The sequence below is a fragment of the Cryobacterium sp. TMN-39-2 genome, assembly GCF_004402745.1.
GTDB classification, from domain to species: Bacteria; Actinomycetota; Actinomycetes; order Actinomycetales; family Microbacteriaceae; genus Cryobacterium; species Cryobacterium zongtaii.
Genome location: NZ_SOFX01000011.1, coordinates 115,343 through 170,486, shown reverse-complemented (window position 1 = coordinate 170,486; position 55,144 = coordinate 115,343). Strand labels below are relative to the sequence as shown.

56 protein-coding genes and 1 pseudogene (2 of these 57 cut by a window edge) are annotated in these 55,144 nt (G+C 67.5%); 21 read left to right on the top strand and 36 right to left on the bottom strand.

Translation table 11 applies throughout. The annotated features are described in order from the left end of the window. A protein-coding gene (locus E3O57_RS02895; RefSeq protein WP_103461040.1) for a long-chain-fatty-acid--CoA ligase crosses the window boundary here: on the bottom strand, positions 1-565 show its 5' portion. Its footprint begins 1,124 nt before the window's first position; the window shows 565 of its 1,689 coding nt (coding positions 1-565); it begins with the start codon at positions 563-565; its stop codon lies beyond the left edge, outside the window. 189 nt (positions 566-754) lie between these two features. Between E3O57_RS02895 and E3O57_RS02890 the strand changes: the two genes are divergently transcribed. The 4 genes from E3O57_RS02890 to E3O57_RS02875 all read left to right on the top strand — a co-directional run bounded on the left by E3O57_RS02890 (position 755) and on the right by E3O57_RS02875 (position 5,685). Further along, positions 755-1,579, top strand: a complete 825-nt coding sequence (locus tag E3O57_RS02890) for an alpha/beta fold hydrolase (protein WP_103479057.1) — start codon at positions 755-757, stop codon at positions 1,577-1,579. Between the two features lie 63 nt (positions 1,580-1,642). Further along, positions 1,643-3,481 carry a DEAD/DEAH box helicase gene (locus E3O57_RS02885; RefSeq protein ID WP_088455861.1) on the top strand — a complete coding sequence of 613 codons (1,839 nt, stop codon included), beginning with the start codon at positions 1,643-1,645 and terminating at the stop codon, positions 3,479-3,481. Positions 3,482-3,597: 116 nt separating this feature from the next. Then, positions 3,598-4,587: a serine hydrolase gene (locus E3O57_RS02880; protein ID WP_103461042.1), complete on the top strand. Its 990-nt coding sequence runs from the start codon at positions 3,598-3,600 to the stop codon at positions 4,585-4,587. Between the two features lie 75 nt (positions 4,588-4,662). Beyond that, positions 4,663-5,685, top strand: coding sequence for a TerC family protein (locus E3O57_RS02875; RefSeq protein ID WP_103461141.1), 1,023 nt, complete (start codon positions 4,663-4,665; stop codon positions 5,683-5,685). Between the two features lie 122 nt (positions 5,686-5,807). Here the strand turns inward: E3O57_RS02875 and E3O57_RS02870 are convergent, their stop codons facing one another. From E3O57_RS02870 to E3O57_RS02855, 4 genes are all read right to left on the bottom strand, one after another. Further along, on the bottom strand, positions 5,808-6,035 hold the full coding sequence (locus E3O57_RS02870) for a hypothetical protein (RefSeq protein ID WP_133159747.1): 228 nt from the start codon (positions 6,033-6,035) through the stop codon (positions 5,808-5,810). A 65-nt stretch (positions 6,036-6,100) separates the two neighbouring features. Continuing rightward, positions 6,101-6,787 (bottom strand): CoA pyrophosphatase, encoded by a 687-nt coding sequence (locus E3O57_RS02865; RefSeq protein ID WP_088455858.1) that lies wholly within the window; start codon positions 6,785-6,787, stop codon positions 6,101-6,103. A gap of 42 nt (positions 6,788-6,829) precedes the next feature. Further along, positions 6,830-7,432, bottom strand: coding sequence for a response regulator transcription factor (locus E3O57_RS02860; RefSeq protein ID WP_103479056.1), 603 nt, complete (start codon positions 7,430-7,432; stop codon positions 6,830-6,832). Then, the gene (locus E3O57_RS02855) at positions 7,429-8,514 is read right to left on the bottom strand and encodes a sensor histidine kinase (RefSeq protein WP_241990281.1); all 1,086 of its coding nucleotides are present in this window, start codon (positions 8,512-8,514) and stop codon (positions 7,429-7,431) included. The genes E3O57_RS02860 and E3O57_RS02855 overlap by 4 nt, the downstream gene beginning before the upstream one ends. Positions 8,515-8,795: 281 nt before the next feature. Here E3O57_RS02855 and E3O57_RS02850 point away from each other — a divergent pair, with 281 nt between their 5' ends. From E3O57_RS02850 to E3O57_RS02835, 4 genes are all read left to right on the top strand, one after another. Next, positions 8,796-10,658 (top strand): glycoside hydrolase family 15 protein, encoded by a 1,863-nt coding sequence (locus tag E3O57_RS02850; protein WP_103479054.1) that lies wholly within the window; start codon positions 8,796-8,798, stop codon positions 10,656-10,658. Positions 10,659-10,759: 101 nt separating this feature from the next. Beyond that, positions 10,760-11,137: a nuclear transport factor 2 family protein gene (locus E3O57_RS02845; protein WP_103479192.1), complete on the top strand. Its 378-nt coding sequence runs from the start codon at positions 10,760-10,762 to the stop codon at positions 11,135-11,137. A 120-nt stretch (positions 11,138-11,257) separates the two neighbouring features. Further along, entirely contained in the window at positions 11,258-13,597 is a 2,340-nt protein-coding gene (locus E3O57_RS02840) for an arylsulfatase (RefSeq protein WP_103461143.1), read from the top strand. Positions 13,598-13,762: 165 nt separating this feature from the next. Further along, the gene (locus E3O57_RS02835; protein ID WP_198415061.1) at positions 13,763-14,266 is read left to right on the top strand and encodes a histidine phosphatase family protein; all 504 of its coding nucleotides are present in this window, start codon (positions 13,763-13,765) and stop codon (positions 14,264-14,266) included. Between the two features lie 18 nt (positions 14,267-14,284). Here the strand turns inward: E3O57_RS02835 and E3O57_RS02830 are convergent, their stop codons facing one another. The 4 genes from E3O57_RS02830 to E3O57_RS02815 form a co-directional block, all read right to left on the bottom strand. Next, complete coding sequence (locus tag E3O57_RS02830; protein ID WP_103461047.1) at positions 14,285-15,226, bottom strand: pseudouridine synthase; 942 nt, start codon at positions 15,224-15,226, stop codon at positions 14,285-14,287. Between the two features lie 57 nt (positions 15,227-15,283). Further along, complete coding sequence (locus tag E3O57_RS02825) at positions 15,284-15,766, bottom strand: heme-degrading domain-containing protein (protein WP_088455855.1); 483 nt, start codon at positions 15,764-15,766, stop codon at positions 15,284-15,286. Positions 15,767-15,834: 68 nt separating this feature from the next. Then, the gene (locus E3O57_RS02820) at positions 15,835-17,034 is read right to left on the bottom strand and encodes an MFS transporter (protein WP_165787907.1); all 1,200 of its coding nucleotides are present in this window, start codon (positions 17,032-17,034) and stop codon (positions 15,835-15,837) included. Next, on the bottom strand, positions 17,034-18,047 hold the full coding sequence (locus E3O57_RS02815; protein ID WP_174776300.1) for a zinc-dependent alcohol dehydrogenase family protein: 1,014 nt from the start codon (positions 18,045-18,047) through the stop codon (positions 17,034-17,036). Before E3O57_RS02815 ends, E3O57_RS02820 begins: the two co-directional genes overlap by 1 nt. Positions 18,048-18,178: 131 nt before the next feature. Between E3O57_RS02815 and E3O57_RS02810 the strand changes: the two genes are divergently transcribed. Further along, on the top strand, positions 18,179-19,045 hold the full coding sequence (locus E3O57_RS02810; RefSeq protein WP_103479053.1) for a helix-turn-helix transcriptional regulator: 867 nt from the start codon (positions 18,179-18,181) through the stop codon (positions 19,043-19,045). A gap of 12 nt (positions 19,046-19,057) precedes the next feature. Here the strand turns inward: E3O57_RS02810 and E3O57_RS02805 are convergent, their stop codons facing one another. From E3O57_RS02805 to E3O57_RS02795, 3 genes are all read right to left on the bottom strand, one after another. Beyond that, positions 19,058-20,326 carry an MFS transporter gene (locus tag E3O57_RS02805; protein ID WP_103461049.1) on the bottom strand — a complete coding sequence of 423 codons (1,269 nt, stop codon included), beginning with the start codon at positions 20,324-20,326 and terminating at the stop codon, positions 19,058-19,060. Between the two features lie 139 nt (positions 20,327-20,465). Beyond that, positions 20,466-20,927: a hypothetical protein gene (locus E3O57_RS02800; protein WP_103461050.1), complete on the bottom strand. Its 462-nt coding sequence runs from the start codon at positions 20,925-20,927 to the stop codon at positions 20,466-20,468. Between the two features lie 22 nt (positions 20,928-20,949). Then, positions 20,950-21,978, bottom strand: coding sequence for a hypothetical protein (locus E3O57_RS02795; protein WP_241990279.1), 1,029 nt, complete (start codon positions 21,976-21,978; stop codon positions 20,950-20,952). Between the two features lie 319 nt (positions 21,979-22,297). On the opposite strand from E3O57_RS02795, the gene E3O57_RS02790 reads away from it, so the two are divergent. After that, entirely contained in the window at positions 22,298-23,734 is a 1,437-nt protein-coding gene (locus E3O57_RS02790) for an ATP-binding protein (RefSeq protein ID WP_103479190.1), read from the top strand. A 37-nt stretch (positions 23,735-23,771) separates the two neighbouring features. Here the strand turns inward: E3O57_RS02790 and E3O57_RS02785 are convergent, their stop codons facing one another. Next, entirely contained in the window at positions 23,772-24,473 is a 702-nt protein-coding gene (locus tag E3O57_RS02785; protein WP_103479051.1) for a DNA alkylation repair protein, read from the bottom strand. A gap of 156 nt (positions 24,474-24,629) precedes the next feature. Beyond that, complete coding sequence (locus tag E3O57_RS02780; protein ID WP_103479050.1) at positions 24,630-25,235, bottom strand: DUF1992 domain-containing protein; 606 nt, start codon at positions 25,233-25,235, stop codon at positions 24,630-24,632. Positions 25,236-25,333: 98 nt separating this feature from the next. Between E3O57_RS02780 and E3O57_RS02775 the strand changes: the two genes are divergently transcribed. Together E3O57_RS02775 and E3O57_RS02770 are read left to right on the top strand one after the other, a co-directional pair. Then, on the top strand, positions 25,334-26,284 hold the full coding sequence (locus E3O57_RS02775) for an NAD(P)-dependent alcohol dehydrogenase (RefSeq protein ID WP_103479049.1): 951 nt from the start codon (positions 25,334-25,336) through the stop codon (positions 26,282-26,284). 7 nt (positions 26,285-26,291) lie between these two features. Beyond that, a complete protein-coding gene (locus tag E3O57_RS02770; protein WP_103479048.1) occupies positions 26,292-26,954 on the top strand; it encodes an alpha/beta family hydrolase in 663 nt (220 codons plus the stop codon). 6 nt (positions 26,955-26,960) lie between these two features. On the opposite strand, the gene arfB is transcribed toward E3O57_RS02770, so the two are convergent. From arfB to E3O57_RS02740, 6 genes are all read right to left on the bottom strand, one after another. Then, complete coding sequence (gene arfB / locus E3O57_RS02765; RefSeq protein WP_103432340.1) at positions 26,961-27,383, bottom strand: alternative ribosome rescue aminoacyl-tRNA hydrolase ArfB; 423 nt, start codon at positions 27,381-27,383, stop codon at positions 26,961-26,963. Positions 27,384-27,448: 65 nt separating this feature from the next. Then, complete coding sequence (locus tag E3O57_RS02760) at positions 27,449-28,216, bottom strand: SCO1664 family protein (protein ID WP_103461056.1); 768 nt, start codon at positions 28,214-28,216, stop codon at positions 27,449-27,451. A 2-nt stretch (positions 28,217-28,218) separates the two neighbouring features. After that, on the bottom strand, positions 28,219-28,764 hold the full coding sequence (locus E3O57_RS02755; RefSeq protein WP_103432341.1) for a DUF3090 domain-containing protein: 546 nt from the start codon (positions 28,762-28,764) through the stop codon (positions 28,219-28,221). A gap of 9 nt (positions 28,765-28,773) precedes the next feature. Continuing rightward, positions 28,774-29,481, bottom strand: a complete 708-nt coding sequence (locus E3O57_RS02750; RefSeq protein WP_103461057.1) for a histidine phosphatase family protein — start codon at positions 29,479-29,481, stop codon at positions 28,774-28,776. Between the two features lie 103 nt (positions 29,482-29,584). After that, a complete protein-coding gene (locus E3O57_RS02745; protein WP_103479047.1) occupies positions 29,585-30,433 on the bottom strand; it encodes an endonuclease domain-containing protein in 849 nt (282 codons plus the stop codon). A gap of 118 nt (positions 30,434-30,551) precedes the next feature. Beyond that, positions 30,552-31,913 carry a DUF2254 domain-containing protein gene (locus E3O57_RS02740; protein WP_255455731.1) on the bottom strand — a complete coding sequence of 454 codons (1,362 nt, stop codon included), beginning with the start codon at positions 31,911-31,913 and terminating at the stop codon, positions 30,552-30,554. A 206-nt stretch (positions 31,914-32,119) separates the two neighbouring features. Between E3O57_RS02740 and E3O57_RS02735 the strand changes: the two genes are divergently transcribed. Continuing rightward, a complete protein-coding gene (locus E3O57_RS02735; protein ID WP_103479045.1) occupies positions 32,120-33,397 on the top strand; it encodes a sodium:proton antiporter in 1,278 nt (425 codons plus the stop codon). A 107-nt stretch (positions 33,398-33,504) separates the two neighbouring features. Here E3O57_RS02735 and E3O57_RS02730 read toward each other — a convergent pair whose 3' ends face one another. Continuing rightward, on the bottom strand, positions 33,505-34,296 hold the full coding sequence (locus E3O57_RS02730) for a hypothetical protein (protein ID WP_103461061.1): 792 nt from the start codon (positions 34,294-34,296) through the stop codon (positions 33,505-33,507). Positions 34,297-34,430: 134 nt separating this feature from the next. Between E3O57_RS02730 and E3O57_RS02725 the strand changes: the two genes are divergently transcribed. Continuing rightward, complete coding sequence (locus tag E3O57_RS02725) at positions 34,431-34,808, top strand: hypothetical protein (protein ID WP_103461062.1); 378 nt, start codon at positions 34,431-34,433, stop codon at positions 34,806-34,808. Between the two features lie 182 nt (positions 34,809-34,990). Here E3O57_RS02725 and E3O57_RS02720 read toward each other — a convergent pair whose 3' ends face one another. Beyond that, on the bottom strand, positions 34,991-35,737 hold the full coding sequence (locus E3O57_RS02720) for an SDR family oxidoreductase (protein ID WP_103461063.1): 747 nt from the start codon (positions 35,735-35,737) through the stop codon (positions 34,991-34,993). A gap of 101 nt (positions 35,738-35,838) precedes the next feature. Between E3O57_RS02720 and E3O57_RS02715 the strand changes: the two genes are divergently transcribed. Next, on the top strand, positions 35,839-36,708 hold the full coding sequence (locus E3O57_RS02715) for a helix-turn-helix domain-containing protein (RefSeq protein WP_103461064.1): 870 nt from the start codon (positions 35,839-35,841) through the stop codon (positions 36,706-36,708). A gap of 309 nt (positions 36,709-37,017) precedes the next feature. Here the strand turns inward: E3O57_RS02715 and E3O57_RS02710 are convergent, their stop codons facing one another. Then, positions 37,018-38,223, bottom strand: coding sequence for an NAD(P)/FAD-dependent oxidoreductase (locus E3O57_RS02710; RefSeq protein ID WP_103479043.1), 1,206 nt, complete (start codon positions 38,221-38,223; stop codon positions 37,018-37,020). 170 nt (positions 38,224-38,393) lie between these two features. Here E3O57_RS02710 and E3O57_RS02705 point away from each other — a divergent pair, with 170 nt between their 5' ends. Continuing rightward, entirely contained in the window at positions 38,394-39,311 is a 918-nt protein-coding gene (locus E3O57_RS02705) for an RNA polymerase sigma-70 factor (RefSeq protein WP_103479042.1), read from the top strand. A 31-nt stretch (positions 39,312-39,342) separates the two neighbouring features. Beyond that, entirely contained in the window at positions 39,343-40,029 is a 687-nt protein-coding gene (locus tag E3O57_RS02700) for a DNA alkylation repair protein (protein WP_103479041.1), read from the top strand. Positions 40,030-40,053: 24 nt separating this feature from the next. Here E3O57_RS02700 and E3O57_RS02695 read toward each other — a convergent pair whose 3' ends face one another. The 5 genes and pseudogenes from E3O57_RS02695 to E3O57_RS02675 form a co-directional block, all read right to left on the bottom strand. Continuing rightward, on the bottom strand, positions 40,054-41,301 hold the full coding sequence (locus E3O57_RS02695) for an amidohydrolase (RefSeq protein ID WP_103479040.1): 1,248 nt from the start codon (positions 41,299-41,301) through the stop codon (positions 40,054-40,056). 142 nt (positions 41,302-41,443) lie between these two features. After that, entirely contained in the window at positions 41,444-42,826 is a 1,383-nt protein-coding gene (locus E3O57_RS02690; RefSeq protein ID WP_198416788.1) for an alpha/beta hydrolase, read from the bottom strand. 112 nt (positions 42,827-42,938) lie between these two features. Continuing rightward, a pseudogene (locus E3O57_RS19065) lies at positions 42,939-43,043 on the bottom strand (VOC family protein); the annotation flags it as partial. A gap of 49 nt (positions 43,044-43,092) precedes the next feature. Further along, a complete protein-coding gene (locus E3O57_RS02680) occupies positions 43,093-44,775 on the bottom strand; it encodes an AarF/ABC1/UbiB kinase family protein (protein WP_103479038.1) in 1,683 nt (560 codons plus the stop codon). Between the two features lie 27 nt (positions 44,776-44,802). After that, complete coding sequence (locus E3O57_RS02675; RefSeq protein WP_088455833.1) at positions 44,803-45,348, bottom strand: PadR family transcriptional regulator; 546 nt, start codon at positions 45,346-45,348, stop codon at positions 44,803-44,805. A gap of 131 nt (positions 45,349-45,479) precedes the next feature. Between E3O57_RS02675 and E3O57_RS02670 the strand changes: the two genes are divergently transcribed. Next, positions 45,480-46,103 (top strand): LysE family transporter, encoded by a 624-nt coding sequence (locus E3O57_RS02670; RefSeq protein ID WP_088455832.1) that lies wholly within the window; start codon positions 45,480-45,482, stop codon positions 46,101-46,103. Positions 46,104-46,152: 49 nt separating this feature from the next. Then, complete coding sequence (locus tag E3O57_RS02665) at positions 46,153-47,061, top strand: isoprenylcysteine carboxylmethyltransferase family protein (protein ID WP_103461070.1); 909 nt, start codon at positions 46,153-46,155, stop codon at positions 47,059-47,061. Between the two features lies 1 nt (position 47,062). Here E3O57_RS02665 and E3O57_RS02660 read toward each other — a convergent pair whose 3' ends face one another. Beyond that, positions 47,063-47,416, bottom strand: coding sequence for a VOC family protein (locus tag E3O57_RS02660; RefSeq protein WP_103479037.1), 354 nt, complete (start codon positions 47,414-47,416; stop codon positions 47,063-47,065). A 114-nt stretch (positions 47,417-47,530) separates the two neighbouring features. On the opposite strand from E3O57_RS02660, the gene E3O57_RS02655 reads away from it, so the two are divergent. Continuing rightward, positions 47,531-48,424 carry a DUF808 domain-containing protein gene (locus E3O57_RS02655; protein ID WP_088455829.1) on the top strand — a complete coding sequence of 298 codons (894 nt, stop codon included), beginning with the start codon at positions 47,531-47,533 and terminating at the stop codon, positions 48,422-48,424. 10 nt (positions 48,425-48,434) lie between these two features. On the opposite strand, the gene E3O57_RS02650 is transcribed toward E3O57_RS02655, so the two are convergent. From E3O57_RS02650 to E3O57_RS02620, 7 genes are all read right to left on the bottom strand, one after another. Next, positions 48,435-48,866, bottom strand: coding sequence for an SRPBCC family protein (locus tag E3O57_RS02650; RefSeq protein WP_103461072.1), 432 nt, complete (start codon positions 48,864-48,866; stop codon positions 48,435-48,437). A gap of 95 nt (positions 48,867-48,961) precedes the next feature. Continuing rightward, on the bottom strand, positions 48,962-49,870 hold the full coding sequence (locus E3O57_RS02645; protein ID WP_103461073.1) for a PRD domain-containing protein: 909 nt from the start codon (positions 49,868-49,870) through the stop codon (positions 48,962-48,964). 10 nt (positions 49,871-49,880) lie between these two features. Continuing rightward, positions 49,881-50,351: a PTS glucose transporter subunit IIA gene (locus E3O57_RS02640; RefSeq protein ID WP_103461074.1), complete on the bottom strand. Its 471-nt coding sequence runs from the start codon at positions 50,349-50,351 to the stop codon at positions 49,881-49,883. Between the two features lie 12 nt (positions 50,352-50,363). After that, positions 50,364-51,905 (bottom strand): PTS transporter subunit EIIC, encoded by a 1,542-nt coding sequence (locus E3O57_RS02635; protein ID WP_103461075.1) that lies wholly within the window; start codon positions 51,903-51,905, stop codon positions 50,364-50,366. Between the two features lie 68 nt (positions 51,906-51,973). Then, positions 51,974-52,666, bottom strand: coding sequence for an N-acetylmannosamine-6-phosphate 2-epimerase (locus E3O57_RS02630; RefSeq protein WP_103479036.1), 693 nt, complete (start codon positions 52,664-52,666; stop codon positions 51,974-51,976). A 159-nt stretch (positions 52,667-52,825) separates the two neighbouring features. Then, positions 52,826-52,996, bottom strand: a complete 171-nt coding sequence (locus E3O57_RS19060; protein ID WP_241990277.1) for a hypothetical protein — start codon at positions 52,994-52,996, stop codon at positions 52,826-52,828. Between the two features lie 166 nt (positions 52,997-53,162). Continuing rightward, positions 53,163-53,987: an MBL fold metallo-hydrolase gene (locus tag E3O57_RS02620; RefSeq protein ID WP_103479035.1), complete on the bottom strand. Its 825-nt coding sequence runs from the start codon at positions 53,985-53,987 to the stop codon at positions 53,163-53,165. Between the two features lie 212 nt (positions 53,988-54,199). On the opposite strand from E3O57_RS02620, the gene E3O57_RS02615 reads away from it, so the two are divergent. Further along, positions 54,200-55,144, top strand: partial view of an MFS transporter gene (locus E3O57_RS02615; protein WP_103479034.1) — the 5' portion only. 471 nt of this gene lie beyond the right edge of the window; 945 of the gene's 1,416 nt are visible here — the first part of the coding sequence; it begins with the start codon at positions 54,200-54,202; its stop codon lies off the right edge, out of view.

Below are 55,144 nucleotides of genomic sequence, written 5' to 3'. Positions count from 1 at the left end.
GGGTCGTACCGGCCGCCGAGCCCGTGAGAGCCGCCCGGGACTCGCGCAGACTCTTCACGGGAAGGTAGAGGGCCAGCCGTTTCACGGTGGGGAAAGCCTGCAGCAGGTTGACCGAGACGATGTGATCGATCTCGATGTCGGCCGGGAACGCGCGCACTGTCGGGGCGACCTTGTCCCAGGCGATCACGATGCGGGCCTGGTGGTCTTCGAATTGGTGCCGCAGCTCCGGTGACGTATAGAGCGGGTTGTGTTCCACGACCACGCCGCCCAGGCGCAGGACGGCGTAGAACGCCACGACGTGCTGCGGGCAGTTCGGCAGGATCAGCGCGACCCTGTCGCCGGCCCGCACCCCGAGCAGGCGCAGACCCTCGGCAGCCTTGTCGATCTGGGCGCCGAGTTCCGCGTAACTGGTGCGGCGTCCGAAGAACTCGAGCGCCGGATGGTCGCCGGCCTCCGCGACCGCGTGCTCGAGCATCTCCACGAGCGAGGTGGTGGGGTAATCGATCTCGGCGGGCACGCCCGGCTGATAGTGCTTAACCCAGGGCTGTTGCTCAGTAGTGGCCATGCAGACATCCTCCCGCGATCCGCTTCAGAGGTGTGGGCACAACACGGCCCAAGGCTGAGCACGTCCGTGCAGACCCGACAGATATTCCGGCGCCAGCGGTTGACCGCCGCCCTCACCCGGTGGCACGGTGTGAGCGAGCAGCGGCGCGGTCAGTGACAGCGGACCCGTCGAGACATCGAAGGAGACACCATGCCCACAGTCAGGTCGCGCGATGGCACCACGATCGCCTTCGACAGTCTCGGTACCGGGCCCGCCCTCATCCTGGTGGACGGCGCCACCTGCTACCGCGACGCCGGGCCGATGCGCCCTCTGGCCGCCCTGATGGCCGACAGCTTCACCGTGTACGTCTACGACCGACGCGGCCGCGGCGCCAGCGGCGACACCTTGCCGTTCTCGGTCGACCGGGAGATCGACGACATCGCCGCTTTGATCCGGTCGGCCGGCGGTCACGCGGCCCTCTTCGGCATGTCCAGTGGCGGCGCCCTGGCCCTCGCGACCGCCGCCCAGCTCGGTGCGGCGGTCAGCGAGCTGGCCGTCTACGAGGTGCCGGTGAGCATCGACCTGGACCCCGTCGTCACCACCTACTCCCGGAAGCTCGCCGCCGCGCTGGCCGCCGGGCGCCGCGGAGACGCCATGGCCCTCTTCCTGGCCCGGGTGGGCATGCCCGCCGAGCAGATCGAGGGGATGCGGCAGACGCCGATGTGGGCCGGGTTCGAGGCGATCGCCCCGACGCTCGCCTACGACGATGCTGTTCTCGGCGACGGCCTACTCCCCTACGACCGGATCGAAGCCGTCCAGGTCCCCGCGGTGGTGCTCAGCGGCGAATTCGCACCGGAGTTCATCCGCGAATCGGCCAGGGCCCTCGCCACCGCCCTGCCGAACGGCAGGCACGTGGAACTCCCCGGCCAATCCCACGACGTGGACATCGCCGTTCTCGCCGCCGCGCTGCACGAGAGCCTGGACTCTCAAGCCAGGCGGACCGTCAATGAGCCCGAAATGCCGTCGACGACATGATCACACGGCACGGATTTCTCGCTCCCGAACGGGGTGAGCACTTCGACCGGCTACCGTAGTACTATGACGCCTCCTGATTCAACTGCACCGACCGAGGCAGCCACTGCCCGCCCGACCATCACGTTCTCCGAGCTTGGGCTCAGTGACTCCGTACTCAAAGCCCTCAAAGACGTAGGCTACGAGACTCCGTCGGCCATCCAGGCTGCCACCATTCCCCCGCTCCTCGACGGCCGCGACGTCGTCGGACTCGCCCAGACCGGCACCGGCAAGACGGCAGCCTTCGCGTTGCCGATCCTCTCCCGCCTCGACATGTCCCAGAAGAGCCCGCAGGCCCTGGTGCTCGCCCCCACCCGCGAACTCGCCCTGCAGGTCTGTGAGGCCTTCGAGAAGTACGCCGCCCACATGAAGGGCGTGCACGTGCTGCCCGTCTACGGCGGACAGGGTTACGGCATCCAGCTGTCGGCGCTGCGCCGGGGCGTTCATGTTGTCGTCGGTACTCCCGGCCGCATCATGGACCACCTCGAAAAGGGCACCCTCGACCTCACCCAGCTCAAGTACCTGGTGCTCGACGAGGCCGACGAGATGCTCAAGATGGGCTTCGCCGAAGACGTCGAGACGATCCTCGCCGACACCCCGGACGACAAGCAGGTGGCCCTGTTCTCCGCCACCATGCCCGCGCAGATCCGTCGCATCTCCAAGCAGTACCTCAATGACCCCGAAGAGATCACGGTCAAGAACAAGACCACGACCTCGGTCAACACCACCCAGCGTTACCTGCTGGTCTCCTACCCGCAGAAGGTGGACGCGCTCACCCGCATCCTCGAGGTGGAGAACTTCGAGGGCATGATCGTCTTCACCCGCACCAAGAACGAGACCGAGACACTCGCCGAGAAGCTGCGTGCACGCGGCTACTCCGCCACCGCCATCAACGGCGACGTGCCCCAGGTGCAGCGTGAGCGCACCGTGGAGCAGCTCAAGAGCGGCAAGCTGGACATCCTCGTCGCCACGGATGTCGCCGCCCGCGGCCTCGACGTGGAGCGCATCAGCCACGTCATCAACTACGACATCCCGATCGACACCGAGTCGTACGTGCACCGCATCGGCCGCACCGGCCGCGCCGGCCGCAGCGGCGCCGCGATCAGCTTCGTCACCCCTCGTGAGCGTCACCTACTCAACGCCATCGAGCGGGCCACCCGCCAGCCGCTCACCCAGATGCAGCTGCCCAGCGTCGAAGACGTCAACGTCACCAGGCTCGCCCGGTTCGACGACGCGATCACCGCTGCGCTGGAGGAGACCGCTCGCATCGCCGCGTTCCGCGACATCGTGGGCCACTACGTGGAGCACCACGACGTGCCCGAGGCCGACGTCGCCGCCGCACTCGCCGTGGTCGCCCAGGGAGAGACCCCGCTGCTGCTCAACGCCGACGACGTGCGTGCTGCGGCGCGCTTCGACCGGGAGCGCACCGAGCACCGCGACCGCGACCGGCCCGCACGCAACGACCGTCGGGACGACCGGGGCAGCCGCGATGACCGCGGCAGCCGGGATGACCGCCCGCTGCGCAGCGAACGCCCCGAACGCCGCTCACGCGACAGCAGCCGGGCCATGGCCTCGTACCGCATCGAGGTTGGCAAGCGTCACAAGGTGGAACCACGCCAGATCGTCGGCGCTCTCGCCAACGAGGGTGGCCTGAGCCGGGAAGACTTCGGCGCGATCCAGATCCTGCCCGAGTACTCCCTGGTGGACCTGCCCGCCGACCTGACCAGCGATGTGCTGGGCCGCCTCTCGGCGACCCGCATCAGCGGCAAGCTCATCGAGATCCACGCCGACAACGGCGCCTCGGCCGGCCGCAACGACCGGCCGCAGCAGGGCGACCGCTCCGAGCGCCCGCCGCGCCGCTACTAGGTCACACCAGCTCACACACGGGCGGGGATTCTCCCGACACCCCTCATCCGCTCGCCGGATTGACGGTGTGTCGCGAGAATCCCCGCCTTTCGCCGTAGCCGCCCTATCATCAACCCATGACGAGGGCTGCGACGGATGGTGACGCCGGGCTGGCCGCACGGCTGCGGCAACATTTGGGCCCCAGGCATCCGGTGGCCGCCGTCGCCCAGGTCTCGCCCGGCGGAGTGGTGCTGGCGAGCGTGGGCGCCGGGCTCGACGCCGACTTCGAAATCGGCTCCATCTCGAAGGGCCTCACCGGTCTGCTCTACCGTCAGGCCTGTGAACTCGGCGAGATCGGCGCAGAGTCCACTCTGGGTGATCTGCTCCCACTGCCGCAGGGCCCGGCCGGGCCTCTCCGGCTCGCGGCCGTGAGCAGGCACGAGTCTGGACTACCCCGCCTGCCGCGCTCGGCGCAGCCGCTACGTCGCGCCCTGCGGTTCCTGCGCACCGGGGAGAACCCCTACGGCGAAGATCTCACCGAACTGCTGACACAGGCGCGCACCGTGCGGCTCTCCTCCACGCGCCGGCGCTACTCCAATTTCGGCTTCGAACTGCTTGGCCATGCCGTCGCCCGCAGCGCGGGCCTCGACTACGCAACCCTGCTGCGGGAGCGACTGACCGAGCCGCTGGGTCTCACGTCGATGTACGCACCCGCGACACCGGCCGAGCTGCGACCCAGCGCGCTGCAGGGCACAAGCCGGTCGGGCCGCCCGCGGCCGGCCTGGACTGGAGAGGCGGTGGCACCGGCCGGCGGCATCCGTTCGTCGATCACCGATCTCGCCCGGCTCACCCAGGCGTTGCTGGAGGGATCCGCGCCCGGGATCTCAGCTCTCGATCCGGTGGCGCCGATCGCCCGCCGTGGGGTGAACATCGGGGCGGCCTGGATCACCCTGTCGGTCAGGGGCCGATCGATCACCTGGCACGACGGCGCCACAGGCGGCTTCCGTTCCTGGCTCGGCCTGGACCGCGCCGCCGGCACGGGGGTGGTTGTGCTCACCGCCACCTCACGCTCGGTCGACCGCCACGGCTTCGCGCTGCTGACGGAGCTCACCGACGCGCACTCTTAGCGGGTTAGTGAGCAATGCTTTAGTCTGGAAGGTGCACGGGGAGCACCAAGCGAACCCCCTGTCATGGAGCCTTCCTTGAATATCACTCCCCTGACCTGGATCATCACCATCGGCGTGACGATCGCGTTCTTCGCCTACGAGTTCTTCGCGCACGTGCGGAAGCCGCACGAGCCCACGGTGGGCGAGTCCGCCCGCTGGTCGGCCTTCTACATCGGCCTTGCCCTGCTGTTCGGGGTCGGCATCGGCGTGGTGTCCGGATGGCGGTACGGCGGCGAGTACTTCGCGGGCTACCTCACCGAGAAGGCGCTGTCGATCGACAACCTCTTCGTGTTCCTCATCGTGATGGCCGCGTTCTCGGTGCCCAAGGCGTACCAGCAGAAGGTGCTGATGTTCGGCATCATCATCGCCCTGATCATGCGTGGCGGGTTCATCGCCGTGGGCGCGGCCCTGATCGAGAACTTCTCCTGGGTGTTCTATCTCTTCGGTGCGCTGCTGTTCGTGCTGGCATACATGCAGGTGCGCGGCCACGACAGCAATCCGGCCGACAACCTCTTTGTGCGGCTGGCCCGCCGGGTTCTGCCGGTCACCGAGGAGTACGACCGCGACAAGCTCACCACCAAGATCAACGGCAAACGCTACGTCACCCCGATGCTGCTCACCATCATCGCGATCGGCTTCATCGACCTGGTCTTCGCGATCGACTCGATCCCCGCGATCTACGGGCTCACCTCGGAGGCCTACATCGTCTTCACCGCCAACGCCTTCGCGCTGATGGGCCTGCGCCAACTGTTCTTCCTCATCGGCGGACTGCTCGAGCGCCTGGTCTACCTGTCCCAGGGCCTGGCCGTGATCCTCGCCTTCATCGGCCTCAAGCTCGTCTTCCACGCCCTGCACGTCAACGAGGTGCCGTTCATCAACGGCGGCGAGCCGGTGCTGTGGGTGCCCGAGATCCCGATCTGGTTCTCGCTGGTCTTCATCGCCGCCACGGTCACCGTCGCGACCGTCGCGAGCCTGGCCAAGACCCGAGGGGACGCCGCCAAGGCCGATCGTGGCCGGGTCGACGGCGAGCCGATCGCCAAGGCCGAGGACTCGCACTAGCCGAGCATGATCGCGTCGAGGTTGTCCACGCTCTCGCCGGTACTGCGTCGGCCTCGACGCACAGCCAGACCCGAAGATCATGCAGGCCACGAGCAGCATCGCCGCCCTGGCCCGGGAGCGCCTCACCGGGTCGACCCGGCCGGATCGAGGTATCCGAGCACGGTCACGCCGTCGGCGCGATAGATCGGCACCCGCCCATCAGCGCCCGAGGATTCGACAGCATCGGCGGTGGCGCCGAGGAGGACGAGCTTCGCCGCGCGAAGATCGCTGCGGAAGGCGTACCCGGTCTCGCCGTTTCTGCACCCCTTGTGGCCGAGCGCGCCCGCTCTAGCGGGCGCGGTGGGCCACACGTGGTGCACCGAGCACCACCTGGCGCCGAGGAGCAGCACCGAGCGCCCGGACACAAGCGCGCCGGTTACCGGCCGGGAAGTACGATCCGATCGTGATCCCACGGGTCGGCCCAGCCGAGTTCGTCGAACATGCGCGAGAGCACGATCGCGGTGAAACCCCAGACGAGCCGGTCACCCACGGTGAACGCCGGCGCCCGATAGACGGCGTCGCCCACGGTGTGCTCGGTGTTCGCCCGGTTGGCCGGGTCGAGCAGATCCGCCACGGGCACCCTGAAGACATCCACGGTTTCGGCATGGTCCATCGCGGCCACCTGGGAGGGTCGGGTCCACCAGGCCGGCACCGGGGTGACGAGATGGTTGCTCACCGGCACCGGCATTGCTGGCAGCGTGCCGAGGGGTTCGAGGCCGGCTGCGTCCAACCCGGTCTCCTCGACGGCTTCCCGCAGCGCCGCCGCGATCGGGCCCGCATCGGATGCTTCGAGCCGGCCGCCCGGGAAGGCGATCTGACCCGGGTGACTGCCCAGGGTGGAGGCACGGCGCAGCAACAGCACGTCGAGATCCCTCGGAACCCGGTCTGTGCCGGCGGGCGCCTGCGCCGGCACCGCATCCAGCACACCGAACAGCACGAGAACCGCGGCCCGGCGAGCGCTGCCCAGATCGGGGAGGTCGCGGCTTCGGCCGGTCCCCCAGTCCAGCCCGCGCTCGCAAAGCGCCGCGAGTTCGGCGCGCGGGTCGTTCGAGATGACGAGCATGCTTCCACCATACGCAGCCCGGTCGGCACCGGGGCTTCGGCCCTAACCCAGCAGGCCGAGGGTGACCGCGCGGCGCACGGCACCCATGCGGGAGGTCACATCAAGCTTCGTGAAGATGTTGGACACATGCCGTTTCACGGTCCCCTCGGCCAGCGAGAGCTGCAACCCGACCTCCCGGTTCGAATAGGCCAGGGCCACCATGCGCAGCACCTCGAGCTCCCGCGACGTGAGGATCAGCGCTGCGGATTCGGTCGTGGGGTCAGCCACCGGACGCGCCGCCTGCACCGTCCTCACGACGGAGAGGAGATCACGTGACGCAACGGTCTTCTGGAGGTATCTGGCTGCCCCGGCCGCCTTCAGCTGTGCCTCGAGGATCCGGTCCGCATGCATTGTCAGGATAACGATGGCCGTGCCCGGGTGCATCCGGGTCACCCAGCGCACCGTCGTTTCGGCCGGCGCACCGGGGATCTCCACGTCCAGCAGCAGCACATCGGGGCGCAGCGTCGCGACCAGCTCTGTCGCATCCGCACTCGTCGCTCCCTCTCCCACTACGTTGAGCGCCCCATCCCTGGCGAGGATGCTGTGCAGGCCCTCGCGGAACAAACCGTGGTCGTCGATGATGACGACGGTCCGTGGCGCGGTCACGCTCTTTCCTCGACGATGGGCAGGTCCAGGGTCACCACGGTTCCCGAGCCGACCGTGGTGACAATCACGAGCTCGGCGCCGATGGCCTCCGCTCGTTCGCGCGCGCCGATGAGCCCGAGAGCTCCCGGGCGCACGTTCGCGCGCACGAATCCGATGCCGTCGTCCCGCACGGAGACGGTCACCGACGTGGGCGTCCAGGCCAGGTCGATGCGAATGGAGGATGCCCTGGCATGGCGTCGAGCATTGTGCACGAGTTCCCGAACCACAATGAAGGCCTCCTCCTGCACACCCGTGGTCAGTCGTCGCGGGCTCCCGGCGTTGGAGACGATGACCGGTGCCACTCCGTCGGCGGCGTCGTCCGCGTAGTCGATGAGGGCCTCGTGCAGCTGTTTCGATCCCACCTGGTAGCGCAGTTCGGTCGCGATGGCCTGCGTTTCGTGCAACGCCAGCTGCAGGGCCTCCAGCGCGGCACGGATGTCCGCCGAACCGTCGTCGTCACGCTCGGTGTCCGCGAAGCCGGAAAGTTGCAGGCGCTGGTGGGCGACGGCGATGCCGTGGGCGACCCTGTCATGCAGGTCCCTGGAAATGCGAAGCCTCTCTTCGGTGTGGGCTCCGGACAGGCGCCCGAGGAGAACGTTGACATAGCTGGTGGCGGCGGGCACGACATTTTCCATGATGGCGTGGTGCAGGCTCAGCGCCACGGCGGCGGTCTCCCATCGGCCGGGCAACACCTCGGTGATGACCGTCAGCGACACGTCGAAGAGCACATTCGCGGCGGCAAGGCTCTCCGCCGGGTGAATGTGCTGGTCGGCCCGGCGTCGTCCGATGTCGGCGCCCGCGGTCGCGGTGATCACCGGCCCTCGGCCGGGCGAGCGGCCGGGCACGTCGGCGGCCGCCAGGCTGCTGAAAACGCGCACCAGAATGCCCTCGACCTGCACCATCAGTTCGTCGCCCACCGTGCGGTCCGAGACCAAGGGACTGGCCTGGCTGGAGAGCTTGGCCTTCAGCTCCTCGACCACCCGCATCAGGACGGTGCTGAATCCGGCGTCCGACGGTCCGGGTGGTTGTGTTGCAGCGGGCACAGTCGTCCATTTCGTTCGGTAGGTCCCCAGCCTCCCACGCGCCGCTACCGGCGCAGGAGCCAGTCGGCCCCTGCGCACACAACGCCCCCCCGCGTTGCCCGGCAGTTCCCCCACTGTCGACGGTACGGCGCGGACGGGCCACCAACAATGTGTCGAAGGACACATACCCGGGATCGACGTTGACAGTGCCGCCATCGGGGGCAACTGTGGTGCAGAGCCACCCCCGCACCCCGGCACCCCGCACCTCGGCACCGTCGCCCAGACCCGGAGGTCACCCGCTCATGAGATTCCCACCGATCGCCGAATACGCGTTCCTCTCCGACTGCGAAGTAAGCACCCTGATCGCCCCGAACGGTGCCGTGGAGTGGTTGTGCCTGCCCCGGCCGGACAGCCCGAGCGTCTTCGGCGCGCTGCTCGACCGCACCGCCGGCCTGTTCAACTTCTCTCCCACCAACACCGCGGTGCCCGAACAAAGACGCTATCTTCCCGGCACGACGGTGCTGGAGACCACCTGGCACACACCCACCGGCTGGATGACGGTCAAGGACGTGTTGGTGATGGGTCCGCTGGCCGAGCACCGCCGCGAGGGCTTCCGTCGCTCCCCCGGAGACTCCATTGCCCAGCGCACCCTCTTGCGCATCGCCACCTGTTTCGACGGCCGTGTAGAACTCCAGGTGAACTGTTTCCCCCTGTTCGACTACGCCAGGCAGCAGGGCGTCTGGAATTTCGACGGTCCTGGCTACACCAGGGCGAAGGTCGTCAACGGGGACATCTCGCTCGTCCTCAGCGGCAGTGTGCCCCTCGGGGTGGTCGGCGGACGGTGCACCGGACGCACCACCCTGGAGACGGGTGAATCCGCGTTCGTGGCCCTGAGCTGGGACGACACGGTTCCGCACGACCTCGCCGAGGCTAACCGCCAGCTTGAGCAGACCGAGAAGTATTGGCGCAACTGGATGAGCATGGCCACCTTCCCCGATCACCGGTTCCGCCCCTACATCGAGCGCAGCGCCCTGGCCCTCAAAGGCCTCAGCTACGCGCCGACCGGGGCGATCATGGCCGCCGCCACCACGTCGCTGCCCGAGACGCCGGGCGGTGAACGCAACTGGGAGTACCGGTACAGCTGGATCCGGGACACCGCTTTCATGCTGCGCGCGCTGCACGGCCTCGGCTTCAACGGAGAGGCCTATGACTACTTCGCGTTCATCATGGATGCCGTCGTGGCCGGCAAACCGAAGGGGCCGTGGGACCTGCAGATCATGTACGGCATCGGCGGCGAACTGGACCTCTCCGAGCAGACCCTCGATCACCTGTCCGGGTACCGCGGATCCCGGCCCGTGCGCATCGGCAACGGTGCCTTCAACCAGCACCAGCACGACGTCTGGGGCATGCTGCTCGACTCGGTCGAGGAACATCTGCGCGGCGGCGGCCAGATCGCACCCGTGGTCTGGGAGCGGTTGGCCGACCTGGTCGACACCGCCATCAGGCGAAGCGCCGAACCCGACCAGGGCATCTGGGAGATGCGCGGCGCACCGCAGCACTTCGTGGCGTCAAAGGTGATGTGCTGGGTCGCCGCCGACCGTGGGGCGCGCATCGCCGAGAGCCGCGGGGATGCCGGTCGCGTCGAGAAATGGCGCCTCGCCGCCAAACGGCTGAAGGCCGAGATCTGCGAACGCGGGGTGAGCGAACGCGGGGTGTTCACGCAGCACTACGACAGCACCGATCTGGATGCGTCGCTGCTGTTGCTGCCGATCATGGGGTTCCTGCCACCCGACGATGAACGCGTGCGCGCGACAGTGCTCGCGATCGCCGACGAACTCACCGAGAACGGGCTGGTGCTGCGCTACAGGGTCGCCAGCACCGACGACGGTCTCAGCGGTGATGAGGGCACCTTCAGCATCTGCTCGTTCTGGCTGGTGTCGGCGCTGGTGATGATCGGCGAGCACGACGCCGCGGAAGCGTTGTTCGAGAAGCTGCTCTCCTTTGCCGGACCGATGCTGCTCTACGCCGAAGAAATCGACGCCACCACCGGGCAACACCTGGGCAACTTCCCGCAGGCCTTCACCCACCTGTCCCTGATCGATGCCGCCACCCGGCTGATCAAGGCCGAGCGGCGGACGGACGAGGCGACGAACGGCCTCGGCTAGGAGCGATTCAGCGTGAGGGCTCGGCGTACCTCGTCGATCACCCCGGGCAAAGGGTGCACCAGGGCCTGTCCGATTCGGCGAAGCCGACCTACGCTTCGGTCATGGCCGATGACGGGACCGAGGCTGAGCTGATCGCTCTCGCCGCAGCGTGGGCGGAGGCCATAGTGGCCAACGACGCCGCCCGCATCGCCGCCTTCGTGACGGAGGATTGGGTGCTGGTCTCGGAGTCCGGTGTCTCCCCCGGGCACGAGTTCCTCGCCATGGTCGGGTCCGCGGAGCTGACCCATTCGGCCATGACGGCCGTCGGTGAAACCCGGGTCCGGGTCTGGGGCGACACCGCCGTGCTCACGGCCCGCATCACCAATACCGCGCACTACCGGGGCCGCCGGTTCGACGCCGACGAGTGGACCACCGATGTGTTCGTTCGCCGGGACGGCCGCTGGCGATGCGCGGTCAGCCACTACAGCCGCGCCGGATGACCGGGCGCTCGGCCCGACCTCATCACTAAGGGGTGATGTCGCCGCCACCTCCGCCGGGCTACTTTCACCCGAGAGACCCAGGAGGCCCCCGTGACGAATCCCGACCGCCATGCCCGCTCGATGTTGCCAATTCCCGACCGCCCTGCACCCGGACTCACCACCTACGACGCGAAGGACCCTGACACGCAATACCCGCCGATCGAGCCGTTGCGGCCACCGGCGGGCGCACCGAACGTGCTCGTCATCCTGATCGACGATGCCGGTTATGGCGCGTCGAGCGTCTTCGGCGGCCCCTGCGCCACACCCAACGCCGAGAAACTCGCCGCGAACGGGCTCATCTACAACCGATTCCACACCACGGCACTGTGCGCACCCACCCGGCAGGCGCTGCTGACCGGACGCAACCACCACTCGGTGGGGATGGGCAGCATCACCGAGACGGCCACCTCGGCGCCGGGCAACAGCTCGTTGCGGCCGAACACCAAGGCGCCGCTGGCGATGACCCTCAAATTGAACGGTTACTCCACCGCCCAGTTCGGCAAGTGCCACGAGGTGCCCGTGTGGCAGTCCTCACCGATGGGCCCGTTCGATGCCTGGCCGTCGGCCGGTGGCGGATTCGAGACCTTCTACGGCTTCATCGGCGGTGAGAACAATCAGTGGGATCCCGCGCTCTACAACGGCACGACCCCGGTGGAACCTCCGGCGACCCCTGAGGAGGGTTACCACCTCACCGAAGACCTGGCCGATCACGCCAGCAACTGGATCCGTTCGCAGAAGGCCCTGATGCCCGACAAACCGTTCTTCGTGTACTTCGCGCCCGGCGCCACCCACGCGCCCCACCACGTGCCCAAGGAATGGGCGGACAAGTACGCCGGGAGATTCGCCGACGGCTGGGATGTGCAGCGCGAACGCACCTTCGCCAAGCAGAAGGAACTCGGAGTGATCCCCGCCGACGCGCTCCTCACCCCACGGCACGCTGAGATTCCCGCCTGGGACGACATGCCCGCCGAGCTCAAGCCCGCGCTTGAGCGGGAAATGGAGGTCTACGCCGGGTTCATGGAACACACCGATCACCACGTCGGCCGGGTGATCGATACCGTCGCCGAGCTCGGCATCCTCGACGACACCATCATCTACTACATCATCGGTGACAACGGAGCATCCGCGGAGGGCACGGTCAACGGGGCCTTCAACGAGATGGCGAACTTCAACGGGATGGCGGCGCTCGAGACGCCGGAATTCATGGCCGCCAAAATCGACGAGTTCGGCAGCCCCAGCTCCTACAACCACTATGCGGTGGGATGGGCGTGGGCGATGGACACCCCCTTCCAGTGGACCAAGCAGGTTGCCTCGCACTGGGGCGGCACCCGCAACGGCACGATCGTGCACTGGCCCACCGGGATCGCCGAGAAGGGCGGGCTGCGCGAGCAGTTCACCCACTGCATCGACATCGCCCCGACAATTCTCGAGGCCGCCGGCCTGCCCGAGCCGACGATGGTCAACGGCGTGCAGCAGTCACCCATGGAAGGTGTCAGCATGCTGTACACCTTCGACGAGCCGGCCGCCGCGGAACGTCACGACCTGCAGTACTTCGAGATGTTCGGCAACCGTGGCCTGTACTACAAGGGCTGGAGCGCGGTCACCAAGCACCGCACCCCCTGGATCATGATCGGCGGCGAGATTCCCGCCTTCGACGACGATGTCTGGGAGCTCTACGACGGCCACACCGATTACAGCCAGGCCCGGAACCTGGCCGCCGAGAATCCGGAGCTACTCGCCAAACTGCAGAGGCTCTGGCTGATCGAGGCCACCAAGTACAACGTGCTGCCGATCGACGACCGCGGCGTTGAACGGGCCACCCCGGAGGTGGCCGGCCGGCCGACCCTGATCAGGGGGAACAGCCAACTCCTGTTCGCCGGCATGGGCCGGTTGTCGGAGAACAGCGTGGTCAGCATCAAGAACAAGTCGTTCTCGGTGACGGCCGAACTGGTCATAGCCGAGGGCGGGGCGGATGGCGTGATCATCGCCCAGGGCGGCCGGTTCGGGGGTTGGAGCCTCTACGCCCAGGCCGGCCGAGCCACGTTCGTGTACAACGTCCTCGGCATCCAGGAGTTCAAGACCGAGGCCGAGCTGCCGATCCCCGCGGGACAGTGCCAGGTGCGGATGGAGTTCGCCTACGACGGCGGTGGGCTCGGCAAGGGCGGCGACGTGACGCTCTACTACGACGGCAAGCCCGTGGGCACCGGCCGGGTGGGCGCCACCCAGGCGATGATCTTCTCCGCCGACGAGACCACCGATGTGGGCTACGAATCCGGCACCCCCGTCACGGCCGACTACACCACAGCGAGCAGCCGGTTCAGCGGTCGGATCAACTGGGTGCAGATCGACCTGGGCGACGACAACAACGACCACTTCATCGACCCGGAGGAGCGGTTCCGCATCATCATGGCCCGGCAGTGAACGGGCCGCTGCGCCGGGGAACGCCGCCTCGACCTTCCAGCAGGTCGTCACCGCACCTGCTGTGGTCTACCGCGCCCGCTATAGCGGGCGCGGCGCGCCGTGAGGGGTGCAGCGAGCGCCATCCGGGAGCTCACTGATCTGACCTCTGCGGTGCAGACTATGGGAATGACCCCACGCAGTGAGCGAACCCTCATCGTGCTCCGGCACGCCAAGTCCGACTGGTCGGGCGGCGAGGCCGACATCGACCGCACCCTCAACCCCCGCGGGCAGAGCCAGGCGCCGGATGCCGGCAGCTGGCTGGCCGAGAATGTTCCAGCCATCGACCTGGCCATCGTCTCCCCCGCGACCCGGGCTCGCGCCACCTGGGCGCTGGCCTCGGCAGAACTCAACGACAGCCCCGAGGCGCGCATCGATGACCGTGCGTATGCCGCATCCGTCAACGATCTGCTTCAGATTGTGCGGGAACTGCCCGACGAGCTTCAGAACGTGATTCTGGTGGCTCACAATCCCGGACTCGAAGACCTCGTCTACGTACTCACCGGCGAGAGCGTCACGCTGTCGACGTCGGCCTTGGCCGTGCTGGGTGTGCCGGGTCCCTGGTCGGATCTTGTTGCCTCGACGGCCGTTCTCGTGACCAGCGGCCGTGCCAGCCGGGCGGGACTGGCCTAGGCACACGCCCAACCAGAGTCAGTCCGTTCCGGCATCCTCCGCCGTCAGCGGGAGACGGCGCACACTCTCGAACCGATGCGCCCCGCCGTCGATCGGATCGGTGAACGCCAGCTCGCTGGCCAGGAGCTGGAGCGGCCGCCTGAAATCGAACACCTCGACACCCTGCACAACGGGGTAGAGCGGGTCGTCGATGATCGGGATGCCCAGGCCCAGCATGTGCAGACGCAGCTGGTGGGTGCGCCCGGTGCGGGGTGTCAGCCGGTACCGTCCCGCAGGCCCGTGGGCGTCCTCCAGTTCGATCAGTGACTCGGCGTTGACCGGGGCGCCGGGCACCACTTCGCCCTGCCAGTGGCCCGGCCGGGTACGGAGGTGGTTCCGCACGATGACAGGTAGCTCGAGGTCCGGCCGTATCGGTGCCAACGCCCGGTACACCTTCTTCACCTCGCCGCGCTGAAAGAGAGTCTGGTAGGCCCCTCGCCAGCGGCGTTCGGTGGCCAGGACCAGCAGGCCGCTGGTCACCCGGTCCAAGCGGTGCAACGGGGAGAGTTCGGGCAACTCCAGTTGGGCACGCAGGCGAACCACGACGCTCTGAACCACGTGCCGTCCCCGCGGGATGCTGGAAAGGAAGGGCGGCTTGTCGATCACCACGATCCGCTCATCCCGATAGACCAGGTGCAGAGGGCCCGGGACCACCGGTTCGTCGGCCAGATCGCGGTGAAACCAGACGAAGGTGGTTGGCCGGTAACGGTCCGCGCCGGCAACCGGCGCGCCGTCTCCATAGACGAACCGGCCGTCGGCGAGGAACTCGGCCACGTTCACGGACTCGGCCAGCCGGTCCTCGAGCCAGGCGCTCATGTTCGGCCAGGTCGGCTTCGGAAAACCGGGCCGGTCGCGCTCCGGGGTGCACAGCCACGCCGCAGCGAGCCCGTGTCGTTCGGGAAGGGGCGAGCGCGGGGGCATCCCCCGATCGTACGTGCTGACCGCCGCCGCCGCCGGGCGGATGGCGGATGGCGCCCGTCAGAGCGCCCTGGCGGCCTCGAGCGCCCAGACGACCAGGTCGTGGTCGAGGTTTTCGGCCAGGCCGGACACCCCGACTGCGCCGATGAGGGAACCGTTCACCCGCAGCGGGAAGGCACCTCCGGCGGCCACGTACTCGGCAACGGGCAGACCGGTGACCTCGTTGAAGTCCTGGCCCCTGGCGCGGTATTTGGTGCTGATCAGGAAGGACGGCGCGTTATACAGGGCCACCACGCGGAACTTCCTGTCGAGCCAGTAGTCGTTGTCTGCTGTCGTGCCCGGCCGTGCCGCGTGGAAGACGCGCTGCTGGCCGAAGGACATCGCCACCGTGATACTCAGGTCATCGGCGACCGCCCGGGCCATGATCGCGCTGCCGAGCCTGAAGGCATCGTCATGATCGAAGGAGGTGAACCCGATGCTGGAGTTCTGTGCCTCCAGCAGGGGCAGGAGACCCTGGGCGGCGGGATCAGGAGTGAGCGACATGGCAGAGTCCGGTTTCGTTGGGGTGTCGACAGCGGCGCCGCACTACCGAGCACGATACCGGTTAGCGATCACAGACGCGCGGGAAACGCGGACCGGCGCCCGTACACCGTCAGCAGCAGTGCGGCCAGGCCGAAGACGACCATGACGACGGGCAGCGCGAGGCCGTCGAACGGGGTCAGCAGCGCGGCACCGAGGATCCCGGCGGCGAAAATCGCGAGGTTGAACGCCACGGGCAGGAACGCGTTCGCGACATCCGAGTCGGCTCCGCCCGTGCTGGTCAAAGCGGCCTGGAGCTGAGCGGATGCTCCGCCGAAGGAGAGCCCCCAGAGCACGGTGGCGGCGATGATCGCGGGCGCCGACGCGTGGCCGGCCCAGAGGATCACGGCGGCCACGATGAACAGCAGGACGCTGCCGTGCAGCAGCGGGCGCGGATGCCGGTCGAGGAGCGCGCCGGTGAGAACGATGCCGACGATCGAGGCGACACCGAAGAGGAACAGCTGCACGTCCACCGCGAGGTCGCTGCCAGTGGCCCGCAGGTAGGGGGCGATGTAGGTGTAGATGGTGTTGTGGGCGATCATCCAGGTGAAGATCACCGCCAGGATCACGGTGATGCCGGGGATCCGGAGCACCCGCACCAGGGGCAGTCTGGCGGTTCCCGGCTGGCCGTCGGCATCCGGGGCGCACAGCGCGATCAGGAGGCCGGCGATGACCGCCACCACGCTCAGACCGACGAAGGCCCAGCGCCAGTCGAACGCGGACCCCAGCCACGATCCCAGCGGGGTGCCGAGCGCGAACCCGACGGGCGCCCCGGCGGACACTATCGCCAAGGACAGACCTGCCTGCCGGGGCGGGCTGATCTTCCGCCCGTAGGCGGCGAGCATCCCCCAGACGATCCCCGAGAACGCCCCGGCGACAAATCGTGACCCGAGCGACAGGGTGACGTCGCTGGAGACCGCCGTCACGGTGTTGGCCACGATGAGCCCGAGGATGGCACCGAGCAGCAGCGGCTTCCGGCGCATCCCCCTGGTCAGCGTGATCGCGGGAATCGTCACAACGACCGTGCCGAGCGCGTACGCGCTGACGAACAGGCCGACAGTGCCCTCACTGGTGCCCAGTCCGCCGGCGATCACCGGCAACAGGCCGGCCGGCATGGTCTCCATCGCCACGAGGACGAAGCCGATGGCGGCCAGCATCAGCAGGGTGAAGATCGGCAGGCGCTGCGTTTTCTCGGCAGCCGCCGGGGCCGGCACTGTTGTCACGCTCTCCATCAGAAGGTGAGCAGGACCTTGGTGGCGCGGCGCTCGTCCATGGCCCGGTAGCCTTCGGCGGCTTCCTCGATGGGGAGGGTGAGGTCGAAAACCTTGCCCGGGTCGATGGCGCGGTCCCAGATCAACTGGATCAGGTTGGGCAGGAACCGGCGCACCGGGGCAGGTCCGCCGAGGGTGTGGATGCCGGCGAAGAACAGCTGGATGCCGGGGATCTGCACGTCGTAGTTGACCCCGACGTAGCCCAGGTGTCCGCCGCCGCGGGTCGCGCCGACGGCCTGCATGAACGATTCCTGCGTGCCGACGGCTTCGACCACGGAGTGCGCACCGAGCCCACCGGTGAGTTCCTTGATCCTGGCCACACCTTCGTCGCCGCGTTCCTCGACGATGTCGGTCGCCCCGTAGAACCTGGCGAGCTTCTGCCGTTCGGGGTGGCGCGACATCGCGATGATGCGTTCGGCGCCGAGCTGTTTGGCGGCGAGGATCGCCATCAGGCCCACGGCGCCGTCTCCGACGACGGCGACGGTCTTGCCCGGCCCGGCCTCGGCGGCCACGGCGGCGAACCAGCCGGTGCCGAGCACATCGGAGGCGGCCAGCAGCGACGGGATCAGGTCGGCGTCGGGCTGGCCGGGGGTCGCGACGAGGGTGCCGTCCGCGAGCGGGATCCGCGCCTTCTCGGCCTGCATTCCGGAGGCGAATTCGGCGTGCTCGCACCGGGACTGGAAGCCGGCCCGGCAGATCTCGCAGGTGTTGTCGGAGAGCACGAAGGATCCAACGACGAAGTCACCCACCTTGACGGTCTGCACGGCGTCACCGATCTCTTCGACGATGCCGACGTACTCGTGGCCCATCGCGGTGTGGTCGACGGGCTCGACACCCCGGTACGGCCACAGGTCCGACCCGCAGATGCAGGTGGCCGTGAGACGGATGATCGCATCGGTCGGTTCAAGAATGGTCGGGTCCTGGCGGTCTTCGACCCGGACGTCGCCGGGCGCGTACATGATGACTCCACGCATGTGGATGCTCCTTTGGTCGCTGTTGGTACGTCCTCAAGTGAACCGTCGACGGTCTGTGGGCGGGAGTCCCTGCGCAGGGGTGTACCAGCAGAGCACCCCACGCCGCGTCAGGGGGACGTACTGTCGTGGCTATGGACAATCAAGCCGAGGTGCGCGAATTCCTCATGTCGCGGCGCGCGAAGATCACCCCCGAACTGGCCGGCCTGCCCGCCGGCACCAATCGGCGGGTGTCCGGGCTGCGTCGCACCGAGGTTGCCACCCTGGCCGGCGTCAGCGTGGAGTACTACGCCAAGCTCGAACGCGGTGCGATCGCGGGAGCGTCCTCGTCGGTGCTCGACGCCATCGCCCGGGCGCTGCAGCTCGATGACACCGAACGCAGCCACCTGTTCAATCTGGCGCGGGCCGCCGACGGCATGCCACTGTCCGGACGCATCCGCCGGCGGGCGACGCGGAACCCGGTGAGTCGGCCGAGCCTGCAGTGGGCGCTCGGCACGATTACCGAAGGCATCGCGTTTGTGCGCGACCAGCATCAGGACCTCCTGGCGACCAACGACCTGGGCCGGGCCTTCTACTCCCCCGTCATCGGCGACGCCGGGCGCACCCCCAACCTGGCCCGGTTCCAGTTCCTCGACCCCGCCTCGCGCGATTTCTACCCGGACTGGCAGGTGTTCGCGGAGATGTGCGTGTCGATCATGCGCGCGGAGGCCGGCCGGGACCCGAACGACAAGGGGTTGCAGGACCTCGTCGGCGAGCTTTCCACCAAGAGCGACACGTTCCGCACGCTCTGGGGCGCCCACGACGTGCGCACACACGGTGCCGGCACGAAGCGGTTCAACCATCCGGTGGTCGGCGAGCTCACCCTGGCCTATGAGGAACTCGCCATCACCGCCGATCCCGGCTCGGTGCTGATGATCTACACCGCCGAACCCGGCTCGTCCAGCGCCGAGCGCCTGCGCCTGCTGGCCAGTTGGGCGGCCACCAGCGTCGCCGCCGATTGACCAGGCTCGGGGTCACGGCGCCTCGGGCGCCGGGGCATCCGTTTGCACCGTTCTGGTGTCGGCGGGATCGTTCTGGCGCCGGCTGGCGAGCATGATCGGAACACCGATGAGTTCCACCAGGCCGCCGATCATCAGGGAAGCGCCGTAACCCCAGAGGTCGGCGGAGCGGCCTAGCGCCGGCTGGATGAACACGCCGCCGAGGCTGCCGAACAGAGAGTCAAACGAGAGCACGGTGGCGCGCTGCTTCGACGGGATCATGTCGTTGAGGTAGGCCTGCCGCACCGGTTCGGCGACCGCGAACACGAACCCCCAGACCATCAGGAACACCACCGCCAGCCAGAACAGGCTGTTCAGGCCGAGCACCACGAGTGAGACCACGCTGAGCAGGGACGCCGCGATCACGGTGCTGGTGCGTTTGGCGAAGAGGGTGCGGATCCGGGGAGCGAGCACGCCGCCGGCTACCTGTGCCAGCGAGAGGATCGCGGCGGCCAAGCCCGCGATGGAGTACGCCGACGGGTCGCCGTACAGCTCGAGCAGGTAGGGCTGCAGCGCGTAGAAGGCGTAGAAGCCGACGCCGGAGGCGAACGGGGCGGAGAGGATCATGTAGCGCACCGACCGCCGTTTCAGCCCGTGCTCGACCGACTCCGTGAGCACCAGCCGGGTCGCCTTCAGCGGGCCCCGCGAGCGGTCCGGGGTGAAGCCGAGGTCTCTCATCACGATGAACGCGTAGATGAACATAATCACGAGCACCCCGGCGCGCACGAGGAACGGCACACCGAGGTTGGTGGCCTGGGCGATCACTCCGCCGAGCACCGAGCCGGTGAACATCGCGATACCGGTCACCACGAGCCCGCGACCGAATACCGCCTCCAGGCTGCCGGTGTACCCGGTCGACGTGAGCGCGTCGACCAGCCAGGCTTCCACCGCACCGGAGAAGAAGGTGAAGCCGAGGCCGAGCAGCACCGACACGATGGCCCACCAGACGAACGGCGACTGCCAGACCCAGAGCATCCAGTACAGCGCGGTGGTGACCGACAGGGTGATGGTGCCCAGCAGGTAGGAGGCTTTGCGTCCCACGGTGTCGGCGACCACGCCGGTCGGGATCTCAAAAATCACCATGCCGGCTGTGAAGAACGCGTTCGCAGCGAACGCCTCGAAGTTACTCAGCCCGGCGTCGAGCAGGAACAGCGTGTTGATGCCCCAGATGAACGAGGCCGCGAGGGTGTTGCCGAGCAGCAGGATCAGGTAGATGCGCTGGACGCGCGCAGACGCCGGGTTCACGACCAGGGTCCGATCGGCGCATCGCGTTCCGTCACGAAGCAATCATCGACCCGACTGGTGCGGATGGCTAGGTCGGGACCCATCGACCGAGCCGGCAGACACTCGGTCGACGGGCCTCACGTGCTGGTTGCCCGTATCGCTAGTGCACGAGCACCTTCAGCAGGATCATGGCGATGCCCAGCGTCGAAGTCCCCAGACAGCCCAGGATGCGAATCACCCACGGGCTTCCTCGAAATGCGAACGCGCTGTAGCCGATGGCTCCGAGGATGACTACGCCGAGCCACAGGGCGGCCCACACCGCAACGTCGTCGGGCACAGCCCGCAACGCGCCGAGCAACAGCACGATGGACGGTGGGATCGCGGACGTGAGGAAGCCCAGCGAGTGCCGCAGCGAGAGGCGCACGGCGGTCGCCATCGTCGAATCCTGGGCCTGGTTCAGGCCGTATTCGACCACCGCACCGGCGTACACGTGCGCGGCCCAGAACACGAAAACCGTGCCGATCACGCCTAGAAAGGTCTGCCAGGAGGTTGCCCCATAGCCGCCGGCGACCACGATCATGCCGCTGACCAGGATGGTTCCATAGACCGAAGCCTCGGTCACGAAGCCGCCCGGAAACCGCCGGTTAGTCGTGGAGGAGTGCACTATCGCCTCGATTTCCGTTCTCGGCCAGCAGCATCGCTCCAGTTTGACGAAGGAACACGATCAGCCAGCTGAAGATCATCACGAATGCCACCAGTTCGACGGCGGTGAGCGTGTAATACCCGGTCAGGAACCACACGGCCAGCACGACAAGAACTCCCACGTAGAGATACCCGAGAAGAAGGAACACTCTTGACATGGCGGGGATCCACGATCGGAGGCGGACGACGACAGTGATGAAAACCACGATCATTCCGGTCGCGGACACATTGTGCGCTGCCATGTTTTGATCGAGCGGGAAGATTCCCACGCCGGCCAAAAGCACGCCGATGAGAACCAGCGCCCCCCGCACGAGCGCGCGTCCTCGCACTTCTTCTGGCGTGGCAGCCGGGATGGCCGCGGTCGCGTAATGAGCCAGGGTGGTGACGATAATCCCCGCGATCAGGACCGTGAGGTTGAAGGCCAGCGCCGAGATGTCGTCGGAAATGCCGAGGGTGCTGAGATTCTCCTGCCACCACAATGGGTCGCTGGCGCTCAACATGCTCGCGAAAGTGCCCACCACCACGAACACGGCGAGGATCACCGACATCAGAATCGGGGTCAGGCCAACGGCGGAGAGGAAAACACTGTAGGCCGTGACTGCGATGGCGACCGCGGCCAGCAGCGTCGCGGAGGTGGGGAAGACGACGGCACCGATGAAGCTGCGGCTCAGCAGACCCGCAACCGCGAGCCACGCCAACAGCGAGATCACACCGTGCGCCAGCGCAATCGCACCGATGTCGTACCACCGGAGCTGCCCGCCGTGGCCGGGTGGCCCGGGGTCCAGCAGGGTGCCTGCCGCCCGACTGGCGTGCATCACGGCACGCGTGGTGACGAAGATCACCACCGCCGCCGCCGCGCTCGCCAAAGCGACGAACTGCCCGACAGAGCCGGGACCCGCGATAGGCACGTCGTGACCCCAAAAGGTGATTGCCGACGCCAGCGCGCCGACCAGGAAGACGGCCGCGCCCACCAGGAGCGCGGCCGATTCCCGCGACTGGGCGTTGGCGACCGGGTGCCGCAGTAACCAACTGATGGGTGCGGGCCGGCTCATCCAAGACCTCCTGTCGCTGCGTCACCGGACCGGTGGTCGAGGCGGTGGCAGCGACAATATCTCGTCTGCACCGATCCCGAAACGTCCGCAGGGCCGAACCCTGGCCAGCGCACCGGTTGTTCCATCGACAATCGCCAGGACGATGCACCGGCGATCGCCCACAGATCCAAAACGGCACTACGCTGCCGCTGAACGCCGGGACATTCACCGGCCGGAAACCCCGATGAAGGGCCACACGATGAGTGAAGTTGAGAGCGCAACACTCGAGAAGGCCGCCGCGGTGTCGATCGACGGCCGGCATTTCCAGTTCGTCGGCGCCACCGGCTCCCGATTCGAGCCGGGCGGTTTGGTGATCCTCCGGTCCACGGATGAGGGCGAGGAGGAGACGGACCAGCTGGGCCAGGTTGAGGAGGTCACCGTCACGATCGGCGGGGCCCCGCACGGCTCCGGTCGCATCCTGGGTCTGCTCAATGGAGATGGCCGCCACCTCGATGTCCGGCGCTCCGTCGCGTTCGGATCGGCCACGCTCCGACCGGCGGATGCCCGCACGACCGAACTGCTCTACGGGGATGCCACGGCGTCTTTGCCCATCGGCTCCTTCCTGGCCTCCCAGCACATCCCGGCCCGGCTCCTTGCCCAACGCTTCAACCGGCACACCTTCTGGTGCGGGCAGAGCGGATCGGGCAAGACCTACGCCCTGGGCGTGGTGCTGGAACAGCTACTGATCCACACGGCCCTGCCCATGGTGATCTTCGATCCGAACGCGGACTTCGTGCACATCCGGCAGGCCCATCCGGCCGGTGAAACAACGGATGCGCAACGGGCGTTGGCCGAGCGGGACATCCGGGTGCTGCGCCCATCGGCTGCGTCCCCCGATGCTCTCCGGGTGCGGTTCCTGGACCTGTCGTTGCGGGCGAAGGCGGCCGTCTTTCGGCTCGACCCGCTCGATGATCGTGCCGAACACAACGAGCTGATGCACATCGAGGACACCGTGGGTCTGATCGAGCCGACGAGGGTCGTCCCCGGCCTGCTGGACCGGGGCACCCCGGCTGCGCGCGAACTGGCGGCACGCACCGAGAATCTCCGGGTGACCGACTGGAGCATCTGGGCGCAGGGCCTGGCTGCCGTGACCGACATCCTGGAGACCCGCCCCGACGCCACAGTGCTCGACCTCGGCGGATTCGCCTACCCGGAGGAGTCGCTGGTGGTGGCGTTGGCGGTGCTCGACGACCTGTGGGACAAACGGGAGCAACGCCGTCCGCTCCTGATCGTGATCGACGAGGCGCACAACTTCTGCTCGCCCGACCAGACCAGCCCGTTACACGTGGCGGTGCGGGAGAGAATCGTGCAGATCGCGGCGGAAGGACGCAAATTCGGCCTCTGGCTGCTGCTGTCGACCCAGCGACCGTCTCGGGTGCACCCCAGCATCATCTCGCAGTGCGACAACTTGGCGCTGATGAAGATGACGTCTCCGGTGGACCTCGACGAGCTCGCCACCATCTTCGGTTTCGTGCCGCCGGCCATGCTCGCCCGGGCGGCACGGTTCCGACAGGGCGAGGCCCTCTTCGCCGGCGGTTTTGTGCCCGCTCCCACCATGGTCACCATGGGACCGCGTCTCACCCGGGAGGGCGGCGCCGACGTGGCCGTGCCCCTGCGCGAAGCCCGCGAACTGTGAGGAAAGCCCCGAAAAACCGAAAACTCTGGGGCTCTTCTCACAGTTTGCGGGCCAGATAGCCGGCTCGCACCGGCTTGTCGAGCTTCTCGGTGGCGGCGCGCAGGGTCAACCTCGGCAGGCCGGCCGCGTTTTCGTCGAGGAAACCGAGGAGCGCGTCCCGGTCGACGTCGCCGAGGTAGCGCAGCATCCAGCCGGTGGCCTTCCGCACGTAGTCGTTCCCGTCGCTGCCGAGCATCCGCGCCAGCTGCAGGGTGTCGGTGATGTCGCCCCGGCGCAGGAATGCGGCTGTCGCGACCATGGCGGTGCGGCGCTCCGGCCAGAACGACGACGCCGCGAGGGAGTAGAGCGGGGCACGTGGCTTGTCGACGAGCCAGCCGCCGACCACCTGATACGCGACCAGGTCCACAAGATCCCAGGTGTCGATCCGGTCGTGGCGGCGCAGGTACAGCTCGTAGAGCTCCTCACGCCGTTCGACGCCGGTCTTACGGTCCGTCGCCGCCTTGCCCATAATCGAGCACGCGCCGACCCGCACCTCGTGGGTCGGGCTCTCCAGCAGCGTCTCGATGTCCGGCACCGGCATGGCGAGCGCCCGGCCGGCCAGGGCGAACACGTCGCCCATCCGCACGCCGATGAGCGAGTCGTCGCCCGGGAAGTACCGGGTGTACTTCTGCCGCTGCTCCGGGGTGGCCAGGGCCACCAGGCTCTTCTGAAAGTGGGCAGCGGTGGTCTCATCCGTCATGCAGTCAGGATGCCACCGGTCTCGGCAGATTGGAGGGTCGCGGTGCCTTTTGACAGACCCGGCCCTGTGTGTCGCGTTCGGCAGCCCAGTGTGGGGGGGGGGGCGGTCTGCTGTGTTGTTCCGTGGCGTCGGCCAGCGGGCAGACGTCGGCCGGCCTCAACGCTCGCGTTTGGCCCGGCGGCGTTCCCGCCAGGTCATCGCGGCCAGCGCCGCCTCCTGGCGTTCCCGCGCCGCGTCCCGGTCGATGCGTGCGGCGGTGCGGCGTTCCTGCCAGCGGGCAACCTCCGCATCGACCTCGCGAAGCGCCGTGACGACGGGCGGGCCGCCGCGCAGCTGCCGGCGGGCGTCGATCACGCGACGGTTGAAGTCGTCGAGGATCTCCCGCACCGCTCGCTCGGCGACCTCGGCGTCGAGGCGGGCGTCGAGTCCGGCGTCTTCGGAGCGCAGGGTGAGGGCAGCCGGGCCCAGTCCGGTGATCTGCTCACGCTCGATCTTCTGGCGGATCCACCAGTCCGGGTCGTACGGGGCGGTGAGCCCCGGGATCGGCTTGCCCGTGCCGGGCAGGTTGTCGAAGTCGCCGCGACGCATCGCCTGCTGGATCGCGATCTCCACGTACTGGGCGCGGGCATCCATCATGGCCTGGCCGGCCTCGTTGGTGTCCGGCTCGGCGACCTCGGGTCGTTCGGATGCAGGAATCTCGCGGTTGATCTTGTACCGCGCCACATTGAGCGGCGTATCGCTGGGTTCGCGTGGACCAGTCATGCCACCAGCCTAGGTTCACCCACACGCTGACGGGCCGCTCCGCGTACACTGACCGGCATGTTCCGACACCCGCGCCGCGCGCTCGAAGGCGGACCCCTGTGAAGGCCGTTGTCTACGACCGGTACGGGCAGCCCGACGTGCTGAGGGTCGACGAGATCCCGAAGCCCTCGCCGGGCCCGAACCAGGTGCTCATCGAGGTCGCCGCGACGTCCCTCAATCTGTCCGACTGGGAGGGCCTGACCGGATCCCCGGGGTACGCCCGGATCGGCGGGTTGCGCGCCCCCAGGCGCCGGGTGTTGGGCTCCGACATCGCCGGTCGGGTCGCCGCGGTCGGCTCCGGCGTGACCCGGTTCCGCGTGAATGATGACGTGTACGGCGACAACATGGGTCTGTTGGGCGGTTTCGCCCAGTTTGCTGTGGCGCCGGTCGCGGCCCTCGCCCACAAACCCGCGGAGTTGACCTTCGCCGAGGCGTCGACCCTGCCCCAGGCCGGAGCGATCGCGCTGCAGGGAACCGCCCGTGTTCGCCGCGGGCAGCGCGTACTGATCAACGGGGCGGGCGGCGGGTCGGGGTCGTTCGCGATTCAGCTGGCCAAACACTCCGGAGCGCACGTGACCGGCGTCGACAACGCGCGAAAGCTCGACTTCATGCGCGGGCTCGGCGCCGACGAGGTCGTCGATTACACCACCTCGGACTTCACCCGACTGGAACCGTTCGACCTGATCCTCGACCTCGTGGCGCACCGGTCGGTGTTCGCCTACCAGCGGGCATTGGCCCGCGGCGGTCGTTACCTCTGCGTCGGCGGCACCGTGCGCAGCGTGCTGCGGGTCGTGACAGTCGGCGCGGCGCTCGGCCTGGTCACCGGGCGCCGTCTGGGGCTACTCATCGCCAGGGAGGGCCCGGCCTACTTCACGCCCGTCGCCGAGCGGTGCGTCGCCGGCGAGCTGAGCATCAACATCGACCGCACCTATCCGCTCGACGAGGCGGCGCGGGCGCTCGCCTACCTCAGCGAGGGACGTGCTCTCGGCAAGATCGTCGTCACGGGCTAGGGGACGAATGCAGTCGACGGAGAATATGCGCATCGAGGTGGAGGACGGGACGGTGTCGGCCGCCTTCGCCCGACCGGCGGACGCGTTCGCCACGCTTGTGGTGGCACCGGGAGCGGGGTCCAGCTTCGACCATCCGTTCCTCGTCGGTTTCAGCGAGGCGCTGAACGCCGCCGGGTTGGCGACCCTGCGGTTCAATTTCCCGTACCGGGAGGCCGGCCGCCGGCTCCCCGACCGGGCGCCCCGGGCGATCGCCGCCTGGCGGGCGGCGAGGGACGCTGCGGCTGCCCGGTCGGCGGGTCAGCCCGTCTGGGCGTCCGGTAAGTCCTTCGGCGGGCGGATGGCCTCCATGGCGGTGGCCGCCGGCATGCCGGCAGCGGGCCTGGTCCTTCTCGGCTACCCGCTGCATCCGCCGGGCAAGCCGGAGAAGCTGCGCGATGAGCACCTGTACGGGATCGACCGGCCGATGCTGTTCGTGCAGGGCACGCGTGACCCATTCGCCGCCCCGGACGAACTCACCCCGGTGGTCGGGCGAATCGGCACGGCGACACTCGAGTTGATCGACGCGGCGAACCACTCTTTCGAGGTTCGGGGATCAAAGCGCCCGGCCGTTGATGTGGGTGCAGGGCTTGCTCCTATGGTCGCCGAGTTCGTGCGCGCCAGCGTGGCCTAGGCTGCGTTACTCAGCGGACGGCCGCTGCCGTTGCGCTTTCGTCGCCGAGCGCTGCTGCTTGGCGGCGAGGTGCCGGCGGCCGGAACCCCGGGTGGGTTTGGTCGCCCGGCGGCTGGGCCCGTCGGGTGCCAGGCCCGCGGCCACGAGTTCCGCGAGCTTCGTCAGCGCGATCTCACGATTGCGCAGTTGGGAACGCTGTTCGGAGGCGGCCATGGTGACCACCCCGTTGATCAGACGCCGGTCGAGTCGGGTGAGCAGCAGCATCCGCTGCTCGTCGGTGAGAACCGCAGACTCGACGACGCTCCAGGACACCTGCACGCGGCTGTCCGAGGTGTTCACGTGTTGCCCGCCGGGGCCGGACGACCGGGAGAACCGCCACCCGAGTTCCGTCGCCGGAATCGTGAGCGTGGGCGATACCTCGAGATCCATGCTTCAAGGGTCCCACGATGTGGGCGCGGTCGGCGCCGTTCTGCGGGAATCGGTGGCCGGGACCGTCAGAACAGCGGCCAGGGCACCGCGGGCATCCGGCCCTCAGGGGCCGGGAAGCGGCCTTCGGTGCGCAGCCGGTCGCAGCGGGCAGCGAGGGCGACGATCTCGGCGGGAGTGAGCAGGCCGGCGAGTTCGTGCCCGAGCCCGACGGTGAGATCGGCGCTGACCCTGTCGATCCCGGCCAGCTCGTCGATGCTGAGCTCCTCGCCCAGCCAGCCCCAGAGCACGGTGCGCAGCTTGTGGTCGGCGTGGAAGGTGAGCCCGTGGTCGACGCCGTGCCGGTGCCCGTCGGGCATGGCCAGGATGTGGTCTCCCTTGCGGTCGGCATTGTTCACGATGATGTCGAACACGGCCATCCGGCGCAGCGCCACGGAGTCCTCATGGATGAGTGACACCAGCCGGTCCCGCTCGTCCTGGCCGTCGAGCACGTGCCGCCAGCCCTGCTCAGGCATGGTCTCGGCCGGGATCAGGTCCACGGCGTCCTGGCCGGGGTCCCGTTCCTGCCAGAGCTGCGCCATGCCGGGGCCCATCGGGCCGTCGCGCAGCCAGGTGCGGGGCACGACGTTCCAACCGAACGCCTCCGAGACCAGGTACGCCGCCGCCTCCCGGCTGGCCAGGTTGCCGTCGGGGAAGTCCCACAGCGGGTTCTCCCCCGCGATCGGCTTGTAAACCACCGTGACGCCGTCGATGCTGCCTAGGAACGTCGCGTTGGACGCCGTCGTGATCCGCCCGGTGAGTTCGAGGTCACCGTCGACGAGGTCGGCGTCCGGCATGTTCACGCGCCGGGGAGGGTGCAGGTGTGCCCGTCTGCGTCGATGGGATAGCCGCACAGCGGGCAGATGGGTCGGCCGGCGCCCACCACCTCGCGGGTACGTGTGGCGAACGCCCGTGCGGTGCCGACGGGCATCCGCACCAGCAGCATTTCGGCCGGTTCGACGGCAGCGACATCGAGCAGCTCGTCGTCGTCTTCGTCCACGATCGGGAAGGCCTCGAGCACGATCTGCACCGTCGTCGGGTCCCAGCCCAGGCTCATCGAGCCGGTGCGGAATTCCTCGTCGACAGGCTCCAACGGGTCGTTGTCGACCAGTTCGATGGGGGTGCCGGTGGGGATGCTGAACGGGTTGCCCTCGTAGGCGATCAGCTGGTCGAGGATCTCGTCGATCTTCTCGGCGAGCAGCGCGGATTGTTGTTTCTCCAGGGCGATGCTGACGATCTGGGCGCCGGTGCGCACCTGCAGGTAGAAGGTGCGGGAGCCGGGCAGACCGACGGTGCCGACGACGACCCGATCCGGCCAGGCGAACTCATGGACGATTGTAGGCATGCGAGTATTTTAGGCGCGCGATGCGTGCGGAGCCTGATGACCCGCCCCACCGCCGACCGGGGCGTCCGCCGTGGGGGCGCTCGCCGCGAGCCAGGACAGGTCCCCGGCGTCGGTATTGGTGGCGTGCACGGTCGGCCGGCTGCTGCCGTACCGCACGATCGAGACTGATGCCGGACCCACGTTGATCCGCTGGAACAGGTCCAGGTGCATGCCGAAGGCGTCGGCCAGGATCGACTTGATGATGTCACCGTGGCTCACCGCCACCCAGACTGCGCCGGGTCCGTGTTCCGCCTCGAATGCGGCGTCCAGGCGGCGGATCGCGGCGACCGACCTGGCCTGCATCGCTGCCATCGCTTCCCCGTTCGGGAAGGTCACGGCGGACGGCTGGGTCTGCACCACCGACCAGAGCTTCTCGGCCGACAGGTCCTGGAGGGTGCGGCCCTGCCAGTCGCCGTAGTCGCACTCGGAGAGTTCGTCTTCGATCGGCGTCAGCAGCGTGCCGCTCTGGCGGTCGATGATGTGCTGCGCGGTTTCGCGGCAGCGTTCCAGGGGGCTGGAGACCACCCCGACCAGCGGCACCGCGGCGAGCCGCTCCCCCGTGACGACCGCTTGGTCTCGGCCGATCTGGTCGAGCAGAACGCCGGCGGTGCGTCCGGCCAGCAGCCCGGTGGCGTTTGCGGTGGTGCGGCCGTGCCGCACGAGGATGACTGTGGCCATGGCTACAGCCTAGACAGCCAGCCGGGCCCCGAGTGATCGCACGCTTGTGAGGACTTCGTGAGGTTTATAGGACGCAATAGCCCAAAGCATCCTATTAATCTCACTATTTCCTAACTTGCGTCGGGGCGAGGTGAAGACCCTGGGCCATGGCGTGGAGGATCTCCGCCTCGACCCGTGGCCAGTCGAAGAGGATCTGCCGGTAGTCGTAGCGCAGAACCGTGAAACCGAGGAGGGCGAGCCTCCGATCGTGCGCGATGTCTGCCCGCCGCTGCTCGGCAGATGAGTGAAAGCTGAAGCCATCGCTCTGCAGCACGAGCCGCTGCCCGATCAGACCATCGACGCGGTGCCCCGCGAGCATGACCTGCTGGCTGACCCGGATGCCGATGGCCGCGAGCCGGGAAACGGGCAGCGTCTCCAGGCCCGAATCGGCCAACCCCGACGCGACCTCCCGCACGGCACGGGCCGCGGCACTGCGCAGGTGCAGCCTCGCGAGCGAGGCCTGGGTCACGAGCTTCTTGTTCAAAGCGGAGTCCCAGACGACGAGAGCGTTCTCGAACGGTTGGCACTCGGCGATGTGCACGAGGGCGTTCTCGATAGGTTCCACAAGTGCGAACCGGGCAACCGGTACCGGTCCGATACTCCAGTGCACCCGCAGGGTTTCGGATGCCGGCACCGCCGTGTTTCTCGGCATGCTGACGTGGTTCATCCCGTCAGAGAGGTGCCACAGCTCAAGCTGCCGGGCAACGCTGAGGCACGCCACCCGCCCGCCGAGCGCAGCCGCGGCGCGCAGATCGGCTGGAGCCGTCGGCAGAGCGAGCCAATCACGGCGGATGCGTTCGCACTCGCCGCCGGCGATGCTCTGCCTGATCGAGTATCGAGTGAACCCCGCACGCAGTGCCTGAGCTGAGTGCGCAACGCCGTGGTGCCGGGCGAGCCAGATGCCGAGGTCCATCCGTATAGTGTCGTGGCGGCATCAGCTCCCACGCAGAAACGATCTCGGCTGTCGAGAACTCGCCCCGTCGCGCCCCTGTGCACAACACGGCATGGCGCCGAAGGATGCGGTGTTCCGTCTAGGTCGCGCGGACGGGCGAGTCGGCGATGCGCGCCGTGACCTCGGCGACAGCGGCGCGCATCTCTCTGACCGAGGCGGGATCGTCGCCCTGTGCCTGCAGTTGCAGGTCCAGAGCGGCCAGCTGCTGCTGAAGGGCCGTCTGCACCTCCCCGGCCGAGCAGGTGTAAGCCAGATCGCTGACCAGTTGCAGAAACCTTCTCACCACCGAGGGGTCGTTGGCGCCGTAATGCCGCATCGGGGACAGCGCATCATGGATAGTGTCTGCCGCTGTGCGGGTAGCCGTCACCACCCGCAGGTTCCCGTCCGCATCGGCGAGGGCGCTGGGAAGCGCCGGCATCTGGAGCGTGCTGGCGACGATCGCGCTGAGGTGCCCGAGGGCGTTCACGGCGGTGGTCGGGTCGTTGATGCCCGGCGACAGCGCGCGCACGCCGATGTCCACGATCTGCTGCACCCCGTAGTCGATGTCCTGCGCCGCGGTGCGTTCGTAGGCAATTGAGTACACGCCGCGCACCGCATCCGCCACGTCGTCCGCGTCCGGCGGGTCCGTACCGTCCCCGACCGGCCACCACACCATCAGTGGCGTGCCGGCGACGACGTTTTCCCCGACCCGCCTGACCTCCTGGAAGACGAGCGAGTGCGGGGCGGCGTAGGCCACCAGCGCCGCGTGGTCGCGGCCGGTGATGAAACCGCTCACCGCCGCCGTGACGGTGTGCGTCCCGACCGGGATCTGCATCGGCGAGGTATACGCCTGAGCGGCCTCATTGCCGGCACCGACGAGGTCGATGGTGCGGTTCGTTTCGGCGTGGATGTCCTTCAGCATCGTCTCCACCCGCAGCTGGGCGGCTAGGTGGGCGAGGAAGAAGACCAGCATGATGACGCTCACCAGGGTGAGCACGAACGCCGTCGTCACGGCGACCCGGGGAACGAACTCGGCGGCGTCATCCGTCGTCGCTCGCACCGACCGCAGCACCGTGATCGAGTATGCGAAGGTGCCGAGGAAAACAGCCAGCGTCGCGTGCACCTGCCGGTCCCTGGCGAACAACCGCAACACGCGGGGCGACGCCTGGCTGCTGGCGAGCTGCAACGCCACCACCGTGAGAGAGAACGTCAGCGACGTCGCCGTGATCAACGAGCCGGCGATCGACGACAGCACCGACCGGGCCGTCTCTGCTCCCCCGTTGAATATCACCGAGTCCACGGCGGTGGGCAGTTCCGCGTCGATGAGCAGGTCAATGCGCGGAAGCACGAGCCCCAGCACCACAGCCAGTAGAACCGCCGCCACCGGAAGCGGCCACAACCGTGATTCCACCGACTCGGTCAGGCGCGCCCACCGGGCTCGACCACCGCCTGAACCCCGCATCTCAGCCACAAAACACTCCCGCCGGGTCGGTTCTTCGGTGCACGTCCGGTCAGCATAGCAACCAGGTCTGATCGGGATTCCGGCCGTCGTAAGCCCGAAACGGGCGGTCTCGGTGCCCGCCCAATATCTAGGAACCAGGCGCATTCGGGTGTAGACGTGGTGCAGGGCAGCCGGATGCAGGCGCCACGATCGAGAGCAGGGTTCGGATGGTTGTGGCCACAACGGTGCTGGCGATCATCGTCATCTGGAGTGTGTTCTCGAGGCCGTTGGATCGACGGGGCATCACGTCGGCCCTCTTCTTCACCGTCGTGGGTTTCCTCGTCGGCACGTCGGCACTCGGCTGGCTCGACATTGCCGTGGAATCCGAGGTCGCCGAGCTTGTGGCCGAGATCGCATTGGTGCTGCTCCTCTTCAGCGACGCCTCCCGCATCGACCTGCGGGCGCTCCGGCGAGAGCTCTCCTTGCCGACCCGCCTGCTGCTGATCGGGCTGCCGCTCACCATGATCGCCGGATCTGTGGTCGGTGCGCTCGTCTTCCCCGACATGGCGCTGGCCTCCGTGGTGCTGCTGGCCACGATGCTGGCCTCCACGGATGCGGCGTTGGGCCAGAAGGTCGTGTCCGACCCGGCCGTCCCCGGGCGGGTGAGGCAGTCCCTCGACGTGGAGAGCGGACTCAACGACGGCCTCGCCGTGCCGTTCTTCCTGGTCACACTCGCGATCGCCAACGCTGAGCTGGAGACCGACGTGCCCTCGGCGGTGATCAGCAGCATGGCCGCCCAGATCGGTTGGGGGCTCATCGGGGGCTTGGTCGCCGGTTTGCTGGGCGGGCTGCTGTTCCGCGCCGCCGACCACCGGGACTGGATCGGCCGGGAGTGGCGCCAGATCGTTCCCCTGGCGGCGGCGCTGCTGGCGTTCACCATCGCCGTGACACTCGGTGGCAGCGGATTCATCGCCGCCTTCGTGGGCGGCCTCGTGTTCGGCAGGTTCTCCGGCACGCGCGGGTCGGCCGTCACCTTGCTGGCCGAGGACTCTGGCGGCTTCCTCGCCGCCGTCACCTGGATCGGGTTCGGCGCGCTGGCCCTCACCCTGGCCCTCCCGTACATCACCTGGCAGGTCGTCCTCTACGCCGCGCTCAGCCTGACGCTGGTACGGATGATCCCGGTCACGATCGCCCTCGCCGGTCAGGGGCTGAAACGGCCCACTGTGGCGTTCATCGGCTGGTTCGGTCCGCGCGGGCTGGCTTCGCTGGTGTTCGCGCTTCTCGCCTTCGAGCGTGGTGTGCCCGAGGGGGACGTCGTGCTCACGACGGTTTTTGTCACCGTCGCGCTGAGCGTGATCCTGCACGGCCTCACGTCGGTTCCGCTGGTCGCCGCCTACCACCGCTGGTACACGGCGCACAGTGCGCAACATCCGGGCGCAGCGGAGGCGGTGCAGGCGACGATGTCCCGCCGCCGACGCCACCTCCCCGGTGCCCACGACGCCTAGCAGGGCCCCACTTTTTCCTCCACCGTCATGCGGCCGAGGAGGTCGGCGATGCGGTCGCCGATGAAACCTCACCGGCTTGTCAACGAGTATCGGCGAGCGGTGGGCCGTCAGCGAGCGGGCAGGCCGGCCAACGGAATCAGCTCCTGAATCCAGGCTTGGTACTGGCGAATTGTCTCGGCGTAGTCCTCTGCCACCCGGTCGAGGTCGCTCTGGGAGACGGTAGCCGCTGCGTCTGCCGTCATCAGGTGGCGCCAGGACTCGAGCAACAGAACGATCTGGTCCGCCAGCGGCCAGCCACGGGCCAGGTGTTCGTTCGCTCCCGGCACGGCCACCATCACGGGCGCCCAATCAGCCATGGCCGTTTGCAGGCGCCGCCGGGCAGCCGATGTGGTGCGAAACATGTGTTGCGGGAACCCGTGTTGCGCACAGAGCGCCATCAGGTTCGCCGTCACCTTGTCACGACTCACGGCGTCGTCCCAGACGCCGCTTTTCGGCGCGAAGTCGGGCTGTATCGACAGGGCGCGGAGATTCGCCAGATTCTCCTCATGATGCTCCGGGGTGAACCCGGGAATTCCAGCGGCATAGAGATCGGCTCCGACGACAGGGGCGAGGAGCATCCGTCCCACATCGTTCACGGTCTGGGCGAGACTGCGAAACGCCACCTTCGACATCCCGTCGTAGCGCAGCCTGTCCCGCGTCTCGGCACGTCTCTTGCTCCACGAATTGACGAGGCCGGCCGTCACGAACGCACCGACAACGCCGTACAGCGCGTCCCGGGAATTGCCGAAGTCCGCGGTCGCGTCTCGCAGCCAGCGCAGGTCGAAGAGGGCCGGGCTCAGCAGCAACCCGATTGCCGCGATGAGAAACCAGTTCTCGCGCCGGAATGCCCCACCCTTCACTGCCGTTTTCTCCCCCAACGTCGGCTCTTTTCTCATCTGTACTCGTCACGGCCCGCTCCGCCCTGCCTGGGCATTCGCAGCCTACCGGCAGGTGGCAGCTATCCGATCGGCGCAAACCCGCGTACGGTCGCTCCATGGCGAACCTCATCGAGAAACTAGCGGAATCGGTGCCCTCCTGGGGCGCGAAACTGGCGTACGGCGAGAAGACCACGCTGGGCGGGCACGACCTGATCCCCGTCGCGCTCGTCGGCTTCGGCTTCGGCGGCGGCGAGGGCTCCAGCGAGATGCCCGACGGCGGCTTCGGCCCAGGCGGCATGGGCGTCGGGGAAGGCAGCGGCGGTGGTGGTGGCGGCTACGCGGTGCCGATCGGCGCCTATGTCGGCGGACCCGACGGGCTGGAATTCCGGCCCAACCGAATCGCCCTGATGGTGGTAACCGTGCCCGTGGTGGCGGCCGCCGGGTTGGCGCTCGCGCAGATCATCCGCGCGCTCAGAGGTGCCGCCCCGAGTTGAGCCGGTCTACGCCGGCGATTCGCCGAGCATCACTCAAGACCTCGCGATCTCCGTCTGACCCGGCGCATCCATCGCTGGGCCTTGTCCGGGGCGTGCGCGGCGCTCACTGCGCCCCCTGTCGGCGACCGCTACCGCTATAGCGGGCGCGGCCGCCCGCAGGAGGTGCAGTGAGCGCTGCCCTGTCACGCGGCGGGGTTCAGCGCCGCAATGGTGGCGGCGTAGCGCCCCTCGACCTCCGCGAACCGCAGGAACTTCACGGTATCAACGAGAATCTCCTGCGCGTCGGGCTGCGCTTCCAGAAGAGCCATAACCTCGTCGGCGAAGGCGTCCAGAGGCATGAAGTGCTCGTTCACCGAGTTGCCGGCCATCAGTTCGGTCTGCACGGCCGGCGGAACGAGCTCAATGACCTGCACGGATGTTCCGGCCAGCTGCATCCGAATGGTCTCGCTGTACTGGTGGATGAAGGCCTTGGTGCCGTTGTAGGTGGGGGTAAAGGCCAGCGGGGTGAAGGCGAGCCCTGACGAGACCGTCATCAGGGTGGCGTCTGGGCGGGTCTGCAGGTGCTCGATGAATGCGGCGACCAGCCGCAGCGGCCCGTTGATGTTGGTCTCGACGATGCGTTCAGCTACGGCCAGGAAACCAGCACCGCGCACATCCTCGGCGTTCATCACCCCGGCCATGGCGATGAGTACGTTCAGGTCGCTGTGCTCGGCCAGAATCTGGTCGCGGGCGGCCAGCACGGAGGCGGGGTCGGTGGTGTCGATGGTGACGCCGGACAGCCCGTGCTCGGCGGCGAGGCGCTGCAACACGTCGGCGCGGCGCCCGCCGATCACGACGGTATTGCCGGCGGCCCGCAATCGCAGGGCCAGGGCGAGTCCGATGCCCGAGGTGGCGCCGGGGATGAAAATGGTGTTTCCGGTGATGTTCATGACTCGAGTGTGTGCGGCGGCGACCGGATGCGGGAGAGGAGCCGTTGTCGTAGGACTGCCGGTCCCTGGAGAGCGGAGCGTCGGTGGCGGATGATGGACGCATGGACCAACCTGCTCTCGCCGATTTTCTCCGCTCCCGCCGGAGCGGGCTCCGCCCTGAGGACGTCGGCCTCCCCGCTGGACCGCGTCGATTGGTCCCCGGGTTGCGCCGCGAGGAGGTCGCCGCGTTGGCCGGGATGTCCGCGGACTACTACGTGCGGATGGAGCAGGCCCGCAGCCCGCAACCATCCGAACAGATGTTGGCGGCCCTGGCCCGGGCGCTGCGCCTGAGCAACGACGAGCGGGATTACCTGTACCGCCTCGCCGACCACAACGTGCCGGCGCGCACGCCACTGGACACGCACGTTGCCCCCTCCCTGATGCGGGTCTTCGACCGGCTCGAGGAGACCCCGGCGTTGATCCTTTCCAGCCTCGGTGAGACTCTGGCGCAGAACTGGCTGGGCGCGGCGCTTCTCGGCGACCACTCCCGGCACACCGGGCTGGCTCGCAGCAGCGTCTACCGGTGGTTCACCGACCCCACCGATCGGGAGATCTACCCGTTTGCCGACCGGCAGCGGCAGAGCCGGGCCCAGGTGGCCGGCCTCCGTGCGGCCTTCGGCGCGGCGGGTCAGCGCTCGCGAGCGGGTGCGTTGGTGCGAGAGCTGAGCCGGGTGAGCGCAGAATTCACCGAAATCTGGGAACTGCAGGATGTGGCCACCCGCTTCCAGGACCACAAGACGCTGATCCACCCGGAACTGGGTCCGATTGAACTCGACTGCCAGACGCTCCTCACCGAGGACCGTGGTCAGGCGTTGCTCATCCTCACCGCGGCGCCGCGGAGCGAGGCCGCCGAGAAGCTGGCGCTCCTGGCCGTGCTCGGCCATCAGCGCTTCGCGCCGGCTCCCGTGACCCGCGGGCCAGCCCCCGAGTAGTGGTTTCGTGAGCTCGTTGGTGCTGCTGCGCCCTGTATGGCCGGGTGCACCCGATGTGGAGGGCGCAAGGGGCCATACGAGATGCAGTCGTGCTCTCTGCCGACGCCGACATGGACCGGCCGGTGTCAAAACCCCGCCACCGCGCGTACCGTCATCGCCAACAGGAGGCCCGGTCGAGTCGTGAGGTAAGAGCGGAAGCACAGGGTTTCAGGCGGCTTTGTCCGAGGTTGCGCCAAGCAGACCGCGACTGGTCCCGCCCGCCGCCGAGTCCCCGGTTGGCCCGACGGCGGACCAACCTTACGCACGGGACTAGTTCCTGAGGTCGACGGGCATCCTCTTCGGGCCAGAGGCCAGCATCAACGATCCGGGTCGGGTCCGCTCTCGTCGGGGCGAACCGGTCGCGAGGTATGCGCAGACGAATTCCTTCACCATCGCCCCGGCCCGGCCGGTGATGCGAATCGCCCGAGGCCGGTCCGCCTTAGTGAGGAGCTGGATGATCGCCCTCTTCCGCCCGACGCTGATGCACTGAGCGCTGAAACCGACATCGAGCTTCGTCAGGCCCCCACCGCGCAGAACTGCCAGAACGTTGTCTGCCGCGTGGCCGCCAAGGGGCATGGCGATGGCGCACCCCATCCGCAGGTGAGAACCCACGGAGGACGGCGGGTGCACGGCGTCGCCGGCACCGAAGATTTCAGGGTACGCAAGCGAACGGAGTTCCTCGTCGACCAGCAACCGGCCGATCGGGTCGACGTCGAGCCCGCTGCGTCGGGCAAGGTCGGGGACAGCGAAAGAGGCGGTCCAGACGGTGACGTCGCTGGGAAGAAGCGTGCCGTCAAGGAGTTCAACGGCGTCGGCCTGGACCCGGCTGGCGCCGCTCCCCTCCATCACGTTGACTCCGAGCTTATTCAGCGAACGGAGGACGGACTTGCGGGAGGCCGCGGGGAGATGGGCGAGCACGGCGCCTCTCGACACCAGGGTGACCGACGCTGTCGGGTGCTGTTCCGCGAACTCAGCGGCGGCCTCCACACCCGTCGCCCCGCCCCCGACCACGACAATGCGCTGGCCGTCCGGGCCGGTGGCGAGCGCAAGGCGCGCGGTCTCCGCCCCGTCAGCGTTGCTGAGCAGGTGCGCGAACTCGTCCGCACCGGGTACTCCGAGCGCGGCCGTGCTCCCCACGGCGTAGACCAGGGTGTCATAGGGTTCGCTCGTGATCCCACTGCTCGTCGCGACGGAGAGCACCCGGGCAGGAGCGTCGATCCGCAGCACCGTGCCCAGGACGATCTCGATGCGGTCGTGCAGCATGTCGTCCAGTGGAATCGCGGCGCTCATGCGCACCCCTGCGGCCACTTCGTGCAGGCGCACGCGTTCGATGAAGTCGGTGCGGGGATTCACCACTGCGACGCGCACCCGGCGGCCCTCGGCAGCCGTCAAGGACGCTTGCACCCGGTTTGCCGCGAGGATTCCGGCATAGCCGGCCCCGATGACGACAACCCTGTGCTCGGAACGTGTGCTCATGCGGTCTCTTTCTCGAAAACGGGCGGGTCACAAGTAATGACCGCCGCCTCCGCCGAAACGTGACACCTGGCGGCACTCGCGCGGGGCCTGTCACGAATCAGCATTGGAAACGGTGTAGCGGTAAGTTGATGCCGGATCGCACACCGAGCAGCACCGAACAGAGGATGCCGATGGGAGTTCCCAGTCGCGACGTTACCGCAGCAGAAATGGATGAGCTGGCGGCCGGGTTTGAGTCGATGCGCCCCCGGCTTTTCGGCATCGCCTACCGCATGCTCGGCAGCGCAGTGGAAGCAGAGGATGTCGTGCAGGACGCCTGGGTCAAGTGGCAGACGACCGACCGCTCGGGCATCCGCAGCCATCCTGCATTTTTGACGACGATGACGACCCGCCTCACGATCAACGTGGCGACGTCGTCGCGCATGCGTCGGGAGACCTACATCGGCCCGTGGCTGCCGGAACCGGTGTTAACCGGCGCCGATCCGGAACTGGGAGCGGAGAACACGGAGGCCCTCGAAGTCGGGCTCCTGTTGCTGATGGAACGACTGACGCCACAGGAGCGCGCCGTCTATCTGCTCCACGAGGCCTTCGGCTACACGTTCGGTGAGATCGCCGCGGTCGTTGAGACCACGGAGGCCAACGCCCGCCAGCTCGCCCGGCGTGCCCGCCTGCACCTCAAGGAGCACAGCGACAACCGCGTAACCGTCGCGCAGAAGAACCGTCTGCTCCGCTCCTTCCTCGCCGCCGCTCAAGCCGGCGACCTGGAGGGCCTGCAGACTCTGCTCGCCGACGACATCGTCCTGTACTCGGACGGTGGTGGGAACGTCACCGCCGCGCGCCGGCCGGTCGAAGGTCCCGACCACGTGGCACGGTTCCTTCTCGGCACGGTTCAGAAACTACAGATGCATGTCGAGCTCCATGTCGCCGCAGTCAACGGCTCCGACGCCTTCGTGCTTCGAATGGATGGCGAGCCGTTCCTCGTCGGGGCCATTGGGGTCAGCACCCGCGGTATCGACCGGATCTTCTTCATCATGAACCCGGTGAAGCTCGGCGCCGTGCGCGACGTCCCACTCGAGAGGCACCCGTCGTAGGCTGACAGCACGCGATGGAAAGGAGACCGCCATGGCCCAGACGACATCGGCAGTGACGCCGGCAGTGGCCGAAGTGATGGCCGAGTTGGCCGCCCTTGAGGATCCTCAGATCCGCGCAGTGAACGCCAACCACGGTGACGACCACGGCGTGAACCTCACCAAACTGCGCGCGGTCGCCAAACGGATCAAGACCCAGCCGGAGTTTTCACGGGACCTGTGGGCGACCGGGGACACCGCAGCGCGGCTGCTCGCCCTGCTGATCTGCCGGCCGAAGGCGTTCGAGCGGGATGAGTTGGATGCCATGCTGCGCGAAGCCGGCACACCCAAGGTGCAGGACTGGCTCGTGAACTATGTGGTGAAGAAGAACTCGAACGTCGAGGAGCTGCGCGTGCTCTGGTTCGCCGACACCGACCCCGTGGTCGCCAGCGCCGGTTGGGCGCTGACCACCGAGCGGGTGGCCAAGTCCCCCGAGGGCCTCGACCTGGATGGGCTGCTCGAGCTCATCGAGGCCGAGATGAAGGATGCGCCGGAGCGCCTGCAGTGGGCGATGAACCACTGCCTGGCGCAGATCGGGATCGAGCATCCCGAGCACCGCGCTCGCGCCCTGGCCATCGGCGAGCGCCTGGAGGTACTCAAGGACTACCCGACTCCCCCTGGCTGCACCTCACCGTTCGCACCCGTCTGGATCACCGAGATGGTCAGCCGCCAGAAGGCCTGACGACAGCCGGCTTCGAGCCGCGAGTCAACCCGTCGGCAGCCAGGTTCGCGCTGCGGTGACCAGCGCCGTCACCCCGATCGCGAGAGTCGGGTCGATGACCGGAGCGTAATGCGGGGAGTGATTCGACGGAACTGTGCGCAGGGCCGGGTCGGTCATGTCCCCGGTGGTGAACAGCTTGGGGTCGGTGCCGCCGAGGAGCCAGTACGACAACGGGGCATCCGCGCTGGTCGCGAGGATTCCGACATCCTCGCTGCCGGCGCCGGCACCCGGGTCAAGAATCTGGTCAGGTCCGAGCCACTCGGCGAAGGCGTGAAGTGTCTTCCCCAGCGCATCCGCATCGTTGACCACGATGGGGAATCGCTCGATCTCGGTGATCGTCGGTTCTTCCGGAGCGCCTGCCGCCTGCGCCTCGCCCTTGGCGATACGGTCGACGCTGTCGAGGATGTGTTGACGCACCCCGTTGGTGTAGCTGCGGATGTTCAACTGCAGCTCGGCCTCGCCGGGAATCACATTGGCCGCATCGCCGGCATGGATCGAACCGACGGTGAGCACCGCAGTGTCGGTGCTCGGAATCTCCCGCGAGACGATGGTCTGCAGGCGAAGCACGGTCGCCGCCGCCATCACCACCGGGTCGATCGAGTTCTGAGGCATCGAGCCGTGTGCTCCCTCGCCGATAAGACGAACGCGCAGGGAGTCCGACCCCGCATACGACGCACCGGCGTGCCCGGCTATCTTGCCGGCCGGCAACGGGGCCACATGCTGTCCCAGCACGATGTCGGGCTTGGGAACCTTCTCGTAGAGTCCGTCGTCGACCATGGCCTGGGCGCCCGCGCCGAGTTCCTCGGCGGGTTGGAAGACCACGACCAGCGTGCCCGACCAGCTCGACCGGTCGGAGGACAGGACCTCGGCTGCACCGACCAGGCAGGTCGTGTGGAGGTCGTGCCCGCAGGCGTGGGCCACGGGGACAACCGTGCCGTTCGCGTTGGGTGCGGTCACGGTACTGGCATAGTCGAGCCCGGTGTCCTCCCGGACCGGCAACGCGTCCATGTCGGCGCGCAACAGCGCGGTGGGGCCCGCGCCGTTTTCCAGGACACCGGCCACTCCGGTGCCACCGATGCCGGTGGTGACCTCGAACCCGAGTGTCGTCAGGCGTTTCGCGACGATCTCGGCGGTGCGATGTTCCTGGAAGCCGAGTTCGGGGTGAGAGTGCAGATCTTTGTAGAAGTCGGCGAGGGCCGAATCGGCGGTCAGATTCTCATTCACGGTATTCACGTCTGCTTCTTTCGTCGCGGATTTCGCGTTCAATTTAGCGCCGCTCGACACCGATCGAAAGGCCGCGCGCAACACCGCCGCGGCCCAAGCGATCGCGCCGTTCACCGCCCCGGACTGTCAATCCCGGCCCCAAGCGACGGGCCTAGCCAGCACCGGGCAGCGGTGCTGTGGTTCGGACCGCCGTGACCACGTCAAGGATCGCCTGGGTCGTCGCGGCAGCATCGGCTTCGTCCGAGACCAGGGATGCGTGGGTGGCACCGTCGACGACGCGGTGTGAGCTGTTCGTCGACAAGGAGGCCATGGCCGCCTGTTTTGCGGGCCAGTCGGAAGCGCTACCGCTACCTGCTTCCAGAACGACCAGAGGCTTGTCGGCGAAGCTCACCAGGGTGCCGGCCTGCTCCATCGAGGAATTGGCCAGGAGATACTCCTCAACCGTGCTCCCCAGTTGGCCGCCTTTCGCGACGCTGGCGCGCGCCTGAGCCTGAGAATCCGGCGGGAGGGTGTCGTAATCGAACTGACCGTACAGGCGACCAACGCCAAGACGGGCCGACGCCGACACCAGCGCGGACACGCGACCCATCGGGTCGTACGAGTCCCCCGCAGCCGCGGAGGCTGCGCTGGGTTCCGTCGTCGAACTCGGGGCGGTGGAGTCGATCAACACCATTCCGGCCACCTCGTCGGGGTACAGGGCTGCGAAAGTTTGCGCATAGAGCCCCCCAAACGAATGGCCGGCCAGCACGTAGGGTCCGTCAGCCCCTCCTCGCTGCAGCAACGTGTGCAGGTCGGTCGCGATCTGGGTCGCGTCCTGCGGAGCATCCGCGGGTTCGCTCCACCCACGTCCGGCCCGGTCGTAGACGCAGACGAGCGTGTCCGCGGCCACGGCCGGCTCGATCCACCCGAGCACGGCGGAAATTTCGCCTCCGCCCGGCTCCAGAATGACCGTCGGGCTTCCAGTGCCGGTGCAGCTCAGGTGCAGACGATGTCCGCCGACGTCGACCAGCTGACCCGCCATCGGGTGTGCGCGGGTGTCCACCGCCTCCATCACGGTTTCGTAGCCGCCGCCGATCGAGGCAACGGCCAGCAGGGCGATCACCGGGTACAGCAGCCAGCGTCCGCTCCGGCTCCGAAGCTGCGCGTGCACCCGAATGGCCATCCAGATTGCCGTCACCAGCACGACGGGCGGCCACACCCAGTTGAGCACCTCCTGCAGTGGGGAGCCGAAGACCACCAGAAGAAGACCGCCCAGGCCCAGGACTACTGCGGGGACCGCAGCCCACCGCTGCGGCTGATCGGTGAATCGGATGGTGAGCACGGCCAACACCGCCCAGCCCAGTCCGAAACCGAGGAGGACGGCCCCGGTGACTTCGCCTTCCCCTGGCCGGATGAACGGGGCGGCGGCCAGAAGCAGAGCGGCGACGAGTCCGAAGGCCAGCGACCCGAGGACGATCAAACCCACATGGCGCCGCAGGCCGGGACCGGGTCGGTCCGTGTCCTGACTCGAGGGCGTGGTGGGGATGGTGGTCACGATGGACTCGATTCCATGCGCTGCTGGCGTGGTGCGAGTGCAGCCGCTCTGCACGCGTGGCACCTGCCGTTACCTGGAAGCTACCACCACAGCTGAGCCGCTGGGGTCGGGTTCAGGGTTCGTACCCGATGAGCCAGTGCGGTCCGTGACGGTCGACGACCTGGCCGTCGGACACGCCCCACGGCTTCGGGGCGAGGAGATCACCGATTCTGCCGCCGAGTACCGGGGAAACTCAGATAGAGCAGCGGCGCCGACTTGCGCAGATCCTATTTACGCCCCGCGAACAGGGCGTGCAGCAGCGGAATGACCGACCCGATCATCAGGACTGCGCCGAGAACCGCATCGTCACCGCGGAGCACCGCGCCGGCGATGAGCAGGGCACCGAACAGCACCGCCGACACCACTCGACCCGCGGTGCGCTCCAGCCGCGCGACCCGCCGCTCGAGGCCCGGGCTCGTCACCGCCACAGTGCCGTCCCCGAGGCGGGTGACGATCGCGTCCAACCGCTTCGGCAGTCCCCAGGCGATGCCGGCGTTCTCCAGCGCCTGCTTGCCGAGGTCCTGGGCCACGTTGCCGCGCTCGTCGCGCAACAGTTGCGACGCATACGGCTCGATGGAGTCCCAGAGGTTGAACGCGGGATCCAGCGAACTGCAGACCCCGGAGGTGAGCGACATCGCCCGGATGATGAGCAGGAAGTTCTCCGGCAGCTGGAACGGCAGCGACCGCACCACATCGCCGAACTGCACGGCGAAGTCGCGGAACTCCCGCGGGTCCACCTCCCGCAGCTCGGCGAAGCCCATGCCGCCGAAGCGGGCGAAGAGCTGGGTCATCGCCCGCTCCAGCTCGGTCGTGTCGGAGGAGGGAAGCAGCACGCCCACATCGCGCGCCGCTTCCACGAGGCCCGTGCCGTCCCGCGAGGCGGCCGCGATGAGCATCTTCCGCAGTCCGCGGCGGGTGCTCGTGGGGACCTCACCCATCATGCCGAAGTCGATGAACGTCAGTCTCCAGCCGCGGCCGCTCGGATCGTCCGGCATCGGGGTGACGAAGATGTTGCCCGGGTGCGGGTCGGCGTGGAAGAACCCGTTGGTGAACAGCTGGTCGAACATCACGGCGGCGAAGACCGGAGCCACCTGCGCCGGGTCGATGCCCGCAGCGTCCAGCGCATCCGTGTCGGTGATCTTGATCGCCGTCACGTCTTCGAGAGTGAGCACGCGTCGGGTGGTGCGCTCCCAGACGATCTCGGGCACGCTCACCCGCTCGTCGTCGGCGAAGTCCTCCGCGAACCGCACGGCGCTGGTGGCCTCGTGCAGGTAGTCGATCTCCTCGAGGCAGGTCAGCGCGAATTCCTCGATCAGCGCCGGCGCATCCACCCGGTCGGAGACGAGGCGCACGTGACTGAGCCAGCCGCTCACCCTGCGTAACGCCGCCAGGTCGACGTCGACAATGGCGTCGATGCCGGGCCGTTGAACCTTGATCACCACACCGTGCAGGCCGGTGTCGGCGGCATCGAGCGGGGCGAGCCGCGCACGATGAGCCTGACCGAGGGATGCTGCCGCCACCGGCGTCTCGTCGACCCACGCGAACGCCCGTTCCAACGGCATGCCCAGCTCAGCCTCGGCGAGCGCCCGGATCGCCGGGAAGGCAACCGGCGGCACCTCGTCCTGCAGTCCCTCGAGTTCGGTCGTGATCTCGGGCGGCAACACGTCCAGCCGGGACGACAGGAACTGGCCGACCTTGATCATCAGCCCGCCCAGGTCCACGGCGAGCACATGGAAGCGTTGCGCGAAGCGGCGCATCCGCTTGGCGCGGGTGCGCTCGGCGACCCGCGCGAGCCCGATGCGCGGCAGCAGCAGCTCGTAGAACCACGTGACGGCGAGGTTCCAGCCGGCGAATCGAAGAATGCGGCGGTACCGCGCACGGGTGTCCCCCGCGCCGGGGTTCACGCGCATTCGGACCCGGCGACCCGGCGTCACCCGCTAGTCCTGGGCGAGGATTGAGTAAATCCGGCGACGTGCCTCGTCGATGGCCGCAACAGCCTGCTGGATCTGCTCCGGGGTGCCGGTGCGACCGACCTGGGCGGCGGCCTGCGCGAGCTCGAATCCGGCCTTGGGCAGAGCGGTGAACTTGGCGTCCTCCGCCTCGGTCTCCGGCGCCCACGGCGCTTGGCCGGCAGAGGTGGTGGCCTCGGCGCGGCCCGCGTCGGTGAGCGAGTAGGTCTTGCGACCGTTCGACTCCTCGGCGCTGATGAGCCCCTCGTCGGCCAACAGCTGCAGCGTCGGGTACACCGAACCGGCGCTGGGCTTCCAGGAGCCGCCGCTGCGTTCCTCGATTTCGTGGATGATCTGGTAGCCGTGCATCGGCTGTTCGACGAGCAGAGCGAGAACCGCAGCACGCACGTCACCGCGGCCCATGCGGGTGCCCGCGCGCTTCTCGAACTTGGAGCGCAGCTGCTCCATCGCTTGCCACATGCCGTCGACGGGATTGCCGCCGCCGAACCCGCCAGTGGGGAATGAATTGCCCATGATGACCTCCTCAGTGAATCGCTAACGATACTCAACGATATAGTCAGGCGCGGGCAACCGATAGGGATCGGAGGGAGTCAGACTCGACTCTCAGCGAACTCTCGCATAAGCGCAGAATCTAGGATGGTCGGATGCAGTTCTCCCTGTGGGTGGCCCTTGTCGGCGCGGGCGCCTTGATCAGCTTCACGCCTGGCGCGGGGGCCATCAACACCATGAGCAACGCCCTGAATGCGGGCTTTCGCCGTTCGATCTGGGGCATCCTCGGCCAGCAAGCCGCGTTGCTCATCCACATCGTGATCGTGGCACTCGGTGTGGGTCTGCTCGTGGCCAGTTCGCCGCTCGCGTTCAACGTCATTCGTTACGCCGGTGCCGCCTACCTGGTTTACCTGGGCGTCCGGCAGTTTCTGGCGAAGCCGGAGCTCGATTCCGAACAGACCAGAGCTTTGAGCGATGAGCCGCGTTCGTCGATGTTCCGACGCGGGCTGTGGGTGAACATGCTCAACCCGAAGGCGATCGTGTTCTTCTTGGCGTTCCTGCCCCAGTTCATCCGGGTCGACCGGCCGTTGCCGGCCCAGTACCTGATCGTGGCCGCCACCGTCGTTGTGATCGACATTCTGGTGATGTGGTTCTTCTTCGCCGTTGCGGCACGCTCATTCCAGCGATTCACCCGCGACGCTCGGGGTCAGCTGGTGGTGAACCGGGTCTTCGGCGTGCTCTTCGTGGCCGTCGGCGTGCTGCTCGCGGTCATCCACTGAGGTCTCGGGCCGTCGGCGGTTGATGCCGGCCCGCCGTTAGGGTGAGCACATGCGATGGGGTCGAACATATTTCGCCGTGCAGGCGATTGCCGGTGCCGCGTGGTGGTTCGCCGTGTTCGCGTCCCCCCCGGTGCGCGACGTGACCCTCGGCGGCCTCAACCCGATCCTTGTCGCCGCCGTCGACATCCCCCTCTTCGTCGGAGCTTCGGCGCTGGCGGCGCTGGGCGTGCGGGGCGCCGCGGTGGTGAGCACTGCGTGGACCGGCATCGTCGCCATCACGCTGGCGGGGTATGCCACGGTCACCACCGAAGCCGGCTGGGGCGTGGTCATCATGGCGGCGGCCACCGCCGGGTCCGCGTTCGCGCTGTGCCTCGTGGCGCTCGGGCGCATCCCCACCGAGTGGATGATTCGGGGCCCGTTCGCCTTCCGGCCCGCCGCCGCGCGCTCTGCCGCGGCGTCCCACGTGGTCTCGACCTTCTCGCAGATAGCGGTCTTCTGGGGCCTGTTCCTCGTGGTGATCCCGCTCATCGCCGCGGTCCTCGAGCGCCGCTGGGCAATCGCCCTGCAGTTCCCGGCGTTCACCGTTCCCCTCGGCGTAGCCGTATTGATGGCCGCCAGTGCTCTGGGCATCTGGTCGGCCATCGTGATGTCGACGCTGGGAGACGGCACACCGTTGCCCTCGGCGATGCCGAACAGCCTGGTCATCGCCGGACCGTACCGCTGGGTGCGCAACCCGATGGCGGTCTCCGGCATCGTGCAGGGTGTTGCGGTCGGCCTCATCCTCTCGTCGTGGCTGGTCCTTGTCTATGCGGTCGCCGGCTCGCTGCTCTGGAACTACGCCATCAGGCCGCACGAAGAGGCCGACCTCGAACAGCGCTTCGGCGCCGAATTCCGCCGGTATCGTGATGCGGTGCGGTGCTGGCTTCCCGGAGCGCCGGTGTCGCCGTCCCGCCCGTGAGTTAGGAAGGGCGGGCGGCGAGTACGCAGAATTCGTTGCCCTCGGGGTCGGCGAGGACTACCCAGGAAGCACCATCCTGGCCGACGTCAGTAAGGCTCGCACCCAGCGCGATCAGCCGCTCGACCTCGGTGGTCTGGTGGTCGGGCACAAAGTCCAAATGCAGGCGGTTCTTCACGCTCTTCACTTCGGGAACGGCGGCGAACAGCAGCGTCGGATGGGCTCCCTCCGCGGGTGCGATCTCCAACTCATCGTCGTTCTCGCCCACCACAACCCAGCCCAAGGCGTCTCGCCACCACAGCCCGAGCGCCTTCGGGTCGCGGCTGTCGATGACGACTTCTTCCCACATCAATGACATGCCCACAGAGTACCCGGGCGATTACTCGACCCACCAGCGCCCCGCTGCGCAGTAATGTGGACTCCGTTGCCGTCGCCCTGCACCAGGACGACACCCCGATCCAAGGAGAACCAGATGTCGGTCGGCTTGCTCGCCGTAGTCGATGACATTCTTACCGCCGCCCTCAAGGCGAGCGCTAAGACCGCCGGCGTCGTCATCGACGACGCGGCCGTCACCCCGCAGTACGTTCAAGGGCTGACGCCGGCGCGCGAGCTGCACGTTGTCTGGCGGATCGCCCTGGGCAGCCTGTTCAACAAGTTCGTCATCATCATCCCCCTCGCGCTTCTGCTCTCCGCATTCGCGCCCTGGGTGTTGCCGTTCCTGTTGATCCTCGGCGGCACCTACCTGTGCTTCGAGGGTGCGGAGAAGGTCACCGAGTGGTTCGGCGTGCATCACGCCGTCGCCGAGACCGAATCGCGGGACGAGAAGAAGCTGGTCTTCGGCGCCATCCGTACCGACCTCATCCTCAGCACCGAGATCATGCTCATCGCCCTGGCCAGTCTCGACCCCGACTTCGGCATCTGGATGACGCTAGGCGCTCTGGTGGTCATCGGCCTTGGCATGACGCTGCTCGTCTACGGTGCTGTCGCACTGTTGGTGAAGATCGACGACATCGGGCTGTCCATGATGAAGAACTCCGCACGCCAGGTGCGCCGCACCGGCGCCCGCATCGTGGCAGCGATGCCCGCCGTGTTCAAGGTGATCAGCATTATCGGAACCGTCGCCATGCTGTGGGTGGGTGGTCACCTGGTGATCACCAACCTGGCCGAAACCTTCTGGCACGGCCCCTACGACGTGCTGCACGCCGTGACGCACGCTGTCGAAGCCGCTGGACCCGTCATCGTCTGGGTCACCGACACGGCGATGTCGGCCGTGTTCGGGGTCATTCTGGGCATGATCGTTGTCGGAATCGTTCTCGGCGTGTCGCGCCTGCTCAAGCGAAACCAGCCGGAGAGCGCCGCGCACTGAGGCGATCCGTTCAGGTCTCCAGCGCTGCCTTCAGCCGCTGCAGGTGGTCGCCGTCTTCCTTCTTCAACACGGCAGCGACCAGTGGGAGCATTAGCCTCTTCGCTCTGCTAGCCGTGAGATCACAGACCAGCTCCACGCGTGTGCCCGCCGCTTCGGGGTGGAACGCATACCGATACACGGTTTCGATTCCCTCGGTCAGGTTCTTCACGGCGTAGGCCTGACTCGGTTCATAGGCCACGACCTCGAGGTCGGCCTGTTCGTCCTTGCCCCTCATCACGCGGGTCTCACGCAGGAGCGTCCCGACGCGGATGGGCCCGTCGGTGAGCTTGACCATGCTCGTCACCGAGTGAACGACCTTGGGCGCGTTCTCCGGTGCGGTAACAAAGTCGAAGACGTCGCGCGGGGGCCGAGAAATCCATTCGCTCATCTTGAATCCGGCCATTTTTCTCCTCCGTCGGGTCGATCGTAGTGAGCGGGACGGATGGCCGCCAGGTCACGAGGGCTGACGTGTGCGGGCAGGACCCGTGCCGGCCGCGGTCAGTGTGATTCGTCTAATTCGGCGTAGAGCCGCGTGGTGTGCAGGGCGAGATAGGAGATTTCGTCGGTGGTGATGACCCGGTTGATCGCCGTGCCGATCAGCTCGGCGATATCCACGGCGGCCTCGGCGGCTTCGGGATAGGCCTGCTGCACCGCACTGAGCACGTCCAGGCGGGATGTCTTCAGTTGTTTGTCGCTGGCGGCCCGGGCGAACACATAGCGAAGATGCGTCACGAAACGCGTGGCACTGCTCGCGTTCTCATCAATGGGTCGGCCCCAGCGCTGCGCCAGGCGCAGGAAGACCCGGCTGATGGTCTCGGTCATGGCGACGGTCTTCGAGAAGTCACCCTTCGTCCACTGCTGGTTGACGAAGTGCAGTGCGAACGCGACCCATTCGTCATCCTGCAGCCGCACCCCGAGCCGTTCGTTCACCAGGATCAGAACCTGCCGCCCCAAGGCTGCTTCGGCGGGATAGAGCTGGGCCACCTCCCACCGCAGCGGGAAGTCGATGAGGGTGCCTTCTCGCGCCCGGTGCACCGCGAAGGTGAGGTGGTCGAGTACCGGGATCATCAGCGACTGTCGCGGCTCCAGGCCCAACGCCGCATGGCCCAACTCGGTGATCGTCTGGGCCAAGGCGATGTGGTCGGAGGGTGCATCGCTCAGCAGTCCCGCCAGCTGAGGGGCCCGGTAGAGCCCCTCAGCCACGAAGCGTTGATCGGCCAAGGTGATATCAACGGTTTCTCCCGGGCGGCGTTGGAAACCGATTCCTTTACCCAGCAACACCACCTCGGTGCTGTCTGCTTCGATGGCGAGCACCACGTTGTTGTTGTAGACGCGTTTGATGCTGGCCTGCTTCGAGGAGATCAGGTCGGACTCCTCGGAGTGTCCGCTCCCTACGGTTACCGCCATGGACAGCCCCTTATTTCTGACGGACCGTGATCACGGATGCGCCGTTGGCCTGCAGATCCGGCGCACTCATGGAGAATTTGGCTCCATTGGTCAGCAGGACGGGGGTGACCATGGATGGCACCTTGGTCTTGATGTCGAGCAAGTCGCAACTGATGATGACGTCACCGCGGGAGACCGTCTCGCCGGCCTGCCGGTGACCGGTGAATCCCTTGCCCTTGAGGGTCACGGTATCGATGCCGATGTGGACCAGGATCTCCGCCCCGTCGTGGGTGCGGACGGCGAACGCGTGCAGCGTTTTTGCGACCAGGACCAGTTCGCCGTCCACCGGGCTGCGGAAGAATCCGCTCGTTGGCATGACGGCAAATCCGTCGCCGACCGAGCGCTGTGCGAAGACGGGGTCCGGAACCTCGTCGAGTGAGACGATGCGCCCCGACACGGGGCTGTAGACGGACTCGCTCTTTTTCTTGAATGGGTTGAGCATGTGCGTGTTCCTTTAGTCGTCGAGGCCGAGGCTCTCATTAATTGCGCTCTTGTACAAAATGGCTTTGCCGCCGTAGACCGCCTGAACGCCGCCCCGGACTTCGAACACGTCCGTGGCTCCCAGCTTCCGCAGGGCGGGCTTGTCGACTTTGCTGGGGTCCTTCACCGAGACGCGCAACCGGGTGATGCAGGCGTCCACCTCTTCGAGGTTGGTCGCTCCACCGAGGGCTTGCAGGATCTGTGCGGCTTCTTTCTCAATCGTGCTTTCGCCGCGTCCGCCGACCGTGACCGGCACGAGGGCGGATTCGTCCTGGGTTTCGGGCTCGGCCACGCCGATGGTGTCTTCGAGGTGACCGGGAGTGCCGATCTTGAACCGCTTGATCGCGAAGCGGAAGGAGAAGTAGTACAGGGCGAACCAGACCGCGCCGATCGGCAGCACGAGCAGCCAGTTGGTCTGATCATTGCCTTGCAGGATGCCGAAGAGCGTGAAGTCGATCGCGCCTCCGGAGAAGGTGTTGCCGAGACGGATGTCCAGAATGTCGGCGAGGAAGAACGAGACACCGTCAAGGAAGGCGTGGAACACGTACAGCAGGGGTGCGACGAACAGGAACATGAACTCGATCGGTTCGGTGATACCCGTGATGAACGAGGTCAGCGCAACGGAGAGGAACAGGCCCGTGTACTTGGCGCGGCGGCCCTTGGGGATGCAGTGCCACATGGCGAGGCAGGCGGCGGGAAGGCCGAACATCATGGTGGCGAAGCGGCCGGAGAAGTAGCGGGTGCCTTCGGTGTACAGACCGACGTGGTTGGGGTCGGCCAGTTGTGCGAAGAAGATCTTCTGGGCGCCCTCGACCATTGTTCCGTTGACCAGCTCGGTTCCGCCCAGCGGGGTGTACCAGAACAGCGGGTAGATCATGTGGTGCAGGCCGACGGCGCCGCTCAGGCGCATCCCGAACCCGTAGAAGAACGTCCCCACCGGCCCGAGGCCGGCCATCCAGGTGCCGGCGGAGAGCATGCCCTGCTGGATGGGCGGCCAGGTGAGGAAGAAGAAGATACCCACGAAGATCGCGGCGAAGGCCGTCACGATCGGTACAAAACGGGATCCGCCGAAGAAGCCGAGAACCGCCGGCAGTTCGATGTTGCGGTAGCGGTTGTGCAAGAACACGGCCGTGGCGCCGATGACCAGTGCGCCGACGACGCCGGTGTCGACGGGTTCGGCGTCGGGCTTGAAGATGTCCAGCATCGCGGTGATGGTGGCCGTCATGACCAGGTAGCCGACGATTCCGGCCAGGGCAGCGGTGCCCTTGTCCCGCTTCGCCAGGCCGATGCAGAGACCGATCGACAGCAGCAGGGCCAGGTTGGTGAAGATAGTCGATCCGGCGGCGGACATGACGCCGAAGATTCCCTGCAGAATCGTGTTGTCCAACGCCGGGAAGGCCTGGACAGTGTTGGGATTGGACAGCGCGCCACCAATGCCGAGCAGGAGCCCGGCGGCTGGAAGGATCGCGATCGGCAGCATGAACGCTTTGCCGATCTTCTGGAACTGCTTGAACATGATGACTGCTCTCATTTCAGGCGCGGCAACAGAGGCGCGCAGGAAGGAAGGGGGTGACGGAGAAGTTGTTAGGCGAGGGCTTCGACGAACTCGGTGGCGATTTCCAGGGGCCTGGTGATCGCACCGCCGACCACGACGCAGAAGGCGCCGAGGTCGATCATCTGGCGTGCCTGCTCCGGGGTACGGATCCGGCCCTCGGCGATGATCGGCACCGCGGTCTGGGCGACCAGCTGTTCGACCAGGCCGAAGTTCGGCGCCGGTGCCGCCAGGGATTGCGGCGTGTAGCCGCTGAGGGTGGTGCCGACGAAGTCGACCCCGGCCTCAGCCGCGGCCAGGCCCTCAGCGAGGGTGGCGATGTCCGCCATCAGGGCCAGTCCCGGGTGTGCGGCCCGGATCTGCTCGACGAAGGCGGCGGGGCTCAGTCCGTCGACGCGCTCACGGTCGGTGAGATCCACAGCCACGATGTCCGCGCCCGCACCGACGAGGGCATCCACCTCGGCCATCGTCGCGGTGATGTATGGCTCGAACGGCGGGTACTGCTTCTTGATGAGCCCGATCACCGGAAGCTCGACGGCGGCCTTGATCTCACGGACATCGCGGGTGGAGTTGCTGCGAATCGCCACCGCACCTGCTTGGGCAGCCGCTGTGGCCAGAAGCGGCATCACGCCGCCATCGGCGACGAACAGCGGCTCGCCCGGCAGCGCCTGGCAGGACACGATAAGACCGCCACGCAGGCGGTTCAGAAGAAGGGGGCTGGTCATGGACGTACCTCGGTCACTGAAAGACGGGATAGTCATGCACAGAGCAGTGCATAACTTTCGTCTCAGGTTTTGCCGTAAGTTACAATCCCGATGACTCTGGCGAAATGATCGCGCTCGTATAACGTACATGTTTTTCGCCGGTTCGTCGAGAATTCCCCATCAGTTTGCGATCTCGTAGCGCAAAAGGACCACGCCGTTCTCGAACGACGCCGCCACGACCAGCTTCAGCTCGCGCTGATCCTCGAAGATGCGCGTTCCCTTGCCACGTGACGCCGGGCACACCCGCATCTGCACTTCATCGACGACACCGGCCACCAGCAGGGAGTGCATGAACCGCAGACTCCCCCGACACGAAGCTGAGCCCACCTTCTTCCTCCGCGGCGAGATTGTCGACAGTCACCCACTGCTGGACTATGAGCTTTCGCATGGCGAGACTGTAGCCCGATGGCGCACCGCATCACCTCGACTTCGTGGCCGGCGAGGTGTCGGCGGCTTCCTAGCCGGGTGTGCCGTCGTGCGCTCGGTGCTGGGCGAGCTGCTGGAGTTGCCAGTTGTGCACGTCGGGCAACCACTCCAACGGGGCCGCCGGGCCGACCCGCGGGTCGTCGGGAACACCGCCGTCACGCAAGGCCTGCACGTACGCGCGATCCTGGGTGATGCGCGTTCGAAGCTGTACAGCCCCGCCGATTGAGCCGTGACCGGGGATGACGACAGCCATGTCGTCCGCCACCCCCTCGAACAGCCGCAGCGCTGCGAGGTAGTCCTCGATCGGATTAGTGGCCTGCAGGTCGAGGAACGGCATCAGGATGTCCGAGAGCATGTCGCCGGCAACAAGAACACCGCGCTCCTCGATCACGAGCGCCGCATGGCCCGGCGCATGCGCCTGATGCTCGATGATGCGAATTCGGGGGCCGTCCCAGGGAATCTGCGCGGCTTGGGCGGGCAGACCGGTGATGAAGCCGAGTAGATCCATCGGGATCTCGTCGGCGTACTCCGGCGGCAGCCCCTCGGCGATCTGGTCCTTCCAATCCGCGTTCGACAGCACACCCCGGATGGCGGCCGCGCAGCGGGCTGTGCCATACCGGGGCACCACACCGAAGCTCGGGTGCCAGAGCACGTGGTCCCAATCCGGATGCGTCGAGAAGCCGGCCACCACGGGCTGGCCCAACGCGCGAAGGTCGTTCGCAAGGTCGGTCATTTCGTTCGCCGTGATGCCGGGGTCGATGAGCAAAACGCCGGCCCGGCCCTGCACAACAACGGAATTGCTCTGGATGAACTCGCTCACGTGAACCAGCACACCCTCCGCGACCTCCGTCAGCATGGGAGTCCTTCCGCTTGAGTTTGCGATCAATTGTCGAAACGGTACTACTGGCGGAAGTGGAGCACCACGGGCGAAGCGGGTGAGCCGTGACATGTCCACGGGGTCTCCCTACAATGGGGTTCAACAGTCTCTATTCGGCTGAGACTGTCGATTCGAGCGGCGGCCGTTCGAACTCGCGACGCGACTCTGAGCGCACCGGGGAGGACGATCGCATGGGCAGCACGGACGACGCACCAACCGCATCCCAGGCTCACACCAAACCACCACCGGGTGGCGCGCGCACGTTCGCGCAGGTGCTGGTGAACACGGCGGTCGCGAACGTCACGACGAGTTTCCTCTGGTTCGCCCTCACCTTCTGGGTCTATCTGGAGACACGGTCGGTGCTCGCCACCGGAATCATCGGCGGAGCGTACATGCTGCTCGTCGCCGTGTTCTCCATGGCGTTCGGCACGATCGTGGACCGGCATCGCAAGCACCTGGTGATGGTGTTCGCGGGCCTGGTCACCCTCATTGCGTTCGGCATCGGCGGCGGGCTGTATCTCGTGTTCCCGGAGTCCACGCTGCTCGACATCAACGGGCCGATGTTCTGGCTGTTCAGCGGAATCATCCTCTTCGGTGCGGTCATCGAGAACATGCGAAACATCGCACTGTCGACGGTCGTCACGCTGCTGATCCCGACCGAGCGGCACGCGAACGCGAACGGGATGGTGGGCACGGTGCAGGGGCTCGCCTTCATGGTCACCAGCGTCTTCAGCGGGCTCGCGATCGGGTTGTTGGGCATGGGCTGGACGCTCCTCATCGCGATCATTCTGTCGGCGGCGGCCCTCCTGCACCTGCTGTTCCTCCGCATCCCCGAAGACCAACCGAAGCAGGATGGCGAGCGGCGTCCGCTGATCGACCTACGCGGCAGCATCACGGCGGTGCGGGCGGCGACGGGACTCTTCGCGCTCATCATCTTCTCGACGTTCAACAACTTCATCGGCGGCGTCTACATGGCGCTCATGGACCCATACGGACTCGAGCTCTTCCCCGTCGAGGTGTGGGGAATCGTGCTCGGCGTCTCGTCGACCGGGTTCATCATCGGTGGGCTGCTGATCGCGAAGTTCGGGCTCGGGCGTAACCCGGTCCGCACGATGCTGCTGATCGTGATCCTCATG

Coding starts and splice junctions, on each gene's coding strand:
- E3O57_RS02810 (WP_103479053.1), top strand. CDS start 18,179: ATGGACAATCAAGCCGAGGTGCGCGAATTCCTCATGTCGCGGCGCGCG.
- E3O57_RS02815 (WP_174776300.1), bottom strand. CDS start 18,047: ATGCGTGGAGTCATCATGTACGCGCCCGGCGACGTCCGGGTCGAAGAC.
- E3O57_RS02670 (WP_088455832.1), top strand. CDS start 45,480: ATGCAGTTCTCCCTGTGGGTGGCCCTTGTCGGCGCGGGCGCCTTGATC.
- E3O57_RS02655 (WP_088455829.1), top strand. CDS start 47,531: ATGTCGGTCGGCTTGCTCGCCGTAGTCGATGACATTCTTACCGCCGCC.
- E3O57_RS02890 (WP_103479057.1), top strand. CDS start 755: ATGCCCACAGTCAGGTCGCGCGATGGCACCACGATCGCCTTCGACAGT.
- E3O57_RS02880 (WP_103461042.1), top strand. CDS start 3,598: ATGACGAGGGCTGCGACGGATGGTGACGCCGGGCTGGCCGCACGGCTG.
- E3O57_RS02850 (WP_103479054.1), top strand. CDS start 8,796: ATGAGATTCCCACCGATCGCCGAATACGCGTTCCTCTCCGACTGCGAA.
- E3O57_RS02760 (WP_103461056.1), bottom strand. CDS start 28,216: ATGCCGGACGCCGACCTCGTCGACGGTGACCTCGAACTCACCGGGCGG.
- E3O57_RS02645 (WP_103461073.1), bottom strand. CDS start 49,870: ATGGCGGTAACCGTAGGGAGCGGACACTCCGAGGAGTCCGACCTGATC.
- E3O57_RS02620 (WP_103479035.1), bottom strand. CDS start 53,987: ATGCTGACGGAGGTCGCGGAGGGTGTGCTGGTTCACGTGAGCGAGTTC.
- E3O57_RS02745 (WP_103479047.1), bottom strand. CDS start 30,433: ATGGACCTCGGCATCTGGCTCGCCCGGCACCACGGCGTTGCGCACTCA.
- E3O57_RS02740 (WP_255455731.1), bottom strand. CDS start 31,913: ATGCGGGGTTCAGGCGGTGGTCGAGCCCGGTGGGCGCGCCTGACCGAG.
- E3O57_RS02790 (WP_103479190.1), top strand. CDS start 22,298: ATGAGTGAAGTTGAGAGCGCAACACTCGAGAAGGCCGCCGCGGTGTCG.
- E3O57_RS02705 (WP_103479042.1), top strand. CDS start 38,394: ATGGGAGTTCCCAGTCGCGACGTTACCGCAGCAGAAATGGATGAGCTG.
- E3O57_RS02665 (WP_103461070.1), top strand. CDS start 46,153: ATGCGATGGGGTCGAACATATTTCGCCGTGCAGGCGATTGCCGGTGCC.
- E3O57_RS02770 (WP_103479048.1), top strand. CDS start 26,292: ATGCAGTCGACGGAGAATATGCGCATCGAGGTGGAGGACGGGACGGTG.
- E3O57_RS02660 (WP_103479037.1), bottom strand. CDS start 47,416: ATGTCATTGATGTGGGAAGAAGTCGTCATCGACAGCCGCGACCCGAAG.
- E3O57_RS02735 (WP_103479045.1), top strand. CDS start 32,120: ATGGTTGTGGCCACAACGGTGCTGGCGATCATCGTCATCTGGAGTGTG.
- E3O57_RS02845 (WP_103479192.1), top strand. CDS start 10,760: ATGGCCGATGACGGGACCGAGGCTGAGCTGATCGCTCTCGCCGCAGCG.
- E3O57_RS02820 (WP_165787907.1), bottom strand. CDS start 17,034: ATGGAGAGCGTGACAACAGTGCCGGCCCCGGCGGCTGCCGAGAAAACG.
- E3O57_RS02835 (WP_198415061.1), top strand. CDS start 13,763: ATGACCCCACGCAGTGAGCGAACCCTCATCGTGCTCCGGCACGCCAAG.
- E3O57_RS02675 (WP_088455833.1), bottom strand. CDS start 45,348: ATGGGCAATTCATTCCCCACTGGCGGGTTCGGCGGCGGCAATCCCGTC.
- E3O57_RS02780 (WP_103479050.1), bottom strand. CDS start 25,235: ATGACTGGTCCACGCGAACCCAGCGATACGCCGCTCAATGTGGCGCGG.
- E3O57_RS02630 (WP_103479036.1), bottom strand. CDS start 52,666: ATGACCAGCCCCCTTCTTCTGAACCGCCTGCGTGGCGGTCTTATCGTG.
- E3O57_RS02755 (WP_103432341.1), bottom strand. CDS start 28,764: ATGCCTACAATCGTCCATGAGTTCGCCTGGCCGGATCGGGTCGTCGTC.
- E3O57_RS02680 (WP_103479038.1), bottom strand. CDS start 44,775: ATGCGCGTGAACCCCGGCGCGGGGGACACCCGTGCGCGGTACCGCCGC.
- E3O57_RS02720 (WP_103461063.1), bottom strand. CDS start 35,737: ATGAACATCACCGGAAACACCATTTTCATCCCCGGCGCCACCTCGGGC.
- E3O57_RS02635 (WP_103461075.1), bottom strand. CDS start 51,905: ATGTTCAAGCAGTTCCAGAAGATCGGCAAAGCGTTCATGCTGCCGATC.
- E3O57_RS02885 (WP_088455861.1), top strand. CDS start 1,643: ATGACGCCTCCTGATTCAACTGCACCGACCGAGGCAGCCACTGCCCGC.
- arfB (WP_103432340.1), bottom strand. CDS start 27,383: ATGGATCTCGAGGTATCGCCCACGCTCACGATTCCGGCGACGGAACTC.
- E3O57_RS02750 (WP_103461057.1), bottom strand. CDS start 29,481: ATGGCCACAGTCATCCTCGTGCGGCACGGCCGCACCACCGCAAACGCC.
- E3O57_RS02785 (WP_103479051.1), bottom strand. CDS start 24,473: ATGACGGATGAGACCACCGCTGCCCACTTTCAGAAGAGCCTGGTGGCC.
- E3O57_RS02825 (WP_088455855.1), bottom strand. CDS start 15,766: ATGTCGCTCACTCCTGATCCCGCCGCCCAGGGTCTCCTGCCCCTGCTG.
- E3O57_RS02865 (WP_088455858.1), bottom strand. CDS start 6,787: ATGCTCGTCATCTCGAACGACCCGCGCGCCGAACTCGCGGCGCTTTGC.
- E3O57_RS02830 (WP_103461047.1), bottom strand. CDS start 15,226: ATGCCCCCGCGCTCGCCCCTTCCCGAACGACACGGGCTCGCTGCGGCG.
- E3O57_RS02700 (WP_103479041.1), top strand. CDS start 39,343: ATGGCCCAGACGACATCGGCAGTGACGCCGGCAGTGGCCGAAGTGATG.
- E3O57_RS02840 (WP_103461143.1), top strand. CDS start 11,258: ATGTTGCCAATTCCCGACCGCCCTGCACCCGGACTCACCACCTACGAC.
- E3O57_RS02715 (WP_103461064.1), top strand. CDS start 35,839: ATGGACCAACCTGCTCTCGCCGATTTTCTCCGCTCCCGCCGGAGCGGG.
- E3O57_RS02650 (WP_103461072.1), bottom strand. CDS start 48,866: ATGGCCGGATTCAAGATGAGCGAATGGATTTCTCGGCCCCCGCGCGAC.
- E3O57_RS02710 (WP_103479043.1), bottom strand. CDS start 38,223: ATGAGCACACGTTCCGAGCACAGGGTTGTCGTCATCGGGGCCGGCTAT.
- E3O57_RS19060 (WP_241990277.1), bottom strand. CDS start 52,996: ATGCACTCCCTGCTGGTGGCCGGTGTCGTCGATGAAGTGCAGATGCGG.
- E3O57_RS02640 (WP_103461074.1), bottom strand. CDS start 50,351: ATGCTCAACCCATTCAAGAAAAAGAGCGAGTCCGTCTACAGCCCCGTG.
- E3O57_RS02725 (WP_103461062.1), top strand. CDS start 34,431: ATGGCGAACCTCATCGAGAAACTAGCGGAATCGGTGCCCTCCTGGGGC.